Source organism: Pseudomonas sp. LBUM1640 (genome assembly GCF_059716225.1).
This window is the reverse complement of the sequence record NZ_CP166816.1, coordinates 804888-862271: the sequence shown is the minus strand read 5'-3', so window position 1 is coordinate 862271 and position 57384 is coordinate 804888. Positions and strand designations below refer to the sequence as shown.

General features: G+C 59.7%; 50 protein-coding genes, 1 tRNA gene, 2 rRNA genes and 3 pseudogenes (2 of these 56 running past the window's edge). 24 read left to right on the top strand and 32 right to left on the bottom strand.

The genetic code is table 11. The features are described 5' to 3' along the window. The 9 genes in view from sctS to ACA065_RS03685 are tightly spaced (at most 37 nt apart) and all read right to left on the bottom strand, a layout consistent with a single transcriptional unit that may run on beyond the window. On the bottom strand, nucleotides 1-261 hold the 5' portion of the coding sequence (sctS, locus tag ACA065_RS03725) for a type III secretion system export apparatus subunit SctS (RefSeq protein WP_497693370.1). It extends 3 nt beyond the left edge of the window; the window shows 261 of its 264 coding nt (coding positions 1-261); its start codon is at nucleotides 259-261; its stop codon lies off the left edge, out of view. 7 nt (nucleotides 262-268) lie between these two features. Further along, on the bottom strand, nucleotides 269-922 hold the full coding sequence (gene sctR / locus ACA065_RS03720; RefSeq protein ID WP_497693369.1) for a type III secretion system export apparatus subunit SctR: 654 nt from the start codon (nucleotides 920-922) through the stop codon (nucleotides 269-271). Beyond that, nucleotides 919-1932 (bottom strand): FliM/FliN family flagellar motor switch protein, encoded by a 1014-nt coding sequence (locus ACA065_RS03715; RefSeq protein ID WP_497693368.1) that lies wholly within the window; start codon nucleotides 1930-1932, stop codon nucleotides 919-921. Before ACA065_RS03715 ends, sctR begins: the two co-directional genes overlap by 4 nt. After that, entirely contained in the window at nucleotides 1929-2387 is a 459-nt protein-coding gene (locus ACA065_RS03710) for a type III secretion system HrpP C-terminal domain-containing protein (RefSeq protein ID WP_497693367.1), read from the bottom strand. Before ACA065_RS03710 ends, ACA065_RS03715 begins: the two co-directional genes overlap by 4 nt. Next, on the bottom strand, nucleotides 2359-2796 hold the full coding sequence (gene sctO, locus ACA065_RS03705; protein ID WP_497693366.1) for a type III secretion system stalk subunit SctO: 438 nt from the start codon (nucleotides 2794-2796) through the stop codon (nucleotides 2359-2361). The genes ACA065_RS03710 and sctO overlap by 29 nt, the downstream gene beginning before the upstream one ends. Then, nucleotides 2783-4141 carry a FliI/YscN family ATPase gene (locus ACA065_RS03700; protein ID WP_497693365.1) on the bottom strand — a complete coding sequence of 453 codons (1359 nt, stop codon included), beginning with the start codon at nucleotides 4139-4141 and terminating at the stop codon, nucleotides 2783-2785. Before ACA065_RS03700 ends, sctO begins: the two co-directional genes overlap by 14 nt. Continuing rightward, the gene (locus ACA065_RS03695) at nucleotides 4138-5031 is read right to left on the bottom strand and encodes an FHA domain-containing protein (RefSeq protein WP_497693364.1); all 894 of its coding nucleotides are present in this window, start codon (nucleotides 5029-5031) and stop codon (nucleotides 4138-4140) included. Before ACA065_RS03695 ends, ACA065_RS03700 begins: the two co-directional genes overlap by 4 nt. 37 nt (nucleotides 5032-5068) lie before the next feature. After that, the gene (sctV, locus tag ACA065_RS03690) at nucleotides 5069-7162 is read right to left on the bottom strand and encodes a type III secretion system export apparatus subunit SctV (protein WP_497693363.1); all 2094 of its coding nucleotides are present in this window, start codon (nucleotides 7160-7162) and stop codon (nucleotides 5069-5071) included. Beyond that, a complete protein-coding gene (locus ACA065_RS03685; RefSeq protein WP_497693362.1) occupies nucleotides 7159-8214 on the bottom strand; it encodes a TyeA family type III secretion system gatekeeper subunit in 1056 nt (351 codons plus the stop codon). Before ACA065_RS03685 ends, sctV begins: the two co-directional genes overlap by 4 nt. Before the next feature lie 262 nt (nucleotides 8215-8476). On the opposite strand from ACA065_RS03685, the gene ACA065_RS03680 reads away from it, so the two are divergent. The 7 genes from ACA065_RS03680 (at nucleotide 8477) to pgeF (ending at nucleotide 14469) form a co-directional block, all read left to right on the top strand. Next, nucleotides 8477-9028, top strand: a complete 552-nt coding sequence (locus tag ACA065_RS03680) for an RNA polymerase sigma factor (protein WP_497693361.1) — start codon at nucleotides 8477-8479, stop codon at nucleotides 9026-9028. Nucleotides 9029-9407: 379 nt separating this feature from the next. Beyond that, a tRNA-Met gene (locus ACA065_RS03675) sits at nucleotides 9408-9484 on the top strand. 95 nt (nucleotides 9485-9579) lie between these two features. Beyond that, nucleotides 9580-10146, top strand: a complete 567-nt coding sequence (locus ACA065_RS03670; protein WP_497693360.1) for a GNAT family N-acetyltransferase — start codon at nucleotides 9580-9582, stop codon at nucleotides 10144-10146. After that, entirely contained in the window at nucleotides 10143-10976 is an 834-nt protein-coding gene (locus ACA065_RS03665) for an EamA family transporter (protein WP_497693359.1), read from the top strand. The genes ACA065_RS03670 and ACA065_RS03665 overlap by 4 nt, the downstream gene beginning before the upstream one ends. 101 nt (nucleotides 10977-11077) lie before the next feature. Further along, nucleotides 11078-11857, top strand: coding sequence for a PhzF family phenazine biosynthesis protein (locus tag ACA065_RS03660; RefSeq protein ID WP_497693358.1), 780 nt, complete (start codon nucleotides 11078-11080; stop codon nucleotides 11855-11857). 36 nt (nucleotides 11858-11893) lie between these two features. Continuing rightward, complete coding sequence (ggt, locus tag ACA065_RS03655; RefSeq protein WP_497693357.1) at nucleotides 11894-13723, top strand: gamma-glutamyltransferase; 1830 nt, start codon at nucleotides 11894-11896, stop codon at nucleotides 13721-13723. Between the two features lie 23 nt (nucleotides 13724-13746). Next, nucleotides 13747-14469, top strand: coding sequence for a peptidoglycan editing factor PgeF (gene pgeF / locus ACA065_RS03650; protein WP_497693356.1), 723 nt, complete (start codon nucleotides 13747-13749; stop codon nucleotides 14467-14469). A gap of 53 nt (nucleotides 14470-14522) precedes the next feature. Here pgeF and ddlA read toward each other — a convergent pair whose 3' ends face one another. The 4 genes from ddlA to ACA065_RS03630 are packed head-to-tail and all read right to left on the bottom strand — an operon-like array spanning nucleotide 14523 to nucleotide 17120. After that, nucleotides 14523-15617 carry a D-alanine--D-alanine ligase gene (gene ddlA / locus ACA065_RS03645; RefSeq protein WP_497693355.1) on the bottom strand — a complete coding sequence of 365 codons (1095 nt, stop codon included), beginning with the start codon at nucleotides 15615-15617 and terminating at the stop codon, nucleotides 14523-14525. 44 nt (nucleotides 15618-15661) lie between these two features. Then, nucleotides 15662-16300 (bottom strand): LysE family transporter, encoded by a 639-nt coding sequence (locus ACA065_RS03640; protein WP_497693354.1) that lies wholly within the window; start codon nucleotides 16298-16300, stop codon nucleotides 15662-15664. A gap of 30 nt (nucleotides 16301-16330) precedes the next feature. Beyond that, complete coding sequence (locus tag ACA065_RS03635; protein ID WP_497693353.1) at nucleotides 16331-16549, bottom strand: helix-turn-helix domain-containing protein; 219 nt, start codon at nucleotides 16547-16549, stop codon at nucleotides 16331-16333. Between the two features lie 7 nt (nucleotides 16550-16556). Continuing rightward, nucleotides 16557-17120: a DUF2975 domain-containing protein gene (locus ACA065_RS03630; RefSeq protein WP_497693352.1), complete on the bottom strand. Its 564-nt coding sequence runs from the start codon at nucleotides 17118-17120 to the stop codon at nucleotides 16557-16559. Nucleotides 17121-17314: 194 nt separating this feature from the next. Here ACA065_RS03630 and ACA065_RS03625 point away from each other — a divergent pair, with 194 nt between their 5' ends. After that, nucleotides 17315-18124 carry an AraC family transcriptional regulator gene (locus tag ACA065_RS03625; RefSeq protein WP_497693351.1) on the top strand — a complete coding sequence of 270 codons (810 nt, stop codon included), beginning with the start codon at nucleotides 17315-17317 and terminating at the stop codon, nucleotides 18122-18124. Between the two features lie 220 nt (nucleotides 18125-18344). Continuing rightward, a pseudogene (locus tag ACA065_RS03620) lies at nucleotides 18345-18503 on the top strand (LysR family transcriptional regulator); the annotation flags it as partial. 27 nt (nucleotides 18504-18530) lie between these two features. Here the strand turns inward: ACA065_RS03620 and ACA065_RS03615 are convergent. From ACA065_RS03615 to ACA065_RS03600, 4 genes and pseudogenes are all read right to left on the bottom strand, one after another. Continuing rightward, on the bottom strand, nucleotides 18531-19106 hold the full coding sequence (locus ACA065_RS03615) for a flavin reductase family protein (RefSeq protein WP_497693350.1): 576 nt from the start codon (nucleotides 19104-19106) through the stop codon (nucleotides 18531-18533). Between the two features lie 60 nt (nucleotides 19107-19166). Beyond that, nucleotides 19167-19598: pseudogene (locus ACA065_RS03610) on the bottom strand (methyl-accepting chemotaxis protein); the annotation flags it as partial. Between the two features lie 108 nt (nucleotides 19599-19706). Further along, a pseudogene (locus ACA065_RS03605) lies at nucleotides 19707-20393 on the bottom strand (PAS domain-containing protein); the annotation flags it as partial. A gap of 195 nt (nucleotides 20394-20588) precedes the next feature. Then, on the bottom strand, nucleotides 20589-20921 hold the full coding sequence (locus ACA065_RS03600) for a DUF2790 domain-containing protein (protein WP_497693349.1): 333 nt from the start codon (nucleotides 20919-20921) through the stop codon (nucleotides 20589-20591). A gap of 226 nt (nucleotides 20922-21147) precedes the next feature. Here ACA065_RS03600 and ACA065_RS03595 point away from each other — a divergent pair, with 226 nt between their 5' ends. From ACA065_RS03595 to ACA065_RS03585, 3 genes are all read left to right on the top strand, one after another. Beyond that, on the top strand, nucleotides 21148-22467 hold the full coding sequence (locus ACA065_RS03595; protein ID WP_497693348.1) for an OprD family porin: 1320 nt from the start codon (nucleotides 21148-21150) through the stop codon (nucleotides 22465-22467). Nucleotides 22468-22825: 358 nt separating this feature from the next. Next, the gene (locus ACA065_RS03590; protein ID WP_497693347.1) at nucleotides 22826-23500 is read left to right on the top strand and encodes a heavy metal response regulator transcription factor; all 675 of its coding nucleotides are present in this window, start codon (nucleotides 22826-22828) and stop codon (nucleotides 23498-23500) included. After that, nucleotides 23497-24891: a heavy metal sensor histidine kinase gene (locus ACA065_RS03585; protein WP_497693346.1), complete on the top strand. Its 1395-nt coding sequence runs from the start codon at nucleotides 23497-23499 to the stop codon at nucleotides 24889-24891. The genes ACA065_RS03590 and ACA065_RS03585 overlap by 4 nt, the downstream gene beginning before the upstream one ends. Nucleotides 24892-25067: 176 nt before the next feature. On the opposite strand, the gene ACA065_RS03580 is transcribed toward ACA065_RS03585, so the two are convergent. From ACA065_RS03580 to ACA065_RS03565, 4 genes are all read right to left on the bottom strand, one after another. Continuing rightward, entirely contained in the window at nucleotides 25068-28202 is a 3135-nt protein-coding gene (locus tag ACA065_RS03580; protein ID WP_497693345.1) for a CusA/CzcA family heavy metal efflux RND transporter, read from the bottom strand. A gap of 18 nt (nucleotides 28203-28220) precedes the next feature. Next, nucleotides 28221-29330 carry an efflux RND transporter periplasmic adaptor subunit gene (locus ACA065_RS03575; protein WP_497693344.1) on the bottom strand — a complete coding sequence of 370 codons (1110 nt, stop codon included), beginning with the start codon at nucleotides 29328-29330 and terminating at the stop codon, nucleotides 28221-28223. A gap of 18 nt (nucleotides 29331-29348) precedes the next feature. Beyond that, a complete protein-coding gene (locus tag ACA065_RS03570; protein ID WP_497693343.1) occupies nucleotides 29349-30569 on the bottom strand; it encodes a TolC family protein in 1221 nt (406 codons plus the stop codon). Between the two features lie 109 nt (nucleotides 30570-30678). After that, a complete protein-coding gene (locus ACA065_RS03565; protein WP_497693342.1) occupies nucleotides 30679-31584 on the bottom strand; it encodes a cation diffusion facilitator family transporter in 906 nt (301 codons plus the stop codon). A 216-nt stretch (nucleotides 31585-31800) separates the two neighbouring features. Between ACA065_RS03565 and ACA065_RS03560 the strand changes: the two genes are divergently transcribed. Further along, complete coding sequence (locus ACA065_RS03560) at nucleotides 31801-33171, top strand: GntT/GntP/DsdX family permease (protein WP_497693341.1); 1371 nt, start codon at nucleotides 31801-31803, stop codon at nucleotides 33169-33171. Nucleotides 33172-33212: 41 nt separating this feature from the next. Here ACA065_RS03560 and ACA065_RS03555 read toward each other — a convergent pair whose 3' ends face one another. The 3 genes from ACA065_RS03555 to ACA065_RS03545 form a co-directional block, all read right to left on the bottom strand. Further along, on the bottom strand, nucleotides 33213-33710 hold the full coding sequence (locus ACA065_RS03555) for a DUF4411 family protein (protein ID WP_497693340.1): 498 nt from the start codon (nucleotides 33708-33710) through the stop codon (nucleotides 33213-33215). Beyond that, on the bottom strand, nucleotides 33707-34843 hold the full coding sequence (locus tag ACA065_RS03550) for an XRE family transcriptional regulator (protein WP_497693339.1): 1137 nt from the start codon (nucleotides 34841-34843) through the stop codon (nucleotides 33707-33709). Before ACA065_RS03550 ends, ACA065_RS03555 begins: the two co-directional genes overlap by 4 nt. 61 nt (nucleotides 34844-34904) lie before the next feature. Further along, complete coding sequence (locus ACA065_RS03545; protein WP_497693338.1) at nucleotides 34905-36218, bottom strand: MFS transporter; 1314 nt, start codon at nucleotides 36216-36218, stop codon at nucleotides 34905-34907. Between the two features lie 186 nt (nucleotides 36219-36404). On the opposite strand from ACA065_RS03545, the gene ACA065_RS03540 reads away from it, so the two are divergent. The 5 genes from ACA065_RS03540 (at nucleotide 36405) to ACA065_RS03520 (ending at nucleotide 42055) form a co-directional block, all read left to right on the top strand. After that, nucleotides 36405-37823 carry a short-chain fatty acid transporter gene (locus ACA065_RS03540; RefSeq protein ID WP_497693337.1) on the top strand — a complete coding sequence of 473 codons (1419 nt, stop codon included), beginning with the start codon at nucleotides 36405-36407 and terminating at the stop codon, nucleotides 37821-37823. 150 nt (nucleotides 37824-37973) lie between these two features. After that, complete coding sequence (locus ACA065_RS03535; protein WP_497693336.1) at nucleotides 37974-38294, top strand: hypothetical protein; 321 nt, start codon at nucleotides 37974-37976, stop codon at nucleotides 38292-38294. A gap of 96 nt (nucleotides 38295-38390) precedes the next feature. Then, complete coding sequence (locus tag ACA065_RS03530; protein WP_497693335.1) at nucleotides 38391-40091, top strand: acid phosphatase; 1701 nt, start codon at nucleotides 38391-38393, stop codon at nucleotides 40089-40091. Between the two features lie 122 nt (nucleotides 40092-40213). Continuing rightward, nucleotides 40214-41383 carry a hypothetical protein gene (locus tag ACA065_RS03525; protein ID WP_497693334.1) on the top strand — a complete coding sequence of 390 codons (1170 nt, stop codon included), beginning with the start codon at nucleotides 40214-40216 and terminating at the stop codon, nucleotides 41381-41383. Nucleotides 41384-41530: 147 nt separating this feature from the next. Further along, the gene (locus tag ACA065_RS03520; protein WP_497693333.1) at nucleotides 41531-42055 is read left to right on the top strand and encodes an SET domain-containing protein; all 525 of its coding nucleotides are present in this window, start codon (nucleotides 41531-41533) and stop codon (nucleotides 42053-42055) included. On the opposite strand, the gene can is transcribed toward ACA065_RS03520, so the two are convergent. Continuing rightward, complete coding sequence (can, locus tag ACA065_RS03515; RefSeq protein WP_010213394.1) at nucleotides 42052-42696, bottom strand: carbonate dehydratase; 645 nt, start codon at nucleotides 42694-42696, stop codon at nucleotides 42052-42054. The two genes, ACA065_RS03520 and can, sit on opposite strands and share 4 nt — an antisense overlap. 139 nt (nucleotides 42697-42835) lie before the next feature. Here can and ACA065_RS03510 point away from each other — a divergent pair, with 139 nt between their 5' ends. Next, a complete protein-coding gene (locus ACA065_RS03510) occupies nucleotides 42836-43240 on the top strand; it encodes a serine kinase/phosphatase (RefSeq protein WP_497693332.1) in 405 nt (134 codons plus the stop codon). A gap of 133 nt (nucleotides 43241-43373) precedes the next feature. Here ACA065_RS03510 and rimI read toward each other — a convergent pair whose 3' ends face one another. Beyond that, nucleotides 43374-43826, bottom strand: coding sequence for a ribosomal protein S18-alanine N-acetyltransferase (gene rimI, locus ACA065_RS03505; RefSeq protein WP_497693331.1), 453 nt, complete (start codon nucleotides 43824-43826; stop codon nucleotides 43374-43376). Beyond that, entirely contained in the window at nucleotides 43819-44562 is a 744-nt protein-coding gene (locus ACA065_RS03500; protein ID WP_497695293.1) for an energy transducer TonB, read from the bottom strand. The genes rimI and ACA065_RS03500 overlap by 8 nt, the downstream gene beginning before the upstream one ends. 187 nt (nucleotides 44563-44749) lie before the next feature. Here ACA065_RS03500 and mksB point away from each other — a divergent pair, with 187 nt between their 5' ends. The 3 genes from mksB to mksF are packed head-to-tail and all read left to right on the top strand — an operon-like array spanning nucleotide 44750 to nucleotide 49576. Then, complete coding sequence (gene mksB, locus ACA065_RS03495) at nucleotides 44750-46042, top strand: Mks condensin complex protein MksB (protein ID WP_497693330.1); 1293 nt, start codon at nucleotides 44750-44752, stop codon at nucleotides 46040-46042. Beyond that, the gene (mksE, locus tag ACA065_RS03490; RefSeq protein ID WP_497693329.1) at nucleotides 46032-46739 is read left to right on the top strand and encodes an Mks condensin complex protein MksE; all 708 of its coding nucleotides are present in this window, start codon (nucleotides 46032-46034) and stop codon (nucleotides 46737-46739) included. Before mksB ends, mksE begins: the two co-directional genes overlap by 11 nt. Next, on the top strand, nucleotides 46736-49576 hold the full coding sequence (gene mksF, locus ACA065_RS03485; protein WP_497693328.1) for an Mks condensin complex protein MksF: 2841 nt from the start codon (nucleotides 46736-46738) through the stop codon (nucleotides 49574-49576). The genes mksE and mksF overlap by 4 nt, the downstream gene beginning before the upstream one ends. 171 nt (nucleotides 49577-49747) lie before the next feature. Here the strand turns inward: mksF and ACA065_RS03480 are convergent, their stop codons facing one another. From ACA065_RS03480 to ACA065_RS03470, 3 genes are read right to left on the bottom strand one after another with little or no spacing between them, the layout of a single operon-like run. Further along, nucleotides 49748-52051 carry a PqiB family protein gene (locus ACA065_RS03480; RefSeq protein ID WP_497693327.1) on the bottom strand — a complete coding sequence of 768 codons (2304 nt, stop codon included), beginning with the start codon at nucleotides 52049-52051 and terminating at the stop codon, nucleotides 49748-49750. Further along, nucleotides 52044-52667: a paraquat-inducible protein A gene (locus ACA065_RS03475; protein ID WP_497693326.1), complete on the bottom strand. Its 624-nt coding sequence runs from the start codon at nucleotides 52665-52667 to the stop codon at nucleotides 52044-52046. Before ACA065_RS03475 ends, ACA065_RS03480 begins: the two co-directional genes overlap by 8 nt. Then, the gene (locus tag ACA065_RS03470; protein WP_497693325.1) at nucleotides 52654-53313 is read right to left on the bottom strand and encodes a paraquat-inducible protein A; all 660 of its coding nucleotides are present in this window, start codon (nucleotides 53311-53313) and stop codon (nucleotides 52654-52656) included. Before ACA065_RS03470 ends, ACA065_RS03475 begins: the two co-directional genes overlap by 14 nt. A 230-nt stretch (nucleotides 53314-53543) precedes the next feature. On the opposite strand from ACA065_RS03470, the gene tnpB reads away from it, so the two are divergent. Further along, the gene (tnpB, locus tag ACA065_RS03465) at nucleotides 53544-53903 is read left to right on the top strand and encodes an IS66 family insertion sequence element accessory protein TnpB (RefSeq protein ID WP_497693324.1); all 360 of its coding nucleotides are present in this window, start codon (nucleotides 53544-53546) and stop codon (nucleotides 53901-53903) included. A 17-nt stretch (nucleotides 53904-53920) separates the two neighbouring features. Next, nucleotides 53921-55432 (top strand): IS66 family transposase, encoded by a 1512-nt coding sequence (tnpC, locus tag ACA065_RS03460; protein ID WP_497693323.1) that lies wholly within the window; start codon nucleotides 53921-53923, stop codon nucleotides 55430-55432. A gap of 153 nt (nucleotides 55433-55585) precedes the next feature. Here the strand turns inward: tnpC and rrf are convergent. After that, nucleotides 55586-55701, bottom strand: a 5S ribosomal RNA gene (gene rrf / locus ACA065_RS03455). Nucleotides 55702-55855: 154 nt separating this feature from the next. Further along, a 23S ribosomal RNA gene (locus ACA065_RS03450) occupies nucleotides 55856-57384 on the bottom strand (it continues 1363 nt past the right edge of the window).

The following is a 57384-nucleotide window of genomic DNA, read 5'->3' as shown; positions in this document are numbered from 1 at the left end:
GTTCAACGCCGAGCGGGCGATCATGTCGAACATCAGGTTGATCAGTTGAATCAGCTCCACGCCGATCCAGCGTCCCGTCAATATCAGTGTGATACCCACCGAGACCAGCTTGATGCCAAAGGGTAACGTCTGGTCTTGTATCTGCATCAGGGCTTGAACCAGGGACGTCAGCACGCCGACGACCACCGCTACGATCAGCGGCGGTGCCGACAACACCACCACCAGCAGCATGCCCTGCTTGAAAAGCACGATCGGTTCCATGGGCTACTCAAAGGTATGAAAGGAAAAGACTGTCGAGCAACCGCGACCATCCGGAGACCATCACGAACAACAGTAATTTGAGCGGCAGGGCAATGGTCGCGGGCGAGACCATTTGCATCCCCAACGCCAAGAGCAGGTTGGACACAATCAAATCGATGACGATGAACGGAATGTAGATCAGGAAGCCGATCTCGAACCCCGCCTGCAACTGCGACAATACAAAGGAGGGGATTAGCAGGATCAGGTCGTCGCGCTGGGTGCTTTGCGCCATTTCCGGTGGCCACAAGCGCACGCTGTTTTCGTGCATGTGGGTCAACACATCCGGATCGATGTTGCGCTTCATAAATGCACGCAGCGGCTCTATGGCCACAAGGCCAGTCGCTTGAACGGTCTGAACATTGCTCATGTCCAGGGGCGCACCCTTGAGGTTCTCGGCGATCTGGTAACCCACGGGGGCCATGATAAACAGCGTAGCGGCCAGCGCTATTCCGTTGATCGCCATGCTCGGAGGCACCTGCTGAACGCCGATGGCGTTGCGGGTGATCATCAGCACAATGACGATTTTCAAGAACGCCGTGCAAATGATCAACAGCATCGGCAGCAACGACAGCGCCGCGAAAAACAGCGCCATTACAATCGGGTCAACGCCCTGGAATATCATCGGGAGAACACCACGCGAGACAATTGCAAGCCAAGACGTCCATCGACTTCCACCAACTGCCCGTGGCCAATCGGCCGCTCACCGTAATACAGGCCGGCCATGCCCGGGCCATAACCGCTGATACCCAACACTGCACCTGGCGCAAGATTGCGCAGTTCGCCCAGGCTCAGGTTCAGGACACCACAGCGCACCGTCAGCGCCATACTCAAGTCATCAAAGAGCTCCCGGCCGAAGACATCCTCCACCGGTTGATCAAATTCAGGCCCCGGGACTTCTTCTATTACAAATTCTTCGTCCATGGACGCTTCCTCTATGGCAATAAGGTTGAGGCATAACGAACCGGACTCATCGTCAATACGCCCTTGCAGCCGTTGACTGCCGATACTCAAATGACCACGGCCCTGTACATCAAAAAAGGCGCGTTCAAGCATCAGCACGTCACCCGCACGTACGCCACGCAATTGCGCAATGGGCAAACTCAAGCGGCCCACAGTCACGGCTATTGCCAACGGAAACGATGCAGGTAATGGGCTGGCCGTCGACCGCCAAGCGCCGGCCGCACACATCGCCAGCAAGCTTTGCGGGGCCAGCCACAGGTAACCTGCAACCTTGGACGGCCCCAACATCACGGTAAAACGGCAACCAAAGCCCAATTTTTCAGGCGCAGGCAGCACGCGCAGATAACCGAACAACGCCAGCACCTGCGGGCTGAGGTGATGCTGGAACAATTCCCAGAACCAGGACTTCGGGTCGTTACCAACCTCTGCCAGGGTTACCGGGCATTCGCCCATCAGGCTGAACATCGCATCGGGCTCAGAGAACGCCAGTACACCGAGGGCACTCTCGACACACAAAGGGCTTACCCCTTCAGGAGCGCGACCGGGTTCGAGCACAAATGCGCCCTGCTGATTGCCGACTTGGAACGGCATGCGTAACCCGCGCCCCAGCCGATGCAACGCCGCAACCCTTCCCCCCTCAACCAATGGCGGTGTCAAAGCGGACATGATCATGCGGGGCCCGCGCTTTTGATGTGGATATCGACAGGCTGCCCCAACGCCTCGACCAGCCTGTCCTGATAGCGTTGTTTCACTGTGCCGAGCCAAAGCGCCGTGCGTGGTTCTTCGGCTTCCAGCTCGATGTTCCAGGCACCGGGCTGCCGTTGGACACTGGCGTTGATCCGCCCCAGCCGTGGCACGTAAAGCACCGCCAGCAACGGCCATTGCGTGACGCCCTGAACGCGAAGCGCCAACTGCTCCGTCAATGCCTCGAGCATGACTTTATCCGCCGCCACACTCTTCGTGGGCAAGCGGGAACCGTAACCAACTTGGCCATCATCCTTGGCGAAAATTTGGGTGAATAACTGCACATGGACCCAGGGCACCACGGCCTCAACCCCTCTCTCACGATCGTCCCTTGTCTCGCGCATACGGGGCCGGTTAGACCTGCTCACAGGTAATCGTTTCATGACTCTCCTGCACCAGTAACTGGGATAATTCCGAGAGTTTTTCAACCTCTCGCAAATATCGGGTGGCCTCTATTTGCATACTGTCGACGTGGACCACTTGCTGCTCCCGCTGCCCGTGTAATTCATGCAACTGCGCTTCTTCGCGCTGCGTACTGGCGGACAACGTGCGCTCCTGGGAACTCCACGACTTGAGTTCCTTAAACGAGAGCACTTGCCCTTGATGCTTGCTCAATAGCTGCGCAGATTCTTGGGCTTCCTGCACGCGCGTTTGCTCAAGGGCCTGCTGCGCCTGCTCAACTTGCAACTGCAACGCCCGTTGATGCCTTTTAGCCTCACCCAATGCGCGCTCGGCCCGGTCAGCCCGGTGTTTGCGCAGACGCCTCAGGGTTTCCAACTCAGAAAGGAACATAGGCGGTCAGCTCCGTCAGTTGATCCAGGGTGGCCTCCATCGGTGAAGGCTCACGCAAGTCCTGGCGCAAGAAGCCATCCACCGCCGAACGGCTATCCACCGCCAAGTCAGTCAGTGCGTCACTGCCGGGCTGGTACTCGCCCAGCTTCAGCATCAGCTCGATCTGCTGATACGCCGACAATAGGCGGCGCAGCCCAGTACCCGCCTGGATATGCTCAGGCGTGGCGACGTTGCTCAAAATCCGCGAAAGGCTGGCCAACACATCAACCGCTGGGTAGTGGCCGCGCTCTGCCAGCTTGCGGGACAAAACAATATGGCCGTCGAGCAACGAGCGAACCTCGTCAGCCACAGGGTCACTCATCGAGTCCTGTTCGATCAGTACGGTGTAGATCGCGGTGATAACGCCGTCGCGGGTCAACCCGGCGCGCTCCACCAAACGCGGTAACAAGCTGTACACAGAAGGCGGCAAGCCGCCGCGGCCCAGGGGTTCACCGGCCGCCAGGCCGATTTCTCGCTGCGCGCGGGCAAAACGCGTCAAGGAGTCGATCAGCAGCAGCACCCGTTTGCCCTTGCGCCGATAGCCTTCAGCCAGCGCCGTGGCGGTGAACGCTGCGCGGGCGCGCTCCATGCTGGAGCGGTCGGACGTCGCGCACACCAGCACGGCCTTGGCCCGCAATTCGTCGTCCAGTTCATGGTCGAGAAACTCCCGCAGTTCCCGGCCACGCTCGCCGATCAGGCCGAACACAATCACATCGCACTCAACGTTACGGGCAATCTCCGCCAGCAAGGTGGTCTTGCCACAGCCGGCACCGGCAAACAGGCCCACACGCTGGCCCTCGCCAAGCGTGAGCAAACCATCGATCGAGCGCACGCCGGTGGCCAGGGCCCGATTGATCCTCGGCCGTTCGGTCGGCAACGGCGCCTCACACAACACCATGCTCGCATCCGGGCTGTCGGACTCGACGAAGGCGCTGGGGCCAACGCCGGTAATCGGCCGCCCGAAACCATCCAGCACCTGGCCCAACAACTCATCACTGACCCGCACCCGATGCGAGACCCCCAGAAGCTGCACACTGGCGCCCACGCGTATACCTTCAAGATTGCCCAAGGCACTGAGTACGGCATCCTGCTGATCGAAACCGATGATCTCGGCCAACATGTATTCGTCGGCAGATTTTTCAACCTGGCACAAGTCACCGATACGCGCGTTGGGCAGTCGGCACTGCAACAACATGCCGTTGACGCGTTGGACGCGCCCGCGCATGGTCACCGGCATCAGGTTGGCCAGCGACTGGGTCTGGCGCTCCTGCCAGACATCAAGACGCGCCTGCAGCTCCTCGTTCACCAGCGCACCTCATAACGCTGCGCGCCATCGAAGACCACCTTGGTATTGTCGATCATTACCAGACGCAAACCGTCCACTTCATCACCTACGAACAACCGGCTGCCCTCTTCCAGCACGACGTGGCCGTTGGGCCCGCCGACGATTTGAACAATCTTGAATGGCAGTGCTCCGTCGCGTACACGCACGCGGCTGATCACCGGCACTGCGCTGTCAAACAGCTCACCAAAACGGCTGAGCATGCGCGACACCAGCTCCACATCGTCCTGGGAAACGTCGCCGTTAAGCGCGACTTGGCCATTGATCACTTGCAAGCTGACCCGTTGGCTCAACTCACGCTCACTGAGCATCTTCAACAACTGCTGGCGCACTTCAAACGGCGTGGCCAGTTCGTGTTTGACGACCACGGGAGGCATCAATGAGGCTTGGGCCTCACGCTCTCCCGTCGAGGCTATGCCCGCCACTGCAACGATGATCGCAAGCACCAGCACTACGCTGATCAGACGTTTTTGCTGCACCTGCGAGATCGACGATAATGGCAGCGCCCGCGGCGCTTCAGTGGCTTGCGGCGATGGCGCAGGGGCGGGTGCTTCGGGCCATGGTTGGTCGGCCAAGGTGACACAGAGCCTGATAGCCCCTACTGAAAAAGGCACGTTCAGCGCCAGGCTCGCAATCTGTGCCAGCACTTGTCCCTCATCACCGTGCAGCAGGCCGGCCTCGGCCTGCACTGACCAGTTCGAGCCGACCAAGCGCAACCGCGCGTGCTGCTCGGCGATGCCCGGATCATTGAGCATCAGGTCAGCGTCCGGGTGAGCGCCAATGCTCCACTGCTCACCAAACAGCGGCAACGCGGCGCCCTGGCGCAGACCATTGAGCACCCGCAACTCAAACATTATCGAGCCCTCTCGCGCGCTGAACCGCATTGAAAAATCATGCCGCCGCACCACGCATCAGCTCATCTTGACCAAGATCGAAGCGCCCCAATACTTTCACCTTGGACGTGCTTCCCAACTCCGCAAAGGACAGCACCGGCACGTGGTTGAACTCTTCCAGCAGCAAGGTGCGCAAAGGGCTGCGCAGGTCCTGCGCCACCAACATCACGCTCTTGCTCTTGGCACGTAGGGTGAAGGCCTGGTTGAGGAGGTTGATCAATGCGGCGCTGCTTTCGTTATCCAGTGCAAAAAACACCCCGGTCTGGGTCTGGCGCAACGCTTCGCGCAAGATGTTCTCGGTATGGGGCGACAGCAACCAGGCATGCAGGCCATCGTCCTCGCTGTACTGGTGGAAGATCTGCGCCTTGAGGGCAATGCGTGCATAGTCGGCGAGGGCATCGGGTTCACGCTCGTGCTGGCCGTACTCGATCAGCGACTCCACAATCAGCCGCACGGCGCGCAGCGGTACACCTTCACTGGCCAAGCGTTGCAACACCGCTGAAAACCGCGAGAGCGGCATGATGCGTTGCAGCTCCTGCACCAGTTCCGACTGGTTATGCTCAAGCCAACCGAGGATCGCCTTGCTTTCCTGAATGCCCAGGAACTGCGGGCCGCTGAGCATCATCGCCTGCCTCATACGATCGATGATCAGGCTCGTGGCGGTAAAGCGCTCCAGCTGCGGGTCATCAAGCAGAGGATCGTCAGGTGCCAGCCAGAGCCAGTCCTGTTCATCACGTTCGGCCAGCCCCGGTATTGCGTGCTCAGGCTCAACCGTCAGCGCTTTACGCTCGACGGCCAGGTAGGGGACAACCGATGCCTTGACCATCGGTACTTCATGCACGCAAAAACGCATTTCATCGGCGGCCAGTGAATCATCGAGTTCGACTTCGAACGGCGGCAATGTCAGGCCGATATTGGCGACGAGCGAATTTCGTGCCTGGCGGATTCCGTGAATAAGATCCGTAACCTCAGGTGTCCCGCGCAAGGCCGGGGGAAACTGCAACAGGTAAGGCCGCGATGGATCGAACCCGCGCAAGTCCTCTTCCCCGTTCTCTTCGGGCCGGACAGCTTCGGCAGCCTCATCAGCGGGCTTTTCCGCTCGCTGACGTTGGCGCATCAAGTAATAACCCAGGGAGCCGGTTACCGCCGAGAGCAGAATAAAAACCAAAGTGGGCATGCCAGGCACTGCTGCAAACGCGAGCATCCCTACCGATGCAATCATCCAACTCTTGGGCTCACTGGTCATTTGCCGGGCGATTTCCGCGCCCATGTTAGTGATACCCCTGCGCCCATCCGGCGCCACACGGGTGATGATCATGCCGGCAGTCAGGGAGATCAGCAGCGCAGGAATCTGCGCAATCAGGCCATCGCCGATGGTCAGAACCGAATACAGTTGTATCGACTCGGCAGCGCTCAAATCATGTTGAAACATGCCCGTGGTGAAACCACCCAACAGGTTGACCACGACGATAATCAACCCGGCGACGGCGTCGCCCTTGACGAACTTCATGGCCCCGTCCATGGCGCCGAACAACTGGCTCTCGCGAGACAATTGCTCGCGCTTGTCCCGCGCCTGCATACCATCGATCAGGCCGGCACGCAGGTCACTGTCGATGGACATCTGTTTGCCCGGCATCGCGTCCAGGCTGAACCGCGCCGCGACCTCGGCGACCCGTTCCGAGCCTTTGGTGATCACCAGGAAGTTGACCAGGGTCAGGATCATAAAGATCACCATCCCCACCGCCAGGTTGCCACCCACCACGAAATTGCCGAACGCCTCTACGATGTCACCAGCGTCCTGTTCCAACAGGATCAGCCGCGTAGTGGCGATCGACAGCGCCAGACGAAACATGGTGGTCAGCAGCAAAATCGATGGAAACGATGAAAACGCCAAAGGCCCTGGCAAATAAAGCGCCAGCACGATCAACAGGCACGATATGCAGATGTTGACCGCAATCAGTATGTCCACCAGCCAGGTGGGCAGCGGGACGATGAAGATAAACACGATGCCCAGGACCACCACCGCGCCCAGCACTTCGGCACGCTGTGCCACTTTGAGCAAGACGTTGTTGATGGCCGACAGTGCAGTCACGCCAGCGTCCCCAGGTCACCGGCAAACTTCAGGGGGCCACGCTCGACGCGGTCGAGTTCGCCCATCACCGCCAAAAAGCTGCTCAGGGCCTCCTGGCGTACCCTACTGTCGGGCCACAAGGCCAACGGCAACTCCCGAATCATCGGGTAAAGCGCGTTGAGGAGTACCACTTGCCGAGTGGTCAGGCCACTGCCCAGGTCATGCCCAAGTCGCAGGATTTCACCCGCATCGATACCGCTGCCGGCATACCCCAGCATGCGCTGCAAAAGGCTCACGGAGTCATAGCTTATGCCCAGGCGCTGGATCAACGCCTGGCAATCGGTCAACACGGAGCCCAACTTCCCACAGCTCTGCAGGGCCAGCAACAAGGTGCGCAACCGTGGCGTGGTCATTGCCGACACCAGGACCGCAATGTCGTCAGCCAAGGCTTTACGCATGCTACTGAGCCTGGCGGAAAACGTATCGCCACCGTATACACCCAGCAGGGCCTGCATCATCGTCACCAAGGACTGGCGGGTGGCCACGCTTGAGTAGTAGAGCGCCCGCAGCGCTTGGCGCTCCTGCGGATCACCACCGGCCTGCGTCAACGCCGTGGCAATTTTAAGACCCGCGTGGATTTCCCCTTTGAAGCTGACCGTCAGCAGGGCAACCGCATCCCTCGCCAAGGTAGCTTCGGAGGGGCGTACTTCATTGTTCGCCTGGGCCTCCAGATGCTTGAGCACCACGAACGCACGAGCGGGGTCCCCCTCAGCAAGCTCCAGCAGCTTGTCGACACTGGGATGGTGCTGCAATTGGTGCCTGAACCGACGAGAAATAGCCGCCAAGGATTCCTGGGCCGGATGGCCCAATTGATCATAAAGCTGAGCAAGCTGCTCGGCGGGCGGAACGTGTATAGGCATCAACCGCGAGGCCCGATTGCTGGCAGTCACTTCCTGGTCGAAGAACGAAATAAGCTCATCGACTTTCGCTGGGGCGGGCGGCGAGACAGGCGCAGCGGCGGGTTGATCCAGGCGCGGGGTAGAGGGCGCATCTTTAGGGGATTCGACTTTCATAAGCATGCCAAGAAGGGAAGAGTGTGTCCCTATGTGGCGAGGCCTGCCGATACGGTTCCATCAAAACTCGACTTTCGACACTATTGAAAAGACCGGCACAAACTATCGGCGCCATTTGCAAATTACTGCGCAAAAACTCTTCATTTCAATATATTTATCTATATAAATCATAATGTTGGGAGATTTTTTCCTTTGGCACAGCCAGTGCAAAAGGGGTTCGCATCGAAACCATTTCGATAGCGTCTACCCCGAGGAAAAAATCATGAATATCCCTATTGAAGCTTTAGCGCACCTTGTTGGCAGCTCGCCTCAATTCATGCATCACCTGACGGACGATCAACAAAAGAAACTTCGGCGCTTCATTCACAAACGCGTGCTCAACCCCGAAGATGCGGACGACATTCTGCAACTGACGTACCTGGAAGCTTGGCGCAACAGGGAGCGCTTCAGTGGTCAGGCAAGCCTCAGCACTTGGATGTGCGGCATTGCGCAGAACCTGGTCCGCAACCATTTCCGTCGCCTCTATGCCAAGCCGGTGCATTGCGAATTCGATGAATCGCTGTGGCATGGCCAAGAGGAAAACAACAACCTGGATTGGGAGTTCGAGATCAACCGCCGACTGGAAAAAACCCTGACGGCCATCGACCACCTGCCGACAGAAATGCGCAAGACGCTGTACGCCTCGCTGGAGACCGACGGCAGCTACCAGGACACGGCCGACGTGTTGGACATCCCGATCGGCACCGTTCGCTCACGCTTGTCGCGCGCGCGTGAACACCTCAAGCGTGTCACGCACAGCCCGTCGCAACCGTAAGGCCCTCTAGAGGGTAATCGTTGGGCGGCAGGGATATCTGCCCAACCGAATCCTCCCGTTTCATACGCGGCAGCGAGATCGCCGACCGCTGGATCGATACTCTGCCCCGTACACGTCATAACGCTTAACACCAGTCTCCTGTGGGCGCTGGCTTGCCTGCGATTGCAGTGGGTCAACCGATGATGAGGTTGAACGTGCCGCCGTCATCGCAGGCAAGCCAGCTCCCAGAGGGGATTGTCGTGGCGCCCTGAGCAGGAGAAATCCTTGAGCCACTCGTCGCCCGACGCGCTATTTTCGGTTAAACAGTTGAAAGCGTAGATAAAAATTAAAAATAAACGCTTGACGCATTCCCGTTCTACGCGAATAATGCGCGCCACTTGGCTACATAGCTCAGTTGGTTAGAGCATAGCATTCATAATGCTGGGGTCCGGGGTTCAAGTCCCTGTGTAGCCACCAAGTACTAAAAACGGCTTACCGAAAGGTAGGCCGTTTTTTTATGCCTGAAGAAAAGCCCTGAGGCATACTCGCCCCCAACCACACGGAGGCGATAGGTGAACACTCACTTCCCCACCCACGGCATCACCACCGAACGGCTAACGCTGCAAGCCGCCCACCCGTCTCGCGCTCGCGCCCTGCAAACGTACCTGCTGCGAAACCGCGTATTCCTCAAGCCCTGGGAGCCGGCGCGCGACGATGACTTCTTCGAACTCGACGCCATCACCCAACGCCTCGAAACCATGGCCGAGAAAACCGCCAGCGGCGAAGCGCTGCATCTGCTGATACTGCGCGACGGCCATATCATCGGCGCCTGCAACTTCACCAACATCGTGCGCGGTGCATTCCAAGCGTGCCACCTGGGCTACGCGCTCGACGAATCGGTTCAGGGCCTGGGGCTGATGCACGAAGCGCTGAAAGCCGCGATTGACTATGTGTTCGAAGCCATGAAACTGCACCGAATCATGGCCAACTACCGCCCCGAAAATGAACGCAGCGCACGTCTGCTGAAACGGCTGGGGTTTGAGCGTGAGGGTGAAGCGCGGGCCTATCTCAAGATTAATGGCGTGTGGGCGGACCATGTGCTGACGTCGCTGATTAACCGCGCAGACCACGCTTCATGAGCCTCAGCGTATTCGCCATCATCCTGCTCGGCGCCGCGCTCCACGCCACTTGGAATGCCGTGGTCAAAGGCGGCGTCGACACGCTGTTGACCACCTGCATGATCGCCTCCGTCGCCTCGTTGATTGCGTTGGCTACCCTCCCGTTCCTGGCGCTGCCGGCGCAACAGAGCTGGCCGTTCATCGGCGCGTCGGTGATTCTCCAAGTGCTGTATTTCGTGCTGGTTGCCTCGACTTACCGCATTGCCGACATGAGCCAGACCTACCCGATCATGCGCGGTACTGCGCCGCTGCTGGTGGCGACGGTGAGTGTATTTATGTTGTCCGAGTCGTTGTCGGCGTTCGCATGGCTGGGCATTGCAGTGATCTCTCTCGGTATCTTGAGCATGGCCATGGCGCCTTCTACAGGGCCGAGAAAAGGCTTGGTTCTGGCATTGATCAACGCGGGGGTGATCGCCAGCTATACCCTTATCGATGGCTTGGGTGTGCGCAAGTCCGGCGCGCCGGTGGCCTACACACTGTGGATCTTCCTGTTGACCGGCCTCCCGCTGGCCACGTGGGCACTCGCGAACCGGCGCCGGGTGTTCTGCGCCTACGTAACCCGTAACTGGCACCTGGGCATCGTCGGCGGCGCGGGTACGATTGCATCTTATGGCCTGGCGCTTTGGGCCATGACCGCAGCCCCCATCGCCACGGTTTCAGCCTTGCGGGAAACTTCGATTCTGTTCGGCGTAGTGATCTCGGCATGGGTGCTGAAAGAACACCTCACGCGTGTACGTATCATTGCCGCATGTGTCATTGCCGCCGGGGCGATGCTGCTGCGCCTGAGCTGAGCTGCCCATTGTGCTTGCGCGCAAAAAAACTGCGTATCTGTATTTTGACGCCTTCCTGAGCCACTGTTAGTGTCCAGCCTCCCCTACACGGAGCGCCCCGGATGAAATTGGACATTTACCAAGTCGATGCTTTCAGCCAACACCCTTTCGGTGGCAACCCGGCTGCCGTCTGCCCACTGACCGAATGGCTGCCCGACGAGCAACTGCAAAATATCGCCGCTGAAAACAACCTTTCCGAAACCGCCTACTTCGTGCCCCGTGGCGATGTCTATGAGTTGCGCTGGTTCACACCGGAAGTCGAAGTGGACCTGTGTGGCCATGCCACGCTGGCAGCGGCGTGGGTGTTGATTCACCCACTGGCGGATGCGCCTGAAGTGTTGCGTTTTGCCACCCGCAGCGGCGAGCTTCGCGTGACACGCAATGGCGACGAACTGGCGATGGATTTTCCGGCCAAGCAACCCCAGCGCTGCGAACCGCCAAGCGGCCTGTTGAGCGCATTGGGGATTGAACACGCCGAGGTGTTTGCCACCGATGACTACATCGTGCTGGTCGACGACGAAGCTCAAATCGCCGCCCTGACACCGGACTTCGCGCGCCTCAAGGGCCTGCCCAAACGCGGGATTGCGGTGACGGCCAAAAGCACGCGGTTTGATTTTGTTTCGCGATGGTTCGGCCCCAACGTGGGCGTCAATGAAGACCCGGTCACCGGCTCCGCCCACACTTCGCTGGCACCGTTCTGGGCCGAGCGTTTGGGCAAGCCGTTATTGACCGCTGAACAGGGCGGCAAGCGCCGTGGGCAACTGCGTTGCGAGCTCAAGGGCGACCGCGTGATCATTTCGGGCCATGCAGTGCTCTACCTGCAAGGTGTTATTTACCTGTAAAAAGCAGTACCCCAAGGACAACAGATCATTCTCAAAATGAACGGAGTTCAGCGCGTGTTTTCGATTTCCCGCCGTCAACTGTCAGTAATTGCTGCAGCCCTGGCCCTGGCCGGCTGTCACGCCCCTATCACTGAACAACCGCCAGCGCCGGAGTTGGGTTCGGGTTATCGCACCGACCTCACCACCCGCCACGCCGAGCGCCATATGGCCGCTGCCGCCAACCCGCTGGCCGCCGAAGCCGGGCGCGAGATGCTGCGCCAGGGCGGTTCGGCCATTGACGCGGCGATTGCCATGCAGGCCGTGCTGACCCTGGTGGAGCCGCAGTCTTCCGGTATCGGCGGCGGTGCGTTCATCATGCTGTGGGATGGCAAAAACGTGCACGCGTATGACGGCCGCGAAACGGCACCCGCCGGTGCGACTGAGCGCTTGTTCCTTAAAGCGGATGGCACGCCGATGGCGTTTCCCGAGGCGCAGATTGGCGGGCGCTCGGTCGGCACGCCAGGCGTCTTACGTGCGCTGGAAATGGCACACAAGAAGACCGGCCACCTGCAATGGGCCAAGCTGTTTGAACCGGCGATTCATTTGTCGGAGCAAGGCTTTGCGATTTCCCCGCGCCTGCACGCGCTGATCGCAGCCGACCGTTACATCCCACAATCACCCGACATGGCAGCCTATTTTCTGAATGCCGATGGCACGCCTAAAGCCACCGGCACCCTGTTGAAAAACCCGGCGCTGGCCGCTGTGTTCAAGCGCATCGCCAAGGAAGGACCGGACGCGTTGTACCAAGGGCCGATTGCCGATGAGATCGCGCGCAAGGTCCAGGGCAACCGCAATGCGGGCAGCCTGTCGCAGGCCGACCTCAAGGGCTACACCGCCAAGGAACGCACGCCGCTGTGCACCGACTATAAGCAATATCAGGTGTGCGGCATGCCACCACCGTCGTCGGGCGGGATTGCTGTCGCGCAGATCCTGGGCACGTTGCAGGCCCTCGAAACCCGCGACCCGCGCCTGGCTATCGCACCGATGACACCGGTTAAAAGCGCATCGCCTGCCGGCCTTGAGCCCACACCTGACGCCGTGCACCTGCTCGCCGAAGCGGGTCGCCTGGCCTTCGCCGACCGCGGGCTGTACGTGGCCGACGCCGACTTCGTGCCGGTGCCGACCGCAGGCCTTGTCGCCCCGGACTACCTGGCCAAGCGCGCCACACTGATCGGCGAGCGCAGCATGGGCATCGCCAAGCCGGGCACGCCTGCGGGCATCCAGGTGGCGTACGCGCCGGACCGCTCGCCGTTGCGGATTTCCACCTCGCAAGTGGTGGCGGTGGATGACGTGGGCGGCGCCGTGTCGATGACCACCACGGTAGAAGCGGCGTTCGGCTCGCATGTGATGGTCCAGGGCTTTTTGCTGAACAACCAGATGACTGACTTCTCGTTCATCCCCGAAGAAAACGGCCAGCCGGTAGCCAACCGCGTCGAGCCCGGCAAACGCCCACGCTCGGCCATGGCGCCAACGCTGGTATTCGATCGCAAGAGCGGCGAGTTGCTGGCCACGGTGGGCTCGCCGGGCGGTTCGCAGATCATCGAATACGTGAGCAAATCCCTGGTGGCAATGCTCGATTGGAAGCTTGACCCGCAAGCGGCCATCAGCCTGCCCAACTTCGGTAGCCGCAATGGCGCTACCGAACTGGAAGCAGGCTTGTTCAGCTCCGGTTTGAAACAGGCGCTGAAGGACAAGGGCCACGCGTTGAGCGAGATCGATATGACCAGCGGCATCCAGGCCATTGTTCGCACACGCGATGCAAAGGGCAAGGTGTCGCTGAGCGGTGGCGCCGACCCTCGCCGTGAAGGCGAAGCGGTCGGCGATTGACTTTATTGAGCGCAGAGAACCCCATGCAAAAGGCAAATAATCTCGGCGCCCTCCCCGGCGTCGACCACGGTTTTTGTTCGATCAATGACCCATTGCGCCCGGACGAGGTGTTCATCTGCAAGCAGGTGCACAGTGCGTCGGTGATTGAATGGCAGGCGGATCAGGTGGCAAACACGGTTGAGGCCGATGGCGTGTTCACGCGCGAGCATCAGCCGATTGCGGTGATTACTGCCGATTGCCTGCCCATTCTTATCGCCTCCAAAAGCGGCGAAAGGGTTGTCGCCGTGCATGGCGGCTGGAAGGGATTGCAAAGCGGGATCATCGCCAATGCCGTGCAGCAATTCGCCGCCGAGGGAATTGCCGTTGACCAGCTGCTGGTGGCTATCGGGCCGTCGATCAAGCCGTGCTGCTATGAGGTGAGCGAGGCGTTTATTGCGCAGTTTCAGGCAGACCAAGGCCACCTGTGGCATGACGGTCAGGCGCCGTGGAGCTTCGAGCAGCCGTCGCCACGCCTGCCAGCGCAGATTGCACCGCCCCACGCCAGGCAATCGGCAAGCGCGTGGTTTGATTTGAGTGGTTACGGGGTGATGCTGTTGCAAGCCGCAGGGGTAAAGCCTGAACAGATCGAGGTGAGTGAGGTGTGCACTTATTGCACATCACCGACCTTCGCCAGCTACCGCAGGAGGACTCATCACCCTGAGGAGGTGAAGACGTTGATCTATTCGTGGATTGCACGAAAACCCTAAGAAACACACTGCCCTTGTGGCGAGGGAGCGTGTTGTGGCGAGCGCCACAACAATCAGCGGCTTATCTTCAACCCCTTACGCCCCGCATGCCGCTCCAGCGCCAGCTCAATCAACCGGCTCACCAACTCGCTGTAGCTCATCCCCGCCGCCTGCCACAGCTTGGGGTACATGCTGATGCGGGTGAAGCCGGGCAGTGAGTTGATTTCATTGATCAGCACTTCACCGTCGTCGGTGAGGAACACGTCGACACGTGCCAACCCGGCACAGCCCAATACCTCGAACGCTTGGATGGCGAGGTGGCGAATACGCTCACTGGCCTGGACGCTGATATCAGCCGGCACCACCACTTGGGCAGCCTGGCCGTCGATGTACTTGCTGTCGTAGGAATAGAAGCCGTTACTGACGACGATCTCGCCGCAACCGCTGGCAATGGGGTTGTCGTTGCCCAGCACGGCGCATTCAATTTCGCGCCCCTGCACGGCGGATTCCACCACTACCTTTTCATCAAAACCCAACGCCAGTTCAACGGCGGCATGGTATTGGGCTTCGTTGCCAACTTTGCTCACGCCCACCGAGGAACCCTGGTTGGCGGGTTTGACGAACATCGGCAAACCGAGCGTGTTCACTGCGGCTTCAAAGGACATACGTGCGGCGTTGCGACGGGTCAGGGTGATGAACGGGGTGACGGCAATACCCGCATCGCGCAGCAGGCGTTTGCTGATGTCTTTGTCCATGCACACGGCCGAGCCGAGTACGTCAGAGCCGACGAAAGGCAAGTCGGCCATGCGCAGCAGACCCTGCAGGCAACCGTCTTCACCGAGGGTGCCGTGGACGATGGGGAAAATCACATCGATGTGTTCCAGCAGACCCTGCCCAGAGGTTTCTACCACTTGCTGGCTGGCCTTGCCCGGCACCACCGCCAATTCGCGGTTGGACTGATTGAGCGCGATCAGCGCCGGGTTTTCCTGGTTGATCAGGAAGTTCGAGGTGTCGTTGAGGTGCCAATGGCCGGCCTTGTCGATGCCGATCAGAATGGGTTCGAAGCGCGAACGGTCCAGTGCATCGACGATATTGCGCGCCGATTGCAGTGAGACTTCGTGTTCGGCCGAACGGCCACCAAAAATAATACCCACCCGCACCTTGCTCATGACTCGGCCTCACTGTTGAAAGTAAGGCTTCTTACCATGAGCGGTCAGCGATTCGCCACCAGATGTGCGCCAAACAACAGGTAGCAGCCACCGGCAAACCGGTCGAGCCACTTGCGTGAACGGCTATAGAGGTTGGCCATACGCTCGCTGGAAAACACCAAGGCAACGCTGGTGTACCAGCTGAACGACAAGGTGGCCATGGTGATGACCGCCAGGGCCAACAACGTCGGCGACGGTGACGGCGGCATGGTCGAAGCGAAGGCCGTGGCGACGAACAGGGCGGCCTTGGGGTTGGACAAATTGCCCAGCAAACCGAAGCGCCAGGCGGAGAACAGCGAACGCCGGGGTTCGTCAGGCAACGTCGCCTGATCAACAGTTGGGGCCGAACGTTTGAACAGCTTCAGCCCCAGGTAGATCAGGTAACAGCCGCCAATAATCTTGAAGGCCAGGTAGAGCATGGGCGCCGCAGTGAACAGCGACTTGATGCCCAAGCCGCCTGCCAGCCCCCATATCACCGTGCCCGTGGCCACCCCGGCGGACGCCACCACGCCATGACGACGCGAACAACTCGCCGCCAGTTGGGCGGTGTTGAAGAAGTTCGGCCCCGGTGTCACCACCGCGACAGTCCAAAGCAGCCCCAGCGACAGTAAAGGCGCGGCATACGGCAGGTCGGCGAACAGCATGGGGCGATCCCTCTTCTTAAGTAGTTAAACCTATTCGGTTGCAGGCTCAGGCGTGTGCACCAACAGGTCGCCGGGCTGGCAGTCCAGGTAAGTACAGATGGCATCCAGCGTACCCAGCCGTATGCCCTTGACCTTGCCTTGTTTGAGCAACGACAGGTTCTGTTCGGTAATCCCGATGGCGGCCGCCAGGTCTTTGGATTTGACCTTGCGCCGGGCAAGCATAACGTCCAGTTCAATCACAATGGGCATTTCGATCTCAAACAAAAGTGCGGTTTTCAGAATCCACTTCACTGGCCTGCCACAGGATACGCGCGATTACCGCGATACAGGCAGCGAGAAACAGCGCGACGAAGCTTGGCGCGGTGACACTTAAAGTAATCAGTCGCTGGCCGACCGGCTCATTCATCGTGACCCAGACACTGAGCAACGGCTCGCATAAAAAGTCCAGCAGCACCCATAACGCAACGGCTCGCCCAACTTTGCCCAGGTGCTGCGCCGCGGCACTGGAAAAATACTCTCCACGGGCGTAGTTGCGGAACAATTGACGCAGATGGTTCAAGCCGAACGCCAACGCCATCAGTGGGATACTGGAAAGTACAATGCCACCCGCTGTCTGCCACCAAGGGAACAGCGCAACTTTAGCGGCGTGCGCCTCGATCAGACGGTCACTCAAGGCAAAGCCAAACCCTAGGCCATCGGCAGAAGAACCCAGCACCGGAAACAGCCATACAGCGGTATTGAGCACCAGCATAACGACAATCAGCAACAGCGTGAGCAGCGACATGCGCTGGCTGAGTTGGGCCAAACGTTGAGTGTTCATAAGCAACCTCAGTGAGTGAATGAGGATGCAAAAATAATAGATAAATTATCGTAAAACAATCATTTTTTAATGCTGATTGATATTTAACTTGAGGTCACCCTCATTCAACGCGTGCACAATCGTACAAGACCTCGGCAGACAACCCCCGCCAGACTGGGTTAACGTGTTTCCACCACTACTTGTGACCAGTCACCATGGGCCAACCCACTTCCACCCTCGATTGGCTGCACCGCGCCCCGCACGCCAGCGGCCTGGACCGTATCGAGGCGTACTTTGCCGGCTTCGCGTTCGACCCGCACCGCCACGACACCTACGCCATCGGGCGCACGCTGTTTGGCGTGCAGAGTTATCACTACCGCGGCTGCATGACCCACAGCCTGCCCGGCACGACCATGGTGATTCACCCCGATGAATCCCATGACGGGCGCGCCAGCAGCGTGGAAGGCTTCAAGTACCGCATGATTTATGTGGAGCCGGCGCTGATCCAGCAGATTCTCGGCGGCAGGCCGTTGCCGTTTATCCACAACGGCCTGTCGACTGACCCACGGCTGTTCCGCGCCAGCGAAGTGTTGCTGCAAAGCCTGGACTGCCCGATTGATCCGATGCAGGAACAGGACGCGATGTACGACCTGGCGCAAGCGCTGAGTGCTGCATCGGGGGTGATCATCAGCCGTAAATCCTTCGATTACGTCGCCGCCGAGCGCGCCCGTGAATTTATCCACAGCGCGTTGGGCCGAAGCATCACCCTGGATGAAATGGCCGACCACTGCGGCCGCGATCGCTGGGCGTTGTCGCGGGATTTTCGGTTGTTGTTCGGCACCAGCCCCTACCGCTACCTGACCATGCGTCGCCTGGATTTAGTGCGCAGCCTGCTCGCCCAAGGCCAATCGTTGGTGGACGCGGCGCTGACAGCCGGCTTCACCGACCAGAGCCACATGACCCGGCAATTTCGCAGCACCTACGGCATGCCGCCGTCGCGCTGGGTGAAGATGCTCGGTCGCTGACTACCTGATGTGAATGCGATCAAAATGTGGGAGCGGGCTTGCTCGCGAAGGCGTTGGATCAGTCACTTATCTGTCGACTGGCACTGCGCTTTCGCGAGCAAGCCCGCTCCCACATTGACCCTATGTTGTTTCCAGTATCGAATTCGGCTTGAGCCCATTTTGCTTGGGGCGCAGTGCCAACACTGCCAAGCCCAACGCCCCGCCGATCTGCTGGCTGGTGGCCGATGACTTGGGGCTGACGCAATGCGGGCTATCGCGCGCAATCTCGCGACTGGAAAACGAACGGGGTGTGCGCCTGTTGCAACGCAACACCCGCAGCGTGAGCTTACGCCCGACGGGCCGCGGGTCTATCCGCCGTCCCGGCAATACGTTTGCCGAAGCGCTGGCAAACGCACGCGGGTAAGGCTTACAGCTGACGCCCAACAACCGGCTCGCCAATGGTCAGGAAATTCCCACCCGCCACATGGTGCAAGGTGCGCAACTCATCATGGCCTTCAAAGTGCCAATGCCCTTCGCTGAACACACGTTCGTCGGCATAGGCCGCAACGACTTCGCCGAGGAACAAATCGTAGGTCTGCTGGTTGTGGGGCTCGGGCAGCAGGCGGCACTCCAGCCACGCCACGCAACCTTCCAGCAACGGCGCTTCGGTGTGTTCACCGTTGAATGTCTGCAAACCGTAGGTGGCGAACTTGTCGGTGTCTGCACCGCTGATGTTGCCGACCGTCTGCACCAAATCGGCCTGGGCCACGCAAGGCACCTGCAGCACGAAGGTGCCGGCGCCTTCCAGCAGCTGGCGGGTCCAGGTGGCCTTGTCCAGCACCACGGCGACTTTTGGCGGTTCGAAATCCAGCGGCATGGCCCAGGCAGCGGCCATGATAGTGCGCTTGCCGTCGTGGGCCGCGCTCACCAACACGGTCGGCCCGTGGTTGAGTAAACGGTAGGCCTTGGACAACGGAACGGGGCGACGGTGGGTCGGGCTCATGGAGGGTCGGCTCTTCAAGCAAGAAAAAACCTACGATACCTCAAGCACCCGCCCTGCGGGTCAGCTCGACAGCTGATTGGCAAACTGCCCGACCGCGCTGACCACTTTTTGTGCGCCGTCCTGGATTTCCACGATCACCGTGCCCGCCTCGGCCGCCAACGCCAGACCTTGCTCGGCCTGCAGGCGGCCTTCGGTCATCAAGCTCACCGCATCACGGGCCATGTCCTGGTTCTGACGCACCACACCGACGATTTCCTCGGTGGCCTTGCTGGTACGTGACGCCAACTGACGCACCTCATCGGCCACCACTGCAAAGCCACGACCCTGCTCACCAGCACGCGCCGCTTCGATGGCCGCGTTGAGCGCCAGCAAGTTAGTCTGTTCGGCGATGCCGCTGATGGTTTTGACGATGGTGCCGATCACCAGAGACTGGGCGTTCAGCGCCTCGATACCGTCACCGGCCTGCTGCATGTGCTTGGCCAGATCACGCATCACGTCTACCGCCTGAGTCACCACCGTGGTGCCGCGCTGGGCACTGTTGTCGGTTTGCAGTGAGGTGCTGTAAGCGATGTTGGCAGCCTCCGCCACCGCCTGTTCCCGGTTGACCTGGTCGGTAATCACCGTGGCGAACTTGACCACTTTGTACAGACGATCGTTGGTATCCATCACTGGGTTGTAGGTCGCCTCCAGCCACACCAAACGACCATGGCTGTCGACCCGTTTGAAGCGCGCCGCAACGAACTCACCGGCATTCAAACGTTTCCAGAAGTGCTGGTATTCGGCGCTGTTGTATTCCTCCGGCTCGCAGAACATGCGGTGATGTTTGCCCTGGATCTGCGCCAGGCTGTAGCCCATGCCGCCGAGGAATCGGTCATTGGCAGTCAGCACATGCCCGCCGAGGTCAAACTCGATCACTGCCGTGGAGCGCACCAGCGCGGTGATCAGGTTTTCATGCTCGCGCGACGCCTCGATGGTGCGGGTGAGGTCACTGGAGAAAATCGAGAACCGCAGGATACGCCCGTCCGAACTGCGCACCGGTTGCAGGATCGAGCGCAACCACGCTTCCTTGCCGTTGCCACGCATCAGACGCACGGTGCCGGCAAAGTGTTCGCCGCGCACCAGGGCATTCTTGAAGCGCATTTGGAATTCGTCCTGGCGCAGGTGTGCCGGCACCAGCTCATCAATGTGACGCCCCAGAATGTTGGCGCTCTGGTAAGCCAGTTCTTGCAGGAAGTTGGCATTTGCCCACTCCACCCGGCCTTCAGCGTCCAGCGTCAGGCACAGCATTTCGCTTTCCAGGCTCTCCTTGACCTGTTGCAAGCTGGACAACTCTTCACGAAGAGCTGACAGCTCCTGCTTCAAACGCGTGTTGAACATGGGGCACCGATGGTCATTTGGGGAGGCTGTTCTGACCTGCATCGGCGCTTCCGGCGTTTTCTGAAGCGCTTTCTTTGCGCCACTCACACTCTTTTTTTGGATCCATTAACCACCGTTATTCCGGCACACGCCCATCACTTGATATTCAAGGGTATTGAGCTTGCCGCTGGAATCTTCATAGGTCATGCGTGACGGGACCGGATCGCACGAGCGGATCGGCGGCGTGACGTTGACCACCTTGGCAATGTCCAGCGTCATGCCGTAGCGATAGGCCTGAACCTCGGGCACCGGCTTGCCCTTTCTTTCGGCGTAGGCCGCCATGGCTTTCTCATTGCGTTCCATCATCAGGGCAAAGGTGCGATCACCGCCGCCTTCGGCCAACGCGCCGAATGACAAGATTGCCGTTAATACACCCAAGCCAATTTTATAAACGTTCATTACAGGTTCCTCGGTTGAAAAGTTCAGTGACGAGACTAATCAATCGACCCTGTCGCAATGTTCACTAAAACATTACTTATCTGTTAGGTGGCCACGAGTTTCCAGAATTGTAATGTTCGCGCCACCTAAGCGTTATCCGCCGTTTGCAACTATCAGCCCGGGCCAGATCAATAAAAACGCCCAACCCTATAAGAAGCTGAAAACTGCCAATACCCAGGAGCGAAACATGAACATTGCTTACTACACCCTTCCCTTTTCATTGATTGCCGCACTGCCACTGGCAGCCGTCGCCGTGGAAGACAAGCCTGAGGGTTTTATCGAAGGCAGCAGCGTGAACGTGCTGGCGCGCAATTTTTACTTCAACCGCGACGACCGCAAAGGCCAGTCCAGCCCCACCGGCAATGGCTATTCCGAAGCCTGGGCGCAGGGCTTGATCGGCAAATTCGAATCCGGCTTTACCCAAGGCACCGTCGGGTTTGGCCTGGATGCGTTTGCCATGTACGGCCTGAAACTCGATTCGGGCACCGGCCGCAGCGGCGGCAAGGGCTCGTTTGGCGTACTGCCGGTGGACAGCAATAATCACCCGGAAAGCAGCTACAGCAAATTCGGCGGTGCCGCGAAATTGCGCGTGCTGGACACAGTCATCAAGGCCGGCGACGTATTCCCCGCCACACCGGTGGTGGCCGCCGGCGATTCGCGCTTGTTACCGGAAAGCTTTCGCGGCGTCACCGCGCAAAACACCAGCCTTGAGGGCCTGAGCCTGCAAGGCGGGCGCCTGAGCGGTATGAGCCAACCCAGTGAAAGCGGCATGAACAAAGGCTTCGCGACCTTCTATGCGGGCAAGGTCGATGCGCCTTGGGCCGGCTATTTCGGCGGTGACTACACCGTTAATAAACACCTGAGTGTCAGCCTGTACAGCAGCCGCCTGAAGGATGCCTGGGACCAATATTACTTCGGCAGCGCCGCCACCTACCCGCTGAACGACGACGTGTCGTTGTTCGGCGACTTCAACTATTACAAAGCGGTGGACGAAGGCAAAAAGCTGCTGGGTAAATTCGACAACAACATCTGGAGCGCCAGGCTTGGGGTCAAGGTCGGCGCCCACAGCCTGGCCGTGTCGCACCAGCGCAATAACGGCGACGACGATTTCGATTACCTGCGCCAATCGGATTCGATTTTCCTCAACAACTCGATCCAGTACAGCGACTTCAACTCGCCCAAGGAGCGCTCGTGGATGGCGCGCTACGACTTGGACATGCAGGCCTTTGGCGTTCCCGGCCTGTCATTCATGACCCGTTACGCAAAAGGTAGCGGCGCCGACTACAGCAACGCCAATTCGGTGTACATGCGCCGCGATTCGGCGGGTAACCCGCTGACTGACCAGCGCCGCTGGGAACGTAACGTCGAGGCCAAGTACGTGGTGCAAAGTGGCAGCTTGAAGGATTTATCGTTGCGCTTGCGCCAGGCCACCGTTCGTTCCAGTGCTTTCGAATCGGACCTGGAGGAAGTTCGCTTGATTGCCGAATACCCACTGGTGGCACTCTGAGTAATCATTAATGGGGACGCTTACATTCGTTCGCGCTTAACTAACATTTGCTCACAAATTGATAACTATCAAAACTGTAACATTAGCCTCAGCTTCCCGTTAAGTTGAGCTTCCTATACTCCGCTTCAACTTAGCTGCACCGAGCACTATTCATCTCTGAAGCTTTTTCGTAGCTCCTTTGGAAAGAGATGATTTTTTAACGCCCCGCTGGGGCGTTTTTTTTGCGCGGCGGCTTAGTCGCGACCGATGGTCGCAGTTGACCCTGAAGCTACTTCACACTTCAGACTTCTCCTACTCCCAAGACACCTAATTCCATAAGGAAATGGAGCCCTTCTCTCACCCGTAAAAGGTAAACCCCATGCGTATCCTTGTAGTTGAGGACGAGCAAAAAACCGCCGACTACCTGCAGCAAGGCCTGAATGAAAGTGGCTATGTGGTCGACTGTGCGTCCAACGGCATCGACGGCCTGCACCTGGCAGGGCAGCACGCCTATGAGCTGGTCATCCTCGACGTCAACCTGCCGGGCAAGGATGGCTGGGAAGTGCTGGAGCAATTGCGCCGCAATGGCACCCAACGCGTGATGATGCTGACCGCCCGTGGCCGGCTGGCCGACAAGATCAAGGGCCTGGACATGGGCGCCGATGATTACCTGGTCAAACCCTTCGAATTTCCCGAGTTGCTCGCGCGGGTGCGCACGCTGTTGCGCCGTAGCGAACATATCCCACAGCCCGACGTGTTCCGCGTGCAGGACTTGGAACTGGACCCGCGCCGCCATCGCGCGTACCGCGGCACCCGGCGTATCGACCTGACCACCAAGGAATTTGCCCTGTTACAGGTGCTGATGCGCCAGACCGGTGAAGTGCTGACGCGCACGCAGATTATTTCGCTGGTGTGGGACATGAACTTCGACTGCGACACCAACGTGGTGGAAGTCTCCATCAGCCGCCTGCGCGCCAAGGTGGATGACCAGAGTGAGGTCAAGCTGATCCACACCATTCGCGGTGTGGGTTATGTGCTGGAGGCGCGGCAATGAAAGCCAGCAGTTTGTCGATGCGCCTGGGGCTGACGGTCAGCCTGATGGGCGCAGGCCTGGTGCTGTTGCTGGCCACCCTGGCCTACCTGGCGCTGACCCACGAGCTGGAAAAACTCGCGCGCAAAGGCCTGGAAAGCAAGATGGAACAGATCCAGCACAGCCTGTCACAAGGCCTGGACGCCAGCGGCATCCGCGCCCGCCCGCACTCGCTGATGGACCTGGTGATCGGCCATGACAACTTCTACCTGACCATCGTCGGCACCGCCCCCGATGAGAGCGTGTTACTGAGTGCCGGGGCCAAACCACAGGAACCGTTGCTGACAAACTTCACGCCGCGCGAAACCCTCGGTTACCTCAACTGGGCCGACAGCAATCGCAACCAAGTGCTCAGCGCCTCCAGCCTGATGCGCCTGGCCAGCGGCGAGCGCGTTCGCGTGCTGCTGTCCCTGGACCGCATGGACGACCAGGCACTGCTCAGTGCTTACCTGCGCGCCACCGTCATCGCGTTGCCCCTGCTCTTGATATTGATCGGCATGGGTGCCTGGTGGCTGGTGCAGCGCGGGCTGGCGCCGTTGAAGCAGTTCAGCCATGTGGCGGCCAAAGTCACCACACAGGATCTGACCCATCGCTTGTCCGTCGACAACCTGCCCCACGAACTGGGCGAGTTGGCGCACGCCTTCAACGTGATGCTCAACCGCCTGGATGCGGGCGTTCAGCAGCTGTCGCAATTCTCCGATGACCTCGCCCACGAACTCCGTGCGCCGTTGACCAACCTGATGGGCAAGGCCCAAGTGACGCTGTCGCGCCAACGCCCGCCAGAGGAATATAAAGCGGTGCTGGAATCCAACACCGAAGAGCTGGAGCGCCTGGCGCGCATCGTCTCCGACATGCTGTTTCTGGCCCAAGTCAGCCACCCGGCAGCACGGGCTTCGTTCACCGCCGTGTCGCTGATGGCGGAAGCCAACCGGGTGATGGACTTGTTCGCCCTGAGTGCCGAAGACAAACAACTGACCCTGACCCTCAGTGGCGATGCCCACGTACACGGCGATCGCCTGATGATTCAACGCGCGCTCTCGAACCTGCTGTCCAACGCGATCCGCCATAGCCCTGCGGGCTCGCATATCTCGCTGCTGGTGGAAACTTACGGCAACAACGTTTCGCTGTCCGTCAGCAACCCAGGCCAGGGGATCGAAGCGCAACACCTGCCGCACCTGTTCGAACGTTTCTACCGTGTCGACAGCAGCCGCGCCCGCACCGAGGGCGGCACCGGCCTGGGGCTGGCCATCGTGCGGTCGATCATGACCCTGCACCAGGGGCAGACTGACGTGCGCAGCCTGCCCGGTGGGTTTACATTGTTTCGCCTGGTGTTTCCTAAAGTGCTGCCTGGATAAGGGTGCGCGGACTTCAAACCCAAGCAGTTCAATGTGGGAGCCGTCGAGCTTTAGCGAGGCCGCGAAGACGGCGGCACAGCCAATAGATAGATTGCCTGAACCACCGCTTTCGCAGCCTCGCTAAAGCTCGACAACTCCCACAGTTGATCTTGGGTGACCTCAGTAACCCACCCGCGTCATTCCTCCTTGCGATGCGCCCACTGATACAACGCCGGCAGCACCAGCAAGGTCAGCAACGTAGAAGAAATAATCCCGCCGATCACCACCGTCGCCAACGGGCGCTGCACCTCGGCGCCGGTGCCGGTGGCCAAGGCCATCGGGATAAACCCCAGGGACGCCACCAGCGCAGTCATCAACACCGGCCGCAAACGCGTGAGTGCCCCTTCGTTGATCGCCACCGATAATGAACGCCCTTCCTCACGCAGGTTGCGGATGAAGGCGATCATCACCAGCCCGTTCAGCACCGCCACGCCAGATAGCGCAATAAACCCCACACCCGCCGAGATCGACAGCGGAATATCGCGCAGCCACAACGCCATGATCCCACCGGTCAACGCGAATGGAATCCCGGTAAACACCAGCAAGCCATCCTTGAGGTTGTTGAACATCATGAACAGCAACCCGAACACCAGCAGCAACGCCACCGGCACCACAATGCGCAAACGCTCGGAGGCTTCCTTCAACTGTTCGAACTGCCCGCCCCACGTGGTCCAGTAACCCGCCGGCACCTTCACTTGGGTGCTAATGGCCGTCTCCGCTTCCTCTACAAACGAACCGATATCACGCCCACGCACGTTGGCGCTGACGATCACCAAGCGCTTGCCGTTTTCGCGGCTGATCTGATTCGGGCCGAGCACCAGGTCCAGGCTGGCAACCTGGGACAAAGCGATAAAGCCCAACTGCCCCGACGCGCTACTGGCCAGCGCCGGCACCGGAATCAACAACCGCGACAGCCCGTCGATATCAGTGCGCAGCGCGTCAGACAAACGCACGACCATGTCAAAGCGCCGGTCACCTTCGTACAACGTACCGGCCTGGCGCCCACCGACAGCGACGGCAATGGTGTCTTGCACATCGCCCACATTCAGGCCGAAACGCGCGGCCTTGTCGCGGTCGATATTGATGGTCAGCACCGGCAGCCCGGAGGTCTGCTCCACCTTCACTTCCGAGGCGCCCTCAAGCTTTTGCAGGGTCTCGGCGATTTCCGCGGCGGTCTTGTTGAGCACCGCCATGTCGTCGCCAAACACCTTCACCGCCACATCGCTGCGCACCCCGGAAATCAGCTCGTTAAACCGTAGTTGGATCGGTTGCGACAGTTCATACGCACTGCCCGGCACAATCGCACTGGCGCGCTGGATGTCTTCGATCAGCGCCTCGCGGGACTTCTTCGGATCCGGCCATTGGTCTTGGGGTTTGAGCATCACATAGCTGTCGGAAATATTCGGCGGCATCGGGTCGGAAGCGATTTCCGCGGTGCCGGTACGCGCGAAGACCCGCTCGATTTCCGGCACCTGCGCCATCAAGGTTTTTTCCAGCTGCTGCTGCATCTGCACCGATTGCGTCAGGCTGGTGCCCGGCACGCGCAAGGCTTGTTGGGCAAAGTCGCCTTCGCTGAGGCTGGGGATAAACTCACTGCCCATACGGCTGGCCACCACGCCCGAGGCGACGATGGTCAACACCGCCAAGCCAAACACCAGCGGGCGGCGCGCCATCACCCAATCCAGCACCGGCGCATAGGCCCGACGGGCGGTGCGCATCACCAGGTTTTCTTCCTCCTTGACCTTGCCGGTGACGAACAGCGCAATCGCGGCCGGCACGAACGTCACCGACAGAATCATCGCGCCGAGCAAGGCGATTACCACGGTGAATGCCATGGGATGGAACATCTTCCCGGCCACACCGGTGAGGGCGAAGATCGGCAGGTAAACGACCATGATGATCAGTTGCCCGTAGATCAACGCGCGCCGCGCTTCTTTGGCGGCGGCGAACACTTCGTGCAGGCGCTCGCCGCGGGTCAGCAAGCGCCCATGGCGCTGTTGCGCATGGGCCAGGCGGCGGATGGCGTTTTCAACGATCACCACCGCGCCGTCGACAATAATGCCGAAGTCCAACGCGCCAAGGCTCATCAGGTTGGCGCTGACTTTGTTGGTGAACATCCCCGTAAAGGTGAACAACATGGCCAGGGGAATCACCATCGCGGTGATCAACGCCGCGCGAATATTGCCCAGGAACAGGAACAGCACCGCGACCACCAGCAGCGCACCTTCGAAGAGGTTTTTCTTCACGGTGGCGATGGCTTTTTCCACCAGGTTGGTGCGGTCGTAGACGGTGACAGCCACCACGCCCTCAGGCAGTGAACGGTTGATCTCTTCGAGTTTTTTCGCCACCGCCTGGGACACGGTGCGGCTGTTCTCACCAATCAACATAAACACCGTGCCCAGCACCACTTCACGGCCATTTTCGGTGGCTGCACCGGTACGCAGCTCACGGCCGATTTCGACCTGCGCCACATTGCGCACGCGAATGGGTGTGCCGCCAGAGGTGGTGATGACGATGTTGGCGATGTCATCAATCGACGCCACTTGCCCCGGTGCGCGAATCAACAGTTGCTCGCCACTGCGCTCGATGTAACCGGCGCCGACGTTGGCGTTGTTGCGCTCAAGCGCCGTGACCAAATCGGTCAACGTCAGGTTGTAGGCCGCCAGCCGTTTTGGGTCCGGGGCGATCTGGTATTCCTTGGCGAAACCGCCGATGGTGTTGATCTCCGCCACGCCCGGCACGTTGCGCAGTTGCGGTTTGATGATCCAGTCCTGGATTACGCGCAGGTCGGTCGGTGTGTAGGGCGTGCCGTCTTCCTTGAGTGCGCCGTCTTCAGCTTCGACAGTCCATAGGAAAATTTCCCCCAGGCCGGTAGAAATCGGCCCCATCGCGGTTTCGATCCCGGAGGGCAATTGTTCACGGGCGACTTGCAGGCGCTCGTTGACCAATTGGCGGGCGAAGAACAGGTCGGTGCCGTCTTTGAAGATGACCGTGACCTGGGACAGGCCGGAGCGCGACAACGACCGTGTCTGCTGCAAACCCGGCAGCCCGGCCATGGCCGTTTCTATGGGAAAGGTAATGCGCTGTTCAGTTTCCAGCGGCGAAAACCCGGCCGCCGCCGAGTTGATCTGCACCTGCACGTTGGTGATGTCAGGCACCGCGTCGATGGGCAACTTCTGATAGCTGGCAATGCCGACACCGGCCATCAACAGCACCGCCAGCAGCACGATGATGCGCTGCTCGATGGCGAATTGGATAAGGCGCTCAAACATGGGGAATCACTCGCAGGATCAATGGGCGTGCTCGGCCGAGCCTTTACCCAGTTCGGACTTGAGGATGAAGCTGCCTTCGGTCGCCACTTGCTCCCCGGCGTCGAGGCCTTTGCGCACTTCGACGTAGCCGTTTTCACTCACGCCCAGCTCAAGATGGCGGGTGATGAACCCGTCCGGCGTGCGCACGAACACCGAGGGTTTGTCCTCGACGGTCTGGATCGCGGTTTGCGGGACGGTGACCTTGGCCTGGTAGGTGTCGGTGGCCAATTGCACGGTGACAAACAGCCCTGGGCGCCAGGCGTCGTCGGGGTTGGGCACGGTCACGCGCACGGTGGCGGTACGCGTCTGCTCGCCGAGCAGGTTACCGACATAGGCCACAGTGCCGAGCACTTCGGTGCCCATTTCCGTTGAGCTGACCTTCACCGGTTTACCGACACGCACCTTGTTCAAGTCCTTGGGAAACACGCCGAAGGTGACCCACACCTGGGATAAGTCCGAGAGCGTGAACGCGTTGCTGGTTTCGCCGACCACTTCACCGACACCCAGGTGTTTTTCCACCACGACACCTGCGAATGGCGCGCGCAGTTCATAGCGATTACCGCCGACCAAGACCGCGCTGCCGCTGAGTGCGGTCATCTTCTGACGGGCGTTGTTCAGGGCAATTTCTGCCTCTTGCAAGGTCTGGCGCGCCAGCAGGTAATCCTGCTCGGCAGAGATCTCGTCCTTCCACAGTTGGCGCTCGCGCTGGAAGGTGGTGCGCGCCAGTTCAACGCGGCGTTCGCTGGCCGCCAGCTCACTGCGTTGGTCGGAAATCTGCTGGCTGGCGATCACGGCTAGCAGCTCGCCTTTTTTCACCGACTGGCCGAGATTGACCTTGACCGCCTCCACCACGCCGGCCGCACGCGGGACGATGTGCGAGGTACGGTCCTCGTCGAAACGCACCTCCCCCGGCAGCGTCAGCAGCGTGCTGATTGAGCGCGGTTGGGCCTTGGCGAGCTGAATACCGGCGGCCTGGATCTGCTGCTCGGTGAGTTCGAGTTTGCCTTCTTCTTCCTCGTCGGCATGTGCAAAACCAGACAGCATCAGGCCCAGGGCGACGGCAAGCGCCACACCGTGTTTATGCTTCATAAAAGACTCCAGAAAAAATCAAAACCGGGCGAGGTCGCCGTAAATCCGTTCGATGCGCACCCAGGCGTCGGTCGCCTGGGCGGTGGCCGTGAGGTATTGGGTGCGCGCTGCAATCAAGGTGCGCTGGGCGTCGAGCACGTCGAGGAAGTTGAACTTGCCCATCTCGAAGCCACGCGTGGCGCTGTCCACCGCGCTTTGGGCGGCGGGCAGGATCTGCTGGTTGAAGGTGCTCACCTCGGTGTTGGCGGTTTGCCACAGGTCCAGGGCCTGGCGCGTTTCGGTGCGCAGGCGCAGCTCAACGGCGTTACGCAGGTCGCGGGCTTGATCGGCGCGGCGGCTGGCGGCGAGCACATTGCCCTGGTTGCGGTTGAACAGCGGGATCGGCATCGACACGCCCACCAGGTTTACGCGCTCACGCACGCTGGCGTCGTACTGGCTGCCGATGGACACATCGAGGTCGGGAATGCGCTGGGCTTTTTCCAGGCCCACGTTGGCTTCGCTCTGGATAATCTGCATCTCGGCCAAGCGCAGTTCGGTGGTTTGTTCAAGCCGCGCCAGCAATTGCGCAGAGGCCGGTAACGGCGGTGCGGATTGGCTTTGCGTGGCGACGGCCTGAAAGTCGGGTGTAGCGCTGCCGGTACTGGCGGCAAGGCGCCGATAGGCATCGCTGAGGCCGACCTGCGCGCGGTTCAACTCCAGACGGATCTCGGATAACTGCACCTGTGCGCGAGTGGCTTCCACCGGCGATGATTTACCCGCCTTGACGCGGCCATTGGCGACCACCAGGCCGCGCTCGGCCAAGGCCATTGAGCGTTGCGCCAGATCGAGGCGCTCCTGGCCACGCAGGGCGCCGTAGTAGCTGTCGATCACATCGGCGCGCAGGCCGTTGCGACGTTGCTCCAGGGTCAGCGCGGCGGCGTCCTGGGCGCGTGTGGCCACGTCGATGCGCGCGCCGCGCTTGCCGCCCAGTTCCAGGGTCTGGCTGAGTTTAACGGTGGTGGTGCGCGTGTTGCGGCGTGTGTCTTCGGCATCCCAGGAAGCCACTGGGTTGGGGATCAAGCCAGCCTGTTGGCGACCGCCTTGGGCGATGTCGATTTCCCATTGCGCGGCGGCCAGGTCGGGGTTGTTGGCGAAGGCGGCTTGCAGGGCTGCATCGAGAGTGAGGGTTTGCGCCTGGGCAGCACTTGCCGCCAACCAAAACGCTGCCGCCCCAAAAAATGTTCTAACGGAAAGTGCCATAACGAGAGTTCCACGCCCATGAAGTCGCTGAGATTTCCCAGCGGGGGCAATGTAGCTTTCGGTACTTATCAGGGCGGTGGGTGAAACATTACAAATCCGTTAGCCAGGATCAGGCATGTACCTCGTCATGCTCGTCGTGATGAAAACCTTCGCCCTCGACCTGCAAGGTGACGTGGGAAATATCGAATTGTTCGTGCAGCAATTCCGTCACCCGCGTGAGGATTTGTTGCTCGGTGCCCAGCGCGGAATCCGCCACCAAGTGTGTACTCAGCACATTCTTGCCGCTGGTCAGGGCCCAGATATGCAGGTCGTGCACGTCCTTGACCCCGGGCACACTGCGAATGGCCTGCTCGACCTGATCGATATCAACCCCGTCGGGTACGCCTTGCAGCAGCACGTTCATGCTTTCCTTGAGCAGGGTCCAGGTGCGCGGCAAAACCCAGAAACCGATGGCCGCCGCCACCAGGGAGTCGACCCAACCCCAGCCGGTCAACATGATCACCACCGCCGCGATAATCACGCCGATGGAGCCGAGCATGTCGCTCCACACTTCCAGGTAAGCGCCCTTCACATTGAGGCTTTCACCGCTGGCGGCACTGAGCAACTTCATGGAAATCAGGTTGACGATCAGCCCCAGCACGGCAATCACCAGCATGCCGGTGGACTGGATTTCAGCCGGTGCCTGCAGGCGTTGATAGGCCTCATACAGGATGTAAAACGCCACCGCGAACAACAGCAACGCGTTGAACGCCGCCGCCAGGATCTCGAAACGCGCATAGCCAAAGGTGCGCTTGCGGTCGGCGGCGCGCTTGGCGACCTGGATAGCGACGAGGGAAATCGCCAGCGCCAGGGCGTCGGTCATCATGTGCGCGGCGTCGGACAACAGCGCCAGGCTGCCGGTGATAAAGGCAGCGATCACCTCGGCAATCATGAAACTGCTTGTCAAACCCAGCGCGATCCATAAAAGCCTCTCGTGGCCGGCGCGTGCTTGCCCGTGGTTATGTCCTGCGCTCATGAAATGTCCTCAAAAGGTGTGGTCCGTTGATCATAGAGCTATAGGCCAAATCCCCGCGCAGGGGTTGCAAATTTGTCATCCGCGCGACAGCTCGCCGTTACATGACGCGCACCAAAATCGCACATGAACGCTCTGGAACGGTTCTATCAGGTATGCTTTTCTAGCAGGAAATAAAAAGAAACAAATTAGCCAACCTGTTCGATAAGGAGTCCCGTCTTGGAGTTATCGACTGCCGCGTGGATGGTTCACGACACCCGCCTCATGTTCTGCGTTCTGCTGGCCATCGCCAGCATCATTGTGTTGATCAGCGCGACCAAGCTGCCGCCGTTCCTGTCGATTTTGATCGGCACGTTTATCGCCGGTGTGGGCGCCGGGCTGCCCCCGGAGGAAGTCGCCAAGGCGTTCAGCAAAGGCGCCGGGGCGATCCTCGGTGAAGCCGGGATCATCATTGCCCTGGGTTCAATGCTCGGTGCGTTGATGGCCGAATCCGGTGCGGCCGACCGTATCGCCACCACCTTGCTAGGGTTGGGCAAAGGCAAGTCTCTGCCTTGGGTGATGGCGCTGGTGGCCATGGTGATCGGCTTGCCGCTGTTCTTCGAAGTGGGCCTGGTGATGATGGTGCCGATCATCTTCGTCATGGCCAAACGTTCGAACCAGCCGTTGCTGAAAATCGCCATCCCGGCACTGGCCGGCATGACGACCCTGCACGCCCTGATGCCGCCGCATCCAGGGCCGCTGATTGCAGTGAGCGCCTTGCACGCCGACCTGGGCCTGACCATGTTGCTGGGTTTTTGCCTGGCGGTGCCGGCGGTGATTCTCGCGGGCCCGCTGTATGGCAACTGGCTGTCCAAACGCATGCACGTGGATGAGCCGGCCGACATCGGCGCGCTGTTCAGCGCACCGCCCAAGGCGCCGCGCCAGCCGAGTTTCGGCGTGTCGTTGCTGATCATTTTATTGCCGGTGATTTTGATGCTCGGCAGCACCTTGGCCAAGGTTGCGATGTCACCGGAAAACCCGCTGGCACTGACCTTGAAATTCCTCGGCGAACCGCTGATCGCCCTCGGCCTGGCAGTCATCGCCGCCGTCGTCTGCCTGGGCTGGGCCGCCGGCATGCCACGCAGCGACGTCGGCAACACGCTGCGCAAAGCCCTTGCACCTATCGCCGTGTTGCTGCTGACCATCGGCGCCGGTGGTGGCCTCAAGCAAACGTTACTGGACGCCGGCGTCAGCCAGACCATCAGTAAAGTCGCCGAAGGCGCGCACATGCCGTATCTGTTACTCGCGTGGCTGATCGCCGTGGCCCTGCGCCAGGCCACCGGCTCGGCGACCGTCGCCACCACCACAACGGCGGGCATCCTCGCGCCGATGATGGCCGGGCTGGCGGCGACTCAGAGTTCATTGGTGGCGCTGGCGATTGGCGCCGGCTCGGTGTTCTTCTGCCACGTCAACGACGCCGGGTTCTGGATGGTGCGCGAGTACTTTGGCTTGCAGCTCAAGCAGACGATCTGGGTGTGGTCGGTGCTGCAGACGATTGTTTCCGTCGTTGGTTTGGTGGGTACGCTGGTGCTGTGGCACTTTCTGACCTGAAGATGTTGCAACGAGGGGGAGCGCGCTTCCCCCTCACTCTGTCAGTGATGCAAAACGAAGCGCGCGTCGAGCTTATCGAGCAACTCGAAAGTGTTCATGCAGGGAACGCTAAACAGAGCACACACGTTGGGAATAGTGTATTTGCGCTTGATGTCAGGGTTGTAGACCTCGTGCGTAACAACCACCGCCCCCGTCGTCATCGCCTTGGCGATTAACCAAGCATCTGCGCCCTCAAGAAACTCTTCCAGTGCCCCGGCCTTCATCACCGGTGCCTGCTCGGCAATTCTTGAGACGATCTTCCCAAAGGCTGCTTGAGTCTGTTGACCACTCGAGTCTTCAAACAGGCTGGCATTACCCTTTACCCACTGCGTCAACTCGTCGTTGCCTTTGGCTAATTCGTCCCTGACTGGAACAATACTGGCAATTTCCAAGGCCTGATGCTGCTGAAGTATCCATGCCCAATAGCCAGGACAAATCGTCATTGCGTAATAACGGTTTTTGGCCTCGATCAGCGTATTCGAATCCAATAGATGCTTCATGCCGATAGCTTCATCCCATAAGCCTTCAACTTGGCTGGCTGCACACCCAGCAATTTTCCTGCGTCCCGCAACAAAATTCGCCCGCTCTGTGCTTCTGCAAGAACGGCCTTGCTCAACCGGGTGCTGTTCCTTATAGCCGCTGTGCGGTAGTAGTCGCCTCCACTACCGTCTTTATCTCGATACTCCTGCAAGATCCGACGGTAGTAAGCGCCGTATTGCTCATTACTGATGTAGCCAAGATCACGGGCGCGACGTGCAATCACCAATGCGCTGACGCGAAAGCGCCCGACCATGGGCCCCAGGTTTTCTTCCCAGTGAACATCGGAATCCCAATGCGCTCGAAAAATGAGTTCCGGCGCTAGAAACTCTCCCGCCACCGCATTGCAGAAGGCCTCTTCCTGACGGGCGCTTTGACTGTTTCCATCAGACACGCCCGTGCTACCAATCCAGATATGTGCCAGTTCATGCATCAATGTAAAAAGCCGTGCCGTGGGCGCGTCCGCACTGTTGATGAAAACCACGGGGGCCATCGGATTGCTGATTGCAAATCCTCGAAACTCACTGACATCCAGTTTCCTGTGGGTGTTGCCCAAGGCAACACCACTGCGCATGACGAGAATTCCGGCTTCTTCCGCACCACTCACCAAAGCCCTCACATAGTCTTCGTAACCCATTCGAGCAAATGCATCCGTCACGCCAAGTACGCGACGAATATCTGCAACCACATCTTTGATCGGCGAACGGCTACTGAAACGTCCCACGAAGGGTAGAGGGGAACGCTCGTGATCCTGCAAGTATTCCAAGTACCAGTCTTGCTTACGGAGCACGTCTCTCACTGTATCCATCAGGTTCAAGCTGGGCTCGTCTGGAAAAACGCCACCCACAGTACGCAGGTCTGGAAGAGGTAAATGCTCGGGTGGAGGAGCCCTGAGAAAGAGGTAACCAAAAGGGACGTGCACAATGGCAGCCCACTTTTGCGCCTGGTTGAAGGTGGGAAGGCTCTGGCCGCCTTCCCACTCCTTCAGCCTTTCCAATTTGACCATGAGGCCTTTGGCAACCTGCGCTTCAGTCAGCCCCGCCCGCTGGCGAGACCAGGACAGGATTGCAGGGTTGATATAGGCGATCTGAGACATAGAGGTAGGTGTGCTCGTCAGGATTGGACGTGACTATAGGAGCGACCTCCCTACCCGTCAATTAATGGCCATTAGTGCCATTTGTAACAGCGTTTACTGGGTGGCGCTTGCCAAACAGCGCCACACTCACCACCCCCACCGCGCCCATCACCACGCAGTAGCCCACACAAATCCACGGGCTGGTGGGCATCAGTGCAATCAACAGCAGCGGCGTAGTGCTCGCCCACAACGCGTAGGCAATGTTGTAGGTGAAGGAAATTCCCGACACCCGCACCTGCGCCGGGAACAGCCCGACCATCACCGACGGCACCGCGCCCACCACTCCGCAACTCAAGCCCGCCACGGCATACGCCGCGCCCAGCCATACGCCGCCGCTGATCAGGCTGGCGTACAAAACCGCAATACCCACCGGCAGTAACAGGCTGTAGACCAGCACCGCGCGCCAGGCGCCGATGCGGTCCACCAGCAGGCCGGCGAGTACACAGCCGATATTCAGGAAAACGATGCCCAGCGCGCTCAAGGCGAAGGTGTGGCTGGGGCTCATGCCGAAGGTCTTTTGCATCATGGTCGGGGTGATGACTACCAGCACGACCACGGCCGAGGTCAGCACGCAGGTGAGGATCATCGCCGGCAGCAACACGGCGCGATGGTCACGCAGCACCGTGCGCAGTGGCATTTCGGCGGCAGCCTGGCGGCGCGCCTGCATTTCGAGAAACACCGGAGTTTCGCTGAGCCAGCGGCGCAGCCATACGCCGATCACGCCGAACACGCCGCCGAGCAGGAACGGGAAACGCCAGGCGTAATCGAGGATTTCGGCGGGGGTGAAGACTTGCGCCAGCAGCGTTGCGGTCAGTGCGCCGAGCAGGTAGCCGAAGGTCAGGCCAGCTTGCAGGAAGCCCAGGGCGTAGCCTCGGTGATGACGCGGGGCGTGTTCGGCGACGAAGGTCCAGGCGCTGGGCACTTCGCCGCCTACCGCCGCGCCCTGCAGCACGCGCAGCGCCAGCAGGATCAAGGGTGCGAAATAACCGATTTGCGCGTAGGTCGGCATGATCCCGATCAGCAGGCACGGCAAGGCCATCATCAGGATGCTCAAGCTGAACACGCGTTTGCGCCCCAGGTGATCGGCGAAGTGCGCCATCAGGATGCCGCCGAGCGGTCGCGCCAGGTAGCCGGTCACGAAGATGCCAAAGCTTTGCAGCAGGCGCAGCCATTCGGGCATTTCCGGCGGGAAAAACAGCTGGCTGAGGGTCAGCGCAAAGAACACGAAGATAATGAAGTCGTAGATTTCCAGGGCACCGCCGAGGGCGGCCAGGCCCAGGGTTTTGTAGTCGGAGCGGGAAAAACGCTGCGCCTGTGGGGAAAAGGTGGCAGTCATGTGGAGGCTCGGCAGACAAACAAAATGGCGTGCAGGTTATGAGCTGAGCCCAGTGATGGCAATCGCGACGGATATATTTGTTTTACTCATGGATCGATGAAGATAACTGCATTCCCATATCAATGGGCGTGGAGGAACATGCCGTAAAACTGCCAACACCCATAATAAATACAAGAGGTAAAACTTGTGGCCGATGCTATCGAAGAAAGCCGCTATGCGCGATTTGCCCTGCGTTGTTCCAACTTCGCCGAACGCTGGTTTCCTGACTCCTGGGTGTTTGCCGCCCTCGCGGTGATCATCGTCGCCGTGGCGACCCTGGGCATGGGTGCCGCGCCGACCGAGGCCGCCAAAGCCTTTGGTGACGGGTTCTGGAGCCTGATCCCGTTCACCATGCAGATGGCCTTTGTGGTGATCGGCGGTTATGTGGTGGCCAGCTCGCCGCCGGCGGTGAAACTGATCGATCGCCTGGCGCGCATCCCTAAGAACGGCCGTTCGGCTGTGGCCTGGGTCGCCTTGATTTCCATGGTTGCCTCCCTGCTCAACTGGGGCTTGTCCCTGGTGTTCGGCGGTTTGCTGGTGCGCGCACTGGCGCGTCGCACGGATTTGCGCATGGATTACCGCGCGGCCGGCGCTGCGGCCTACTTGGGCCTTGGCGCGGTATGGGCGCTGGGGCTGTCGTCGTCGGCCGCGCAATTGCAGGCCAACCCGGCCAGCTTGCCGCCGTCGATTCTGTCGATCACGGGGGTGATCCCATTCACCGACACGATCTTCCTGTGGCAATCCGGGGTGATGTTGCTGGCGCTGATCGTGGTCTCGCTGATCATCGCCTACGCCACCGCGCCGGGGCCGAACAGCGCCCGTGATGCAAAAGCCTGCGGCGTCGACCCGGCCTTTAACCTGCCCAAGATTCAACCGCCAACCCGCCCAGGCGAATGGCTGGAGCACAGCCCGCTGCTGACCATTTTGCTGGCGTTGCTGGCGGCCGGTTGGCTGTTCCATGAGTTCTCGACCAAGCCTGCGATCAGCGCGATCTCGGGGCTGAACACCTATAACTTCCTGTTCATCATGGTCGGCGCGCTGCTGCACTGGCGCCCGCGCAGCTTCCTCGATGCGGTGGCGCGTGCCGTGCCGACCACCACCGGGGTGCTGATCCAGTTTCCGCTTTACGGCTCCATCGCGGCGCTGATGACCGTGGTCAAGGGCGGCGACGGCCAGACCCTGGCGCACCATATCTCGACCTTCTTCACTTCCATCGCCTCCCACGACACCTACGCGCTGTTGATGGGCGTGTACTCGGCGGTGCTGGGCTTCTTTATTCCGTCAGGCGGCGGCAAGTGGATCATCGAAGCGCCTTACGTGATGCAAGTGGCCAATGACCTGCAATACCACTTGGGCTGGGCGGTACAGATCTACAACGCCGCCGAAGCGCTGCCGAACCTGATCAACCCGTTCTATATGCTGCCGCTGCTGGGCGTGCTGGGGCTCAAGGCGCGGGATTTGATTGGGTTCTCGTTTGTACAGTTACTGGTGCACACGCCGTTGGTGTTGTTCCTGTTGTGGGCACTGGGAACCACGTTGAAATATTTGCCGCCGGTAATGCCGTAACGCGCCAAAGCGCCGCGCGGCATGCGGCCTTTCTGATGACATGTGTAGGGGTTGTCCCACTCAATGCAGTGACAACCCCTGACTTCTACCGTCAACGTCTTTGATTAACCTGACTCGGACTACTCCTCACAAAACGCCAAGGAAAATCCGATGACGCCCCTATCCAAATCACTGGAAGAGTTGATCAATGATATTTACAAGGACGACCACGTATCGTTCGTTGAGTACATAACCCTGCGAGACGATGCCGATCGGCGCATGGCTGCCGTTATCCAAGAGTTCGGTCTGCATAACAACGTCACCGCCTTCCAAAAAGCCATGGATGTGGCCATGCAGCTACTGCAGACCAGTGTCCGCGATGCGAAAAAAGCCAGGCTTACCGATACAGGCGAAGCCATCGTCAAGGATGCGGTAGCGGCACAAGTAGAGTACTTGCGTGCCGGCAGCCAATTGGCACTGAGCCTGCTGTGAGCGCCTTGTCCACCTGACTGTCTTCGTTCCGTCACATTGCATTGCTACCGTCCTGCGAAATATTTTGAAACATCCACCTCGCAGGGACTCCCAGCAATGAGTGACGAGCACGAAGACCGCCCTTCCCCCGATTTCGTAGCCCAACCGCCAGTGGACACCAGCCGCCGACGCTTCCTGGGGGGCGCGGCGGTGCTGGGGGTGGGTGCGACCTTGAGTGCCTGCGGCAACACCAGTGAAACACCGAGCACACCGGTGGCGCGACCGCTCACACCACAGGAACTGGACAAGGCCTTGCACGAGCAGGTGAAGACGGTGGTGGTGATCTATGCCGAAAACCGCAGCTTCAATAACCTGTTTGCGGATTTCCCTGGGGTTGAGAAACCCCTGTCGGCTCTTGCTGCGGCGGATGCGCAACAGCGCGACCGCGACGCCAGCCTGCTGACCACCCTGCCGCCAGCCTGGGGCGGTGTGTTGCAAGTCGGCCCGCAAAGCGTGGATGGGGTGACCTACCCCAGCGAAGTGCAATTCCAGGAAAACCTGCCCAATGCGCCGTTCGCCCTCAAAGGCCCGAACGCCGAAGACCTGCCTCTGAGCCTGGTCACCCGCGACTTGTGGCACGTGTTCTACCAGAACCAGATGCAGATCAACGGCGGCAAGAACGACCACTTTGTCGCCTGGGGCGATTCCGGCGCCCTGGTGATGGGCCATTACGCCCAGAGCCGTTATTCCCTGCGCCTGTGGGATGTGGCGAAGGAGTTCGTGCTGTGCGACAACTTCTTCCAGGGCGCATTTGGTGGCTCGTTCCTGAACCACCAGTACCTGATCAGCGCGACCGCGCCGTTTTATCCGAACGCCGCACAGTCGGTGGCCAAGGCGCAGATTGCCACGCTGCAAAGCGATGACCCCACCGACCCGCGCCTCAAGCCGCTGGACAAGTCCCCGGCCAGCGCCATGACCGGCCCGCCGCAGTTCGGCCCCAGCGCGCTGACGCCGGACGGTTACGCCGTGAATACGCTGGCCCCGCCCTATTGGCCGACCTGGATCCGCGACCCGCAAAACCCGGATTACTCCAAACCCGATCTGCCCAACGTGCTGGTGCCGCAAACCCACGAGCACATCGGCGACAAGCTGTCGAAAAAGAACGTCGACTGGGCCTGGTACGCCGGTGCGTGGCAAGCGACCCTGGACCAGTTCAAGGATTCGGGCGGTATTCCCAAGATTCCTAACTTCCAGTACCACCACCAACCGTTCAACTACTTCACGCAGCAAGGGCCGCAAAACCGCGTCGAACGTGACAAACGCTTGCGCGATGGTGGGTTGGGCGATGAATCGAGCACCAACAAATTCTTCGCCGACGCCGAAGCCGGCAAGCTGCCCGCCGTGAGCTTCTACAAACCCCAGGGCAACCTGAATATGCACGCCGGCTATGCCGACGTAGCCTCGGGCGACCGCCATATCGCCCGCGCCTTGAAAGTGCTGCAAGAAAGCCCGCAGTGGAAAAACATGGTGGTGGTGGTGACCGTCGATGAAAACGGCGGCTGGTGGGACCACGTGGCGCCGCCCAAAGGCGACCGTTGGGGCCCGGGCACACGCGTCCCGGCGCTTATCGTGTCGCCATTTGCGCGCAAAGGCACGGTAGACCACACGGTATACGACACCGCGTCGATCCTGCGTTTGATCACCCGGGTGTTCCAGCTGGAGAAACTCGACGGCCTCAAGCTGCGCGATGACGCCATGATCGCTCGCGGCCAAAAGCCCATGGGTGACTTGAGCAACGCGTTGCAATTGATGGCGTAGGTTTTCTTATCCAATAACGACACGCCTGGCGATTTAACACGCAGTTTTCCTGGTCAGCCGCTACTGTGTGGAAGTGGGCTTTCACCCCGCGCAGACGGGCTTTCGCTGACAAGGAACCAACTATGTTTAAACCGACCAGGCTGTCCTTCACCCTGGCCGCACTGCTGGCCAGTGCGGTCGTACAGGCCGATCTCGTAGTGCCACTGGGCAGCACGCAACGGGTGACCCAGTTGTTCGCGTTCCCCAATAACTGCAACGTGATCTGCTTTCGGCCATGGACGCTGGAGCAGACCGCCGAGCATTACCTTAACCAGAGCTTGCAGCGCGACGGCTACAGCCGCGCCAAGGTCAGCGTGAAAACCCACGACGGCCAAGTCTCAGCCACCTTCAGCGGCGTGCCCGACCACTACGGCCAACCCTTGACCACGTTGCTCAATACCGCAGACCTGGCCTACCAAGGCGCCAGCAAACTCAACAGCGACGGCAAGTGGGCCTACAACTGGTACTTGTTCCTGCCGCTGGGCATGGCCTTGGAAAACCGCAAAAGCATCGAGCTGCTGCACTTCCCGCCGGATTACTCATTAACCCAGGCCCAGGATTACCTGGAATCAGCCACCACCGACCGTTGGGCCACCTTGCTCACCGACAATGGCATCCCGGCCACCGAAACCCCGGCCTACCAGACCATCATTGATATCGCCCCGATTGCCGCGCCATCCAACGCGGGCAAGGATCTTGAAAGCGTCTACAGCTACTTCACCGATTATCAGACACGCATGGTCGAGGAACTGAGCCTGCACACCAACGGCTCATTGCCGATGGTGGCGTTCGGCGCACCAGTGCGCAGCTGGATCAAGCACCAGTACGGCCAGACCGTGGGTGTGCTGGGCCTGGTACAGATCAGCCCGGCAGCGGGCAAAACCGTGTCGGTGCTGGGCGCCAACCACCCCAGTTACATTTGGTATGCGGCAGACCCTGCCACCTACGACGGCAATGAACAAAAAGCCGACGAAGCCGGCTTGAAGGTAATGGGGCAAGACCTGAGCGCGGCCTGCTGGCAGGCCGGTATGGGGCAAAAACCTGCCAGCGACCCGAATGTATTGCTCAAGGCGTGCATGAACACCTGGCAGGTCACGCGCAAGGAGCAGACCTGTGAGCTGTTCTACACCTCGGTGCGTAACCTGACCCCCGAGCAAGCCAACGCCAAGTGCGCCACGCCCACCATCAAGGCACAGTTGAAACAGCTGAAGACTGCCGCCCCGGCGCCTGCCATCACACCACCCGCGTTGTAGTGCGCATAAAAAATAGCCGATTGCTACTGTCAAAGTTGACAGTAGCAATCGGCTATCTGTTCAGCGAGTCTTGACCCGGGCCCATTCGCTGCAAGACTGGCAGTCAGACACCATTCGCAGGTCGATGCAGCCCACCCAAGGAGAGTGATGAAAACTCAAGCCAAGGATAAGGCTGCTAGCGTGGACAGTGACTGTCTTTACCCCTTTGCGACAACGCTGGCGGAATGCGGGTATCCATCGACACGTCAATTTGAGGTAGTACGCGACCTGAACGGCGCAGGCGTCGGCATCAAATCCCGTGTGGCCTTCGACAGCCGCACCCTGATTGCCAGGGTGTTCGGCTATGTTTTGAGCGAATGCCGCCAGCATACCTTCCAGATCTCGCCGCGCATCCGGCTGTATGACCCGTGGGTGTGCGGCCAACTGCAACACTCCTGCGATCCGAATGTGTACTTCGACACCGCTTATCTGGAGCTCTGGTCAGTCATGCCCATTGCCGCCGACACGTGGCTGACCATTGATTACGCCACCACCGGCGACATCCTGCCCCGCCAGTTTGCCTGTGAGTGCGCCAGCCCCAACTGCCGGGGCTGGATCAAAGGCCCAGAGGAACAACTCAGCGCAGAGGGCACACTGTTCCTGCAGGAGCAGGACCGTCACAAACGCCCTTAAGCTTCACCCAACGGGCGCAGGCGATATTGCGGCGGCAGCTGCTCGAAGCCACTGATGGTGGTGTTCAAGCTCTTCCAGCGGCCATCCTTGATGCCATAGATGCAGCCGTGGATCGACAGGCTCTGCCCACGGTGCCAGGCGTTTTGCACAATGCTGGTGTGGCCGACGTTAGCCACCTGCTGAATCACATTCAGCTCGCAGAGGCGGTCAACGCGCTCTTCTTCGGTCGGCAACTGGGCCAGCAGGTCGCGGTTTTCGTAGTAGAGGTCACGAATGGTGCGCAGCCAGCCGTCAATCAGGCCGAACTGGCGGTCCTGCATAGAGGCGCGCACGCCGCCGCAGCCATAGTGGCCAGTGACAAGGATATGTTTGACCTTGAGCACGTCGACTGCGTACTGGATCACCGACAGGCAATTGAGGTCGGTGTGCAGCACCACGTTGGCCACGTTGCGGTGCACGAACAGATCACCCGGCAGCATGCCGACGATCTCATTAGCCGGCACGCGGGCGTCAGAGCAGCCGATCCACAGGTATTCCGGGGTTTGCTGGCGGGCGAGCTTGGCGAAGAATTCGGGATCTTCCTGTTTGATCGCGTCCGCCCAGCGTTCGTTGTTATCAAGCAGGTCTTGTAGTTCGTTCATCAGGGAAAGCCTCAGGAATGATGCGCAGCTGTGTGACAGACAACCGCTTGTCCGGGTCACGCCCTGCGGCAATTAGCTTGAATTTTTTGAGCGTCGTGCCTGTCCACACACTATAAGCCCCACAGTATGAGGATTGGCCATGACTGAATCACGACGTCCCTACGGCGCTACGCAGCCGGAACCGATTGATGACAACGAGGACCGCATGGGTTCGATGCGCGAGCTGGACTTCGACGAGCAAGAGCCGACGGCGGAAATCGGTGATGAGATTCCACTTGGCGAGCGCGAGCAGCTGATGCCCGACGAACGGGTACGCGAAGCTGGAATGACCGGGGCCTCCACGGATGACCATGAGCCCACTGACGATGATATGAGCCCGGAAACGCTTATCCATGAGGATGGCGCACGGGATGCGCGGGAGGAAGGCGAGGATAATCCGGCGGATTATGACCTGAGCATCGTCGATGAAGATGAGATCGGCGGCGGGAATGGCCTGGATGAAGCCGAACTGGCGGATATCGACCCCGTAGACGGTAACCGCTGAATAACCACGGTTCAAAATGTGGGAGCGGGCTTGCCCGCGATGCAAACACCTCGGTGTCTCATTGAGACCGAGGTGATGCTATCGCAGGCAAGCCAGCTCCCACAGAGGCCTGCCTCCACAGTGAGTTGTGAGTTTAGTCAAGCAATGTGCAGGCCATCACCACCGCATCTTCGCGACCACCCACCGCCGGGTAGTAATCGCGGCGGCGGCCAATTTCGTTAAACCCATAACGCTCATACAGGCGGAACGCGCCGGTATTGCTGTCGCGCACTTCCAGGAAGCACTCCCGGGCACTGGCGGCATACGCGCGGGACATCAAGTGTTCCAGCAGCGCCAGGCCCAAACCACGGCCCTGGTTTTCCGGCTTGACGGTGATATTCAGCAGGTGCGCTTCGTCGAGGATGATCTGCACCACACCGTGGCCCACCTGCTGCTCGCCTTCGAACATCAGCCAGATCTGGTACTTGCCCAGCCCATCGAGAAAAATCCCGCGGGTCCAGGGATGGCTGAACGCCGCGTATTCGATTTTCAGCACGGCGTCGAGGTCAGCCTCGGTCATCGGGCGGAAGGATAAAGCCTCACTCATCGGTACTTTTCCAGCGCGCCATCAGCCGGCGCATGGCTTGCCAGACATCAGCCTTACGCTGTGGCTCTTCCATTAATAATTCCAGGCCCGGCAAGGCCCAAACCGAGCCCAGGCCTTCGACCTGCAGTTCGCGATACCAGGCTTCGGCATTCGCCTCGCCGGCAAACCGCACGGCGGGCAGACCGATCAGCCACAGGCACACGCAGGGTTCGTCTTCCAGGCGCGCCGAGACAAAACCTTGTACAAAATCCCGCGCGGCCTCCGGGCCCTGGTCCATGGTGCCGCGCACCAGCAGCGGCCAGCGCACCGGGTCGCCGACGATTTGCGGGCTGTCGGGCAGGCCCGCGGCGCGCAGCATGTCCTTGAGCAGCATGTACGCCGGGTCGCGGGTCTGGAAGCGCTCGCCGGTGGGCAATTCCACCAGCAGCAGGCAACGCCCGGCGCGCAGCAATTGCAAGGCAAAACGCGGCGGCGGCACCACCGGGGCCTTGGCCACCGGCGCAGCCTCTTCAACCGCTGCCGGCTTGACCATCGGAGCGGGGCGCGGCACTTCAATCTTCGCCCGCTCAACGGCAGGACGCGCCTCGGGGGCGGGCTTGACCACCGCCACCGGTGCGGCGGCCTCTTCCCCCGAAACCTCGAATGCCTCATAGGGCTCAAGCGTCTGTAGCAGCTCGGGCCGCGACGGGGCGGCAAACGGCAGTTCGGTGCGGGGCAGCCAGTTGACCACCTGCATGGCGGTCAAGTAAGCGCGACGTCGGGACTCGATAAGCACAGCTCGGCCACTTGTGGATAAGTAAAGAGCGGGGATTCTACCGCTGTTCGGTAACAATCGCCCACTGCGCACTGACCGGCTGTGGATAAATCCCGCGCGCGATGCAGTACAATCGCGACTTTTAATCGCCAACCAGCCGGCCATTCCCATGATCGAACCCAAGCGCGTCCTGCGCGCCCTCGCCGAACACTGGGCCTTACTTGAGCCACTGTGCGAACACTTCGACCAAGGCACCTTGAGCCTGGGCGAGCTGCGCGCGCAATTGGCCGCCCAACAACTGGACAGCACGCCCCAGGACATCACCAGCCTGCTGGACGTGTGGATTCGCCTGGATATCCTGGTGCCTGTCGCCAAGAGCCCGAACCGTTTCGAGCTCAACGCACAGATCCACGACTTCCTCGCCTATCTTCGCAAGGAGCACCGGCTTGGCCTGTGCCTGGAAATCGAAGCCTACCTGCGCCACCTTGAGCGCCTGGCCGGCTACATTCAGGACGCCTTCGACATCCGCGATGGCCATGACCTGGCCCGCCAACTGCGCCTGCTGGATATGCGCGTACGCGATGTGCTGAAAAAACTCGCCAATGACGAACAAGCCCTCGCCGCCGTGGCCGACCGCGCCAAGACCAGCGACCGGCAGATCCCCTTGCGCCAGCGTTACGCCGAAGTGCTGGCGACCTGGGATGAATACGTCGAACCGATGATCCAACTGGTGAACGCCGACGGCGCCTTCGAACAAGGCGTGCGCAAGGTCGAAAACGTGCTGTTGCGCATGCTCACCGAGCAACAGCGCCTCGGCCACCTGGTGGACGATGACATGCTGCTGCGTACCCACGCGCGCATTCTCGAAATGCAGACCAGCGCCCAGCTGACCTTGCGCCACGCCCGCGAACTGCTGCTGCCGCTGCGCGAAGAAGCGCGTCGGCATAACGCCGTAACCCGTGGTGCGGCGCTGGCCCTGTCGGCCATCCGCCGTAAAGGGTTGGACGCGGTGCCCCAAGCGGCGATGCCGATGTTTACCCGGCCGCAAAGCACCTTCCTGGGCAGTGCCAGCCAGGTCGAGGCCTATGTGTATGCCCTGGCGAATTTCGAGCCGAAACCGGCGCGTTTCCCCAAGGCCCACAAATCCCACAAGGGCGACGCCCAGCGTGCACCGCGCACGGTCAAGGAAATGCTCGAGCGCTGCGAAGACGCGCTGCCGATGCCCGACCTGATGACCTGGCTGCTGGAGCAGGAACCGGATGGCGCCACCGACGAATTGCTGTACTGGTTCTCGCGGCTCTCGCGTGAAAAGCGCTTCAAGCGCGAACGCCTGGAACGCCGCGACTATCACACCCACGAGCACCAGGTCAGCCTGCGCTCCTTCGCCCTGCTCCCGGCCGGTTCTGACGCCGCCGAGAACTCTGCGAGTACCGCTTATGTAAGGACTTCGAATGCAACTTGATCTATCCGAACTGTCCCAGCTGGCGCCGATCTTTCGCGAGCTGTTCAAGGGTTACCACGTCAGCCGCCGCGACCCGGAGCTGTACGCGCAACTGTCGAACTTCCAGGACCAGTACCGCACGCTGTTCAAGGCCCTGGGCTTTGAACTGGTGTGCGACACGCGTGGCTTCTACTACTTCGTGCCGGACTCCGCCATCGCCAGCGCGCAGGTCAACAAGACCGCCCAACGCCTGGCGCTGTTCACCTTCATCATCGTCGAGCACTTGGCCGACCAGGGCCGCGACCCAATCGCTGTGCTCGACGGTGGCAGCCTGGGCCGCGATGAGTTGCCGTCGTTGCTGGAAAAGTACCGCGACCTGTTTATCCAGGCCGAAGTACAGACCCAGGAAGAACTCGAAGAAAAAATCATGCGCCGCATGACCCAACTGGGTTTTGCCAGCGAAGACAACGGTGTGTACCGCTTTCTTCCACCGATGCACCGTTTCCTTGACGTGTGCCTGTCGGTGCAGCAGGACCGTGACCTCGCAGCCAGCGTACACAGCGTGCTGCCATTGCCGGCGCCGGTGATCATCGACGAAGACAGCGATGAGAAACTGCTGAAGACCGATGACCCGCTGGACTTGAGCGACTTTGACGAAGAAAGCGAAGAAGACGCCATGGCCCGTGCGATTGCCGAAGAACAGGAGACCGACGCATGAGTAAGGAACGCTACGGCATCCGCCGCTTCGCCCTATTGAACACCGCCGGTTACAGCTTGGGTCTGTTCCCGCTGGAAGAGCCGCTGTCGGTGTATGGCGCGAACAACCTGGGTAAATCCGCGTCGATCAACGCCCTGCAATTCCCGATTCTGGCGCGTATGTCGGACATGAGTTTCGGCAAGTACACCCTGGAGCAATCGCGGCGCTTCTACTTTGCCACCGACACCAGCTACATCCTCGTGGAAGTCTCGTTGCCCCACGGCCCGCATGTGATCGGCGTGGTCGGGCGCGGACCGGGCGGTGGTTTTGGTCACCAATTCTTCGCCTATGCGGGCAAGTTGGATTTGGCGCACTACCAGAAGAACGACACCTGCCTGCGTCAGAAAGAGCTGTTCACCAACCTTGAGCGCGAAGGCCTGAAAGCCTACGAACTCAAGCCGGATGAACTGCGTCGTTTGCTGGTAGGCGGCCACACGTCGATCCCGCTGGACCTGACCCTGATTCCGCTGCGTTCCACCAGCGAGCAGAGCCTGAAGACCTTCCGCGCGTTGTTTATCAACCTGCTGCACATGCGCGAAATCACCGCCGCCAAGCTCAAGCAATTGTTCCTGGATGCCTTCGAGCACAGCCTGCGTTCGGGCAGTGTCGATTACATCGCTGCGTGCGAAGAAGCCTTCCGCGATGTGCGACGCATGGAGCAGGACTACAACTCGCTGGTGGCTGCTGGCCCTTTGGTCGAAGCCCTGGCCAATGGCGTGAAACAGCGCGACATTTTGCGCGGCAAATTGCATCGCCTGTCGCCGCTGCTGGACTCGTTGCTCGGCACCTGGTCGGACTACGCCAGTGCGCGCAAGGAAGAGCTGACCATCCAGGCCGAGCATTACCGCAATGAGCAGGACGCGCTGCAAAACGATCAGCGCGGCGGCACCCAGGAGCTGATGCGCCTGGAGCGGGAAATCAGCGGCATTCAACGCTGGCTGGGCGAGCTGTCGGTGCTCAAGCATCGCTTTGCATTGGTCGATGACGTCAAGGTGCTGGAGCAGCAACTGCTGGCCGCCAAGGATGCTCACGATGAATTGGCGGGCGCCTTGGCGCAGTCGCGACAGTTCAGCGCCGAGGACTTGGAGGAGCGTCTTCGCGACCTGGAAAAACGCCTGAAGTCGGTCAAGCAACAGCTCGACCACGCAGACAACAACAGCTACGCCAAACTGCGCGAAGAATTCTCACAGCAGGACGTCGAGCGTCTGATGCGCTTGTTCAACAGTTCGTTGTTCAGCCTGCCATTGGGCGAGCATGGCATCACGCTGGACGAGGACGGCCAGTGGGTTAAATCCCTGGAGCAGATCCTCGATGGCTTCAAGGGTGAGCGTTTTGAAGTGCCGGGGCTGTCCATCGACATCTCACACATCGAGCCACCTGCGTTGCAGGCCCTGGCGGATCGCGCGGCATTGCGCGACCAGAAAGAGCGCCTGGAAAAAGAACTCAAGCAGCTCAAGACGCAGCAGGCGGTAGCCTCTGACCGAGCGGCGAGCAAGACCCAGACCGAAGCGCTGTACCAGCAAGTGCTGGACGCACAGAAGGCGCTGGAAGACTTCCGTCGCGCACAGACCCTGAGCGCTGAAGAAGGCGAGAAGCTGGAACACCTGGCGCAGATGGAAGCCGCCCAGGATGAATTGAAACGCTCCAGCGATGCCTTCACCGAACGCGTGCAGCAACTGTCGGCCAAGCTGCAATTGGTTGGGCGTCAGATCGGCGACATGGAAGCCAAGCAGCGCACGCTGGATGACGCGCTGCGCCGTCGTCAGCTGTTGCCGGCGGACTTGCCGTTCGGCACACCGTTCATGGACCCGGTCGACGACTCCATGGACAACCTGCTGCCGCTGCTCAATGACTATCAGGACAGCTGGCAAGGTTTGCTGCGCGCCGATGGCCAGATCGACGCACTGTATGCGCAGGTGCGCCTCAAAGGCGTGGCCAAGTTCGACAGTGAAGATGATATGGAGCGTCGCCTGCACCTGCTGATCAACGCCTATGCGCACCGCACCGACGAAGCCCTGACCCTCGGCAAGGCGCGTCGGGCGGCGGTTACCGATATCGCGCGGACCCTGCGCAATATCCGCAGCGACTACGACAGCCTGGAACACCAGTTGGCGTTGTTCAACCGCGAGATCAACAAACGCCAAGTGTCCAACCTGCAGAGCTTCCGCATCGTGCTGGCGCCGAATAAGGAAGCGCTCAAGCATATCGACCAGATCATCCACAGTGCCGGTCAGTATGAAGAAGGCGAGACCCTGTCAGTGTTCGACTTAAGCCAGAGCGCCGAGCAGGACAACAAAAACGAAGAGGCCAAGGAATACCTGGCGCGCCTGGTAGCTGCCAACCATAACCAGTTGGGCCTCAAGGACTTGTTCGAGCTGGCGTTCGAGATCACCAAGGTGCATGGCCAGCCGGTGATTCACACCGACATCGATGGGGCGGCGTCCAACGGCACCACCATGACCATCAAGGCGCTGACCAACATGTACTTGTTGCTGCACTTGATGGACCGTGACCAGGCCGGGCGTGTGCGTTTGCCGTACTACCTGGATGAGGCGGCGGATATCGATGAGAAGAACCAGGCGGCGCTGCTGGAAACCAGCTTGCAGTTGGGCTTCGTGCCAATCCTGGCCAGTGTGAAGCCGCAGGTGTCCGCCCAAGTGGCGATCGACCTGGAAGGTGGCAGCGGGCCGAATGGTATCTACATTGATGAGGCGGATTGGAAGTACATCCGTCGTCACGATGTGGTGAAGGCGACGGTGAATGTGCAGGCGGATGAGCCGGAGCTGGATGAGGTTTAAGCCACTGCGCTGAAATGTAAAAAGGCCGCGATCTGTATGGATCGCGGCCTTTTTTATGGGCTGGGGTTTTGCAGTGATCTTGAGGGCCTCATCGCGGGCAAGCCCGGCTCCCACAGGAGATATGCATTCCAATGTGGGAGCCGGGCTTGCCCGCGATGGCCGCGCCTCGGTCTACTTGCCCAATGGAATCTTAGGCGCCCACGTCAGCCACTCATCTTCAAACTTATCAAACAGAGGGAAAGTTTGCTGCGGCCGTGCCGCGTTGCCCATGCGCTCACCGTCTGGCGTGGCGAAAGCGATGCCACCCGCGACCAACGTCTCCAGGGATTCGGTCCGTACCGTCGCGCCTTTGAACAGGCCGAAGTCCAGACCGAAGCCGCTGGTGTTCCAGAAGCGGCTACCACTGCGCACCAACGGCGCGTACTTAGGCTCGATCAGGATGTGGACCAGTACGCGGTCAGCGGTCTGGCCCAGCTCGTAACCGGTGACTTTGCCCACGGTGACTTCGCGGTAAGTGACCGGAACGCCTTCCTTCAACGAGCCACGGCGTGCGGCGCTGAGTACCAGGCTCAGGCCTTCTTCCTGATGAACCGCTTCTGGTGGTTTGTCCAACGCGACAAAGCTCTTTTGTGGGCCGGCGTTTTTCGCCGAGGGCTGTACCTCGATGTATTGGCCGGTCACCAGGGTTTCCAGGTTCGAGGTTTTCATCAGGCCGAGCTCAGGCTTGACCACCCAGAACTGACTGCCCACACGTGCGACCCGATCAGCCACCTGGGTAATGCGCGCACTGAGCAACACGGATTGCATGTCCGCGCTCAGGTCGACACTTTCGATCTTGCCTACGTCGAGGCCCTTGAAGCGTACCGGCGTGCCGGGGCGCAAACCGTCGGCGCGATCAACCTTGATGGTCACCAGGGTGCCATGTTGGTTGGCGGCCTCGCGATCAGTAAACAAACGGAAACGTGGGATGCGCTTTTTCAGCGGTACGTTCGGTTCTGGCGTTTCGAAGGCGATACCACCGGCCATCAGGCTGGCCAGGGATTCACTTTTCACTTGGATGCCACCGGTGAGGCCGCCGGTGAGCGTGACGCCGCTGGCATTCCAGAAACGTGTCGAGCCGTTGACCAGGTTCTCGTATTCCTTCTCGATGTGAACGCCGATCACCAGCTGTTTGTTCTTGCGCGAGAACTGGTAGCTCTGCACCGAACCGACTTTGACTTGCTTGTAGAGGATTGGGCTGCCGACATCCAGGGAGCCGAGGTTATCGGTGAACAGCACCATGTGCAGGCCTGGGGAGCGCAGGTCCAGCGGTGGCGCTTTGGCCCGCGCGACGAATTCACGCTGTGGGGCGCTGCCTTTGTCGCCGGGGCGAATGGCGATGTAGTTACCTTTGACCAGCGCCTCCAGGCCGGTAATACCCGCCAGGGAGATGGACGGCTTGACCACCCAGAACTGGGTGTCTTGCACCAGGTAGTCTTCGGCGAGGGGGTCGAGGGTCAGCTCGGCGTTCGCGCTGGACAGGTCCGGGTCGATCTTCAGGGTTTTCAGGCTACCGACCTGAATGCCCTTGTACATGACCGGCGTGCGCCCGGCCTGCAGGCCTTCGAAGTCGGTGAGTTTGACCTTGACCTTGATACCCGCCGCCGCAGCGTCGAAGTCTTCGTACAAGCGGAACGGCAGGCTCGGGTCGGTTGGCGGGCTGTCCTTGCGATTCTCTGGGGTGGCGAAAGCGATGCCGCCGGCGACGATGCTGGAGAGCGATTCGCTGCGCACTTTCACGCCGGAGAGGTTGGCGTCGATACTGATGCCGCTGGCGTTCCAGAAACGCGTATGTTTGCGCACCAGGCTGGCGTAGGTCGGTTCGATGTAGACCTTGATTTCGACCGTACTCTGGTCTTCCGACAGCAGGTAGCTTTTGACCTGGCCGACCTGAATCTGCTTGTAGAACACCGGGCTGCCACGGTTCAGCGAGCCAAGGCGGTCGGCTTTGATGGTCAGGTGCAAGCCGGGCTTGGCGTCAGATAAAGGCGGCTCTTCGGAGAGGGCCTTGAACTTGCGGGTGGGTTCACCGTCGCCCGGGCTGGCCGCAATATAGTTACCCGAAACCAGGGTTTCCAGGCCGGTGATACCGGCGAGGCTGACGCTGGGTTTTACCAGCCAGAAGCGCGTGTTGGTCTTAAGGTATTGCTCAACATCCTTGTTCATCTCGATGGTGGCAATCACCCCGCGATTGCTGCCCTCATCGTCCAAGGCCAAGGTTTTGACCTTGCCCACCGACATACCCTTGTAGACCACTTCAGTCTTGTTGGCCTGGATGCCCTCGCCGCTTTCGAAGCGAACTTGAATCTCGATGCCTTGTTGGGAGTAGGCACGCCATCCCAGCCAGCCGCCGATGATCAGCGCAACCAATGGCAACACCCAAATGGCCGACCAGTTGGAGGCTGGGCGGGTTTTAGCTTTTGGCAAATCACTCATGGTCGTCGTCCGACTCCGTGTTGTCCCAAATCAGTCGGGGATCAAAAGTTACTGCGGCAAGCATCGTCAAGATCACCACACTGGCGAACGCTGCAGCACCGAGATTGGCCTCGACACTGGCAAGTCGCCCAAAGTTAACAACCGCCACCAGGATGGCGATCACGAAAATATCCAGCATGGACCAGCGGCCAATGAATTCGATAAAGCGGTACATGATAATGCGTTGTTGCGCGGACAGCGGTTGATGACGCTGCACCGAGAACAACAGTAGGCCAATGCCCACCAGCTTGAATGTAGGCACCAGGATACTGGCGATAAACACCACCGCCGCGATGGGGAACATACCGTGCTGAACCAGCTGGATTACACCGGCCATGATGGTACTTGGATCGCCCTGCCCAAGGGAGTTGACGGTCATGATTGGTAACAGGTTAGCGGGGATATACAAGATCGCCGCGGTGATCAGCAGTGCCCAGGTACGTGTAAGGCTGTTGGGGCGACGGGCATGGATCAGCGCACCGCAACGGGTGCAGAGCTGCTCCTCGGTGTCAGCCTCTTGCTTGTTCAACTCGTGGCATTCGGTACAAATCAGAATGCCTGCATCAATCGCCCGCATGATCATCCTCTCCTGACAACGCTTGCCAGATCTGGTGGGGCGACATCACCACCTCAAGCAGTACTTGAACCATTAATAGACTGATGAAGCAGACCAGACCCAGGCCAATCGTGATGGAGGCCATGTCGGCGAGTTTGACGATCGCAACGAGCACGCCCATCAAGTAAACCTCCAACATCCCCCAATCCTTCAGGTGGTGGTAAATGCGGTAAAGCAACAGCCCATAACTGCGGCCAATCTTCCAGCGAATGCTGAGCAGCACGGCCAATTGGCAGAGCAACTTGAGCAGGGGAATGCCCATGCTGCACAGGAACACCACAGCGGCTACACCTTGCATGCCGCTATCGAACAGACCGACCACGCCACTCCATACAGTGTCTTCTGACGACTGCCCGAGTAGATTGAGCTGCATGATGGGTAAAAAGTTCGCGGGGACGTACAGCAACAGCGCTGCAAGCACCAGCGCCAGGCTTCGTTCAACGACGTTGTGGCGGTGAGCATAGAGCTCGTAACCGCAGCGTGGGCATTGGGCTTTTTCACCAAGGGCGAGTACGGGTTTGCGCATCAGCAAGTCGCACTCGTGGCATGCCACCAGATCCTCCAGTGGTAAGTCCGACACCTTGAGGGTATCAACTGGATCGGGCATAGATAGGGCTCGAACTCTGAAAAAGGTTAGGTGCCTATTCTAGTGGTCTGGTTCAGAAATAACTGTGCAAATTTGTCGGGAAGAACAAGGGGAACCGATGAAAACGGGCAGCCGTTAAATCCAATACAACGCGTTGCCTAAATTGTAAGCGCTCCATAAACCCCACATTCAAACCCGCCACCTGATCTCGGATGCTGTGCTCCCGATTCTCTTTCTGGAGCCCATCCGTCATGATGCGACCCGATGCAAAAGTCGAAAAAGTCTATCTCTACCCCAAACCCGTCGACTTTCGAAAGTCCATTGACGGCCTGGCTGCGCTGGTCGAGCTGGATATCAAGGTTGCAGTATTCGATCCCGTGCTTTTTGTCTTTCTCAACAAGTCGCGCAACCGTGTGAAGATATTGTACTGGGAGCGCAACGGCTTCTGTCTTTGGCTCAAGCGCCTTGAATCCGAGCGTTTTAAAACATCGCCTGACGCTGCCGACGAGGCGATTGTTCTGACCGTGCAGGAACTCAACTGGCTATTGGATGGCTTCGACCTCTGGCGCAATCGCCCTCATCAGGTTTTGACGCCGCGATTCGTGGCCTGATTCGGTATAATCCAGGCATGAATCCCATGCCCGAAAACCTTCCCGAGGACCCCGAATTGCTCAAGCAGATGCTTGCGAAGATGCAATCCAGAGTCGGTTTTCTGGAAGAACAGGTTGCCCTCCTGCGCCAGCGACTGTTTGGCCGACAATCCGAACAAGCGGTCGATCCTGCGATGCCGCAGATGGCATTGTTCAACGAGGCAGAACACGAAGCAGAGCCCGTAGACGAATCCACTGAGGAGGAAGTGGTTTCACCCGCCAAGCGGCGCGGCAAACGCAAGCCGTTGCCTGCCGATCTGCCGCGCATCGAAATCATCCACGAACTGCCCGAGCACGAACTGACGTGTGCTTGTGGCTGTCGCAAGCACGCCATTGGCGAGGAAGTCAGCGAGCAGCTTGAGATCGTGCCGATGCAGATCCGTGTCCTCAAGCACGTGCGCAAGGTGTACGGCTGCCGCGACTGCGAAATAGCTCCCGTGACAGCGGACAAACCGGCTCATCTGATCGAAAAAAGCATGGCCAGCCCCAGCGTGCTGGCCATGTTGCTGACCACCAAGTACGTGGACGGTTTGCCGCTTCACCGCTTTGAAAAAGTCCTGAGCCGCCACGGCGTCGACATCCCGCGCCAGACCCTGGCTCGATGGGTCATCCAGTGCGGCGAGCACGTTCAGCCGCTGCTGAATTTGATGCGCGATCAACTGCTGGAAAGCCGCATCATCCACTGCGATGAAACCCGTGTGCAGGTCTTGAAAGAGCCCGGTCGACAGCCCGGCAGTCAGTCCTGGATGTGGGTGCAGACCGGCGGTCCGCCCGACAAACCGGTGATCCTTTTCGACTACTCCACCAGCCGTGCGCAGGAAGTACCACTGCGCCTGCTCGAAGGCTATCGCGGCTATCTGATGACCGACGATTACGCCGGTTACAACGCACTGGGCACGCAGGATGGTGTCGAGCGTTTGGGGTGTTGGGCACATGCAAGGCGCAAGTTTGTTGAAGCGCAGAAACTGCAACCCAAGGGCAGGATGGGGCGTGCTGACATGGCGTTGAAGCTGATCAGCAAGCTATACGGCATCGAGATCGCTTACAAAGAAAGTAGCGATGAGGGCCGCAAACGAGGCCGTCAGAATTTAAGCTGCCATGTGATGAGTGAGCTAAAGGCTTGGGTCGATAAAACGCTCCCTTATGTCACGACGCAGAACGCTCTGGGCAAGGCAGTAACCTACCTGGCCAACAACTGGAACAAACTCGAGCGGTATGTCGAGGAAGGCTACTTGCCGATCGACAATAACCCAGCCGAACGCGCCATCAGGCCCTTCGTGATCGGACGAAAGAACTGGTTGTTCAGCGACACGCCCAATGGCGCGACGGTGAGCGCGCAACTCTACAGCCTGATCGAGACTGCCAAAGCCAACGGCCAGGAGCCCTATGCGTGGCTGCGCCACGCACTGGAGCGGTTGCCGCAGGCGTCATCAGTTGAAGATTACGAAGCCCTGCTGCCGTGGAACTGCACGCCTCAGGTGTATGGCTAAACGCTCTGCCCAGCTTTGGCTAGGTGGGGTTTATGGATCGCTTACCCTAAATTGGCTGGCAACAATATAGGCGATACGGCTGTTGTGGTTCATTTTCGACCGCCCAAAACAAAACCCCTGTTCGCGTTAGCAAACAGGGGTTCTGGAATTTAATCTTGACGATGACCTACTCTCACATGGGGAAACCCCACACTACCATCGGCGATGCATCGTTTCACTACTGAGTTCGGGATGGGATCAGGTGGTTCCAATGCTCTATGGTCGTCAAGAAATTCGGGTACTGAGTCGTGACCAGATGGCCTCGCTTCAGCAAATTGGGTATGTGATAGCTTTCGGTGTTTGTAAGAGTCGAACTTTCGGTTCTATCGTCTTCACACACCGCAATCTGGCCTCTTTCGAGTTCACAAATTGCTTGGGTGTTATATGGTCAAGCCTCACGGGCAATTAGTATTGGTTAGCTCAACGCCTCACAGCGCTTACACACCCAACCTATCAACGTCGTAGTCTTCGACGGCCCTTCAGGGGACTCAAGGTCCCAGTGAGATCTCATCTTGAGGCTAGTTTCCCGCTTAGATGCTTTCAGCGGTTATCTATTCCGAACATAGCTACCCGGCAATGCCACTGGCGTGACAACCGGAACACCAGAGGTTCGTCCACTCCGGTCCTCTCGTACTAGGAGCAGCCCCTCTCAAATCTCAAACGTCCACGGCAGATAGGGACCGAACTGTCTCACGACGTTCTAAACCCAGCTCGCGTACCACTTTAAATGGCGAACAGCCATACCCTTGGGACCGGCTTCAGCCCCAGGATGTGATGAGCCGACATCGAGGTGCCAAACACCGCCGTCGATATGAACTCTTGGGCGGTATCAGCCTGTTATCCCCGGAGTACCTTTTATCCGTTGAGCGATGGCCCTTCCATACAGAACCACCGGATCACTAAGACCTACTTTCGTACCTGCTCGACGTGTCTGTCTCGCAGTCAAGCGCGCTTTTGCCTTTATACTCTACGACCGATTTCCGACCGGTCTGAGCGCACCTTCGTACTCCTCCGTTACTCTTTAGGAGGAGACCGCCCCAGTCAAACTACCCACCATACACTGTCCTCGATCCGGATAACGGACCTGAGTTAGAACCTCAAAGTTGCCAGGGTGGTATTTCAAGGTTGGCTCCACGCAGACTGGCGTCCACGCTTCAAAGCCTCCCACCTATCCTACACAAGCAAATTCAAAGTCCAGTGCAAAGCTATAGTAAAGGTTCACGGGGTCTTTCCGTCTAGCCGCGGATACACTGCATCTTCACAGCGATTTCAATTTCACTGAGTCTCGGGTGGAGACAGCGCCGCCATCGTTACGCCATTCGTGCAGGTCGGAACTTACCCGACAAGGAATTTCGCTACCTTAGGACCGTTATAGTTACGGCCGCCGTTTACCGGGGCTTCGATCAAGAGCTTCGCGTTAGCTAACCCCATCAATTAACCTTCCGGCACCGGGCAGGCGTCACACCCTATACGTCCACTTTCGTGTTTGCAGAGTGCTGTGTTTTTAATAAACAGTCGCAGCGGCCTGGTATCTTCGACCGGCATGAGCTTACGGAGCAAGTCCTTCACCCTCACCGGCGCACCTTCTCCCGAAGTTACGGTGCCATTTTGCCTAGTTCCTTCACCCGAGTTCTCTCAAGCGCCTTGGTATTCTCTACCCAACCACCTGTGTCGGTTTGGGGTACGGTTCCTGGTTACCTGAAGCTTAGAAGCTTTTCTTGGAAGCATGGCATCAACCACTTCGTTAACTAAAAGTTAACTCGTCATCAGCTCTCGGCCTTAGAATCCCGGATTTACCTAAGATTCCAGCCTACCACCTTAAACTTGGACAACCAACGCCAAGCTGGCCTAGCCTTCTCCGTCCCTCCATCGCAATAACCAGAAGTACAGGAATATTAACCTGTTTTCCATCG

Coding starts and splice junctions, on each gene's coding strand:
- can (WP_010213394.1), bottom strand. CDS start 42,696: ATGAACGAACTACAAGACCTGCTTGATAACAACGAACGCTGGGCGGAC.
- sctO (WP_497693366.1), bottom strand. CDS start 2,796: ATGTTCCTTTCTGAGTTGGAAACCCTGAGGCGTCTGCGCAAACACCGG.
- ACA065_RS03530 (WP_497693335.1), top strand. CDS start 38,391: ATGAGTGACGAGCACGAAGACCGCCCTTCCCCCGATTTCGTAGCCCAA.
- ACA065_RS03535 (WP_497693336.1), top strand. CDS start 37,974: ATGACGCCCCTATCCAAATCACTGGAAGAGTTGATCAATGATATTTAC.
- mksE (WP_497693329.1), top strand. CDS start 46,032: ATGCAACTTGATCTATCCGAACTGTCCCAGCTGGCGCCGATCTTTCGC.
- ACA065_RS03510 (WP_497693332.1), top strand. CDS start 42,836: ATGACTGAATCACGACGTCCCTACGGCGCTACGCAGCCGGAACCGATT.
- ACA065_RS03715 (WP_497693368.1), bottom strand. CDS start 1,932: ATGATCATGTCCGCTTTGACACCGCCATTGGTTGAGGGGGGAAGGGTT.
- ACA065_RS03545 (WP_497693338.1), bottom strand. CDS start 36,218: ATGACTGCCACCTTTTCCCCACAGGCGCAGCGTTTTTCCCGCTCCGAC.
- tnpC (WP_497693323.1), top strand. CDS start 53,921: ATGAATCCCATGCCCGAAAACCTTCCCGAGGACCCCGAATTGCTCAAG.
- mksB (WP_497693330.1), top strand. CDS start 44,750: ATGATCGAACCCAAGCGCGTCCTGCGCGCCCTCGCCGAACACTGGGCC.
- sctR (WP_497693369.1), bottom strand. CDS start 922: ATGATATTCCAGGGCGTTGACCCGATTGTAATGGCGCTGTTTTTCGCG.
- pgeF (WP_497693356.1), top strand. CDS start 13,747: ATGCAAAAGGCAAATAATCTCGGCGCCCTCCCCGGCGTCGACCACGGT.
- ACA065_RS03480 (WP_497693327.1), bottom strand. CDS start 52,051: ATGAGTGATTTGCCAAAAGCTAAAACCCGCCCAGCCTCCAACTGGTCG.
- ACA065_RS03555 (WP_497693340.1), bottom strand. CDS start 33,710: ATGAAGCATCTATTGGATTCGAATACGCTGATCGAGGCCAAAAACCGT.
- ACA065_RS03660 (WP_497693358.1), top strand. CDS start 11,078: ATGAAATTGGACATTTACCAAGTCGATGCTTTCAGCCAACACCCTTTC.
- ACA065_RS03680 (WP_497693361.1), top strand. CDS start 8,477: ATGAATATCCCTATTGAAGCTTTAGCGCACCTTGTTGGCAGCTCGCCT.
- tnpB (WP_497693324.1), top strand. CDS start 53,544: ATGATGCGACCCGATGCAAAAGTCGAAAAAGTCTATCTCTACCCCAAA.
- ACA065_RS03630 (WP_497693352.1), bottom strand. CDS start 17,120: ATGAACACTCAACGTTTGGCCCAACTCAGCCAGCGCATGTCGCTGCTC.
- ACA065_RS03625 (WP_497693351.1), top strand. CDS start 17,315: ATGGGCCAACCCACTTCCACCCTCGATTGGCTGCACCGCGCCCCGCAC.
- ACA065_RS03600 (WP_497693349.1), bottom strand. CDS start 20,921: ATGAACGTTTATAAAATTGGCTTGGGTGTATTAACGGCAATCTTGTCA.
- ACA065_RS03475 (WP_497693326.1), bottom strand. CDS start 52,667: ATGCGGGCGATTGATGCAGGCATTCTGATTTGTACCGAATGCCACGAG.
- ACA065_RS03585 (WP_497693346.1), top strand. CDS start 23,497: ATGAAAGCCAGCAGTTTGTCGATGCGCCTGGGGCTGACGGTCAGCCTG.
- ddlA (WP_497693355.1), bottom strand. CDS start 15,617: ATGAGCAAGGTGCGGGTGGGTATTATTTTTGGTGGCCGTTCGGCCGAA.
- ACA065_RS03580 (WP_497693345.1), bottom strand. CDS start 28,202: ATGTTTGAGCGCCTTATCCAATTCGCCATCGAGCAGCGCATCATCGTG.
- ACA065_RS03685 (WP_497693362.1), bottom strand. CDS start 8,214: ATGAAAGTCGAATCCCCTAAAGATGCGCCCTCTACCCCGCGCCTGGAT.
- ACA065_RS03695 (WP_497693364.1), bottom strand. CDS start 5,031: ATGTTTGAGTTGCGGGTGCTCAATGGTCTGCGCCAGGGCGCCGCGTTG.
- ACA065_RS03595 (WP_497693348.1), top strand. CDS start 21,148: ATGAACATTGCTTACTACACCCTTCCCTTTTCATTGATTGCCGCACTG.
- ACA065_RS03550 (WP_497693339.1), bottom strand. CDS start 34,843: ATGTCTCAGATCGCCTATATCAACCCTGCAATCCTGTCCTGGTCTCGC.
- ACA065_RS03565 (WP_497693342.1), bottom strand. CDS start 31,584: ATGAGCGCAGGACATAACCACGGGCAAGCACGCGCCGGCCACGAGAGG.
- mksF (WP_497693328.1), top strand. CDS start 46,736: ATGAGTAAGGAACGCTACGGCATCCGCCGCTTCGCCCTATTGAACACC.
- ACA065_RS03710 (WP_497693367.1), bottom strand. CDS start 2,387: ATGAAACGATTACCTGTGAGCAGGTCTAACCGGCCCCGTATGCGCGAG.
- ACA065_RS03635 (WP_497693353.1), bottom strand. CDS start 16,549: ATGCCCATTGTGATTGAACTGGACGTTATGCTTGCCCGGCGCAAGGTC.
- ggt (WP_497693357.1), top strand. CDS start 11,894: ATGAACGGAGTTCAGCGCGTGTTTTCGATTTCCCGCCGTCAACTGTCA.
- ACA065_RS03640 (WP_497693354.1), bottom strand. CDS start 16,300: ATGCTGTTCGCCGACCTGCCGTATGCCGCGCCTTTACTGTCGCTGGGG.
- ACA065_RS03665 (WP_497693359.1), top strand. CDS start 10,143: ATGAGCCTCAGCGTATTCGCCATCATCCTGCTCGGCGCCGCGCTCCAC.
- ACA065_RS03570 (WP_497693343.1), bottom strand. CDS start 30,569: ATGGCACTTTCCGTTAGAACATTTTTTGGGGCGGCAGCGTTTTGGTTG.
- rimI (WP_497693331.1), bottom strand. CDS start 43,826: ATGAGTGAGGCTTTATCCTTCCGCCCGATGACCGAGGCTGACCTCGAC.
- ACA065_RS03470 (WP_497693325.1), bottom strand. CDS start 53,313: ATGCCCGATCCAGTTGATACCCTCAAGGTGTCGGACTTACCACTGGAG.
- ACA065_RS03520 (WP_497693333.1), top strand. CDS start 41,531: ATGAAAACTCAAGCCAAGGATAAGGCTGCTAGCGTGGACAGTGACTGT.
- ACA065_RS03500 (WP_497695293.1), bottom strand. CDS start 44,562: ATGCAGGTGGTCAACTGGCTGCCCCGCACCGAACTGCCGTTTGCCGCC.
- ACA065_RS03590 (WP_497693347.1), top strand. CDS start 22,826: ATGCGTATCCTTGTAGTTGAGGACGAGCAAAAAACCGCCGACTACCTG.
- ACA065_RS03525 (WP_497693334.1), top strand. CDS start 40,214: ATGTTTAAACCGACCAGGCTGTCCTTCACCCTGGCCGCACTGCTGGCC.
- ACA065_RS03575 (WP_497693344.1), bottom strand. CDS start 29,330: ATGAAGCATAAACACGGTGTGGCGCTTGCCGTCGCCCTGGGCCTGATG.
- ACA065_RS03615 (WP_497693350.1), bottom strand. CDS start 19,106: ATGAGCCCGACCCACCGTCGCCCCGTTCCGTTGTCCAAGGCCTACCGT.